The organism is Microbacterium sp. NPDC055988 (assembly GCF_042269505.1).
In the GTDB taxonomy this organism is placed as follows: domain Bacteria; phylum Actinomycetota; class Actinomycetes; order Actinomycetales; family Microbacteriaceae; genus Microbacterium.
The window spans coordinates 2720584-2776889 of sequence record NZ_JBHJXY010000001.1; the positions used below are offsets into that span (position 1 = coordinate 2720584).

A 56306-nucleotide genomic window follows, 5' to 3' on the forward strand; every position below is an offset into this window, starting at 1 on the left:
TCGCGCGGGCGAGGGTGGAGACGATGCTCGGTACGCAGTACGCCATTCGCGATGACCATCGCTCGGCGCGCATCCACCTGCAGCATGCCGAGAGGCTGTTCGAGCTGTGCGGCGCGACGGCATGGGCGCGGACGATCCGCGGACGGCTGGACAGGCTCGACGCAAAGGAAGGGAGCATCGTTCCCGCTGTCGATCCGTTGTCGGCGTGCCGCGCCGCGTGGTCGCTTCAGCTGACCGCGCGCGAGTTGGAAGTGGCGATGTGCGCCGTCGGGGGAGCGGCGAACCGCGACATCGCGGAGCACCTCAACTTCTCGGTCCGCACGGTGGAGGTCCACCTCGGTCGGGTCTTCACCAAGCTCGACGTCCGCAGTCGAGTCGAGCTGACGGTGCTCGCGCATCGCACCGACCACCACCTCTGAGCCCGTCAGCGCGGCAGCGAGAGGGTGGCTCCATCGGCTTCGGCGAGGCCGTCGGCGATGAGCGAGTCGATCGCGCGGTCCCGCTGACGGGCGTCCGGCCAGTCAGGGAGAACCAGGTCGAGCGGCACGGCCCCGGGAGATCGATCGCGCAGCAGCCGCAGCACGGCACCCCGCGCCTGCCGGTCCGAACCCTCGTAGGCGGCCTGGCGACGACGTTCGTCCCCCGTGTCCGGCCTGCCGGCTGCCAGCCACGCACAGCCGCCCGCGAGCGGACACAGCTCGCACCGCGGGGAACGCGCCGTGCACACGGTCGCGCCGAGCTCCATCATCGCGGCGTTGAACACCGCGGCCTGATCGAGGTCGTCCGGGAGCAGTGAGGCCATCAGATCGAGGTCCCGGCGTGATGCGGCGCCGGGCTGGGCGCGGCCCTCGACAGCGCGCGCGAGCACGCGTCGCGTGTTGGTGTCGACGACGGGGTGCCGGTCGCCGTAGGCGAAGACGGCGACGGCGCGGGCCGTGTAGTCGCCGATGCCGGACAGGGCGAGGAGGGAATCGACGTCGCGGGGCACGACCCCGCCGTGACGCTCGGTGATCTCCACGGCTGCCCGGAACAACCAGAGCGCGCGACGCGGGTATCCGAGGTTGGCCCACTGCTGCACGACTTCCGCTGCCGAGGCAGAGGCCATCGCCGTCGGCGTGGGCCATCGGGCAAGCCACGCCTCGAGATGCGGGATGACCCTTGCGACCGGGGTCTGCTGAAGCATGAACTCGCTCACCAGAACACCCCACGCGCCGAACTCGTCATGGAATTCGGTGCGGCGCCACGGCAGGTCGCGAGCGGTTGATCGGTACCACCTGGGCAGGCGCGATACGACATCGGAAGAGGCCTGCGGTCCGGGCATTCCTCCAGCGTACGTGAGCCCCGAGCCCTTGCCGTTCGGCGGATCACGGCTGGACACCGGGGTCGGCCCGGAACAGGTGGCGCGCGCGTCGTCGGTAGGCTGGGGGGATGGTCTCGCCCGGCATCCTCCTAGTCGACAAGCCCGCTGGGATGACCAGCCACGACGTCGTCGCACGCACGCGGCGGGCGTTCGGCACGCGGAAGGTCGGCCACGCGGGCACACTCGATCCGATGGCGACCGGACTCCTCGTCATCGGCATCGAAGGAGCCACCCGACTGCTGACCTACATCGTCGGCGCGGACAAGACCTACGAGGCGACGATCCGTCTCGGGCAGAGCACTGGGACCGACGATGCCGAGGGCGAGATCCTTGCCACCGCCGAACCCGAGGCGTGGAGCGCTGTCACGGATGCCGCGGTCGACGCGGGCATCCTGGCTCTGACCGGCGAGATCTCGCAGGTTCCCAGCTCGGTGTCCGCCATCAAGGTCGACGGCCGGCGTGCATACGATCGGGTGCGGGCGGGCGAAGAGGTCGTGCTCGCGGCGCGGGATGTCGTGGTCTCCCGCTTCGAAGTGTCGGCACGGCGACAGCAGGACGGTTTCCTCGACCTCGATGTGATCGTCGACTGCTCGTCCGGCACGTACATCCGGTCTCTCGCCCGCGACCTCGGGGCGTCCCTCGGCGTCGGCGGGCACCTGACCGCACTGCGGCGCACGCGAGTGGGACCGTTCGAGGTGAGCGACGCCCTGGGCCTGGATTCGCTGGAGGGGGCCCGCACACTGACTCCCGCCGCCGCCGCCGGCCGCATCCTTCCGGTGCTCGACGTGTCGGCCGAGGAGGCACGCGATCTCCGTCACGGAAAGCGACTCCTCGATCAGGCCGGTCGCCTCGACGGCGCAGGAGCGAACACCGCGGCCATCGACCCGGACGGCGTCCTGGTGGGCATCGTCGAGAAGCGCGGCGCCGATCTGAAGAGCGCCATGAACATGCCCGAGGGTGACCGATGATCCTGTGGCTGACGATCGCGCAGATCGCCGTCGCCGTCGCTGCCGGGGTCTTCTGCGTCGTCGCCGGGCTGAGTGGGCGTCGACCCAGCGACATCAGCGTCGGTGCTCTCGCCCTCGTGGAGGTGCTGCTCGTCGTCCAGGTGATCGTCGCGATCGTCGCACCGCTCGCGGGAAACCCGCCCACGGGAGACCTGCTCGAGTACTGGGTCTATCTCGTGTCGGCGGTGCTCCTTCCCATCGGAGCCGTGCTGTGGGCGCTCATGGAGCGCAGCCGGTGGAGCACGGTCATCCTCGGAGTCGCGGCACTCGCCATCGCGATCATGCTATGGCGCATGCAGGTCATCTGGACCGTCCAGATCGCGTGACGCGAGGCGTCGTGGCGGAGTCCGCCTCCCTCCCGCGGCTCTAGGATGGAATGCGCTATGAGCTCCACCGCCCCCTCCACTCGGATGACCGGAATCGGTCGCGTCCTGGTGATCGTCTACGCCGTCATGGCGCTGGCGGCCACCGGCCGCAGCTTCGTGCAGATCGTCCGTCGATTCGACGAGGCGCCGCTGGCGTACTCCCTCTCCGCACTCGCTGCCGTCGTCTACATCCTCGCGACCCTCGCGCTCATCCTGGCCCGTCGTCGCGGGTGGTACACCGTCGCCTGGGTCGCGATCGTCTTCGAGCTCACCGGTGTGCTCGTCGTCGGGCTGCTGAGCATCCTGATGCCGGCGCTGTTCCAGCACGAGACGGTGTGGTCGCTGTTCGGGCGTGGATACCTGTTCATCCCCCTGGTCCTCCCGGTGTTCGGGATCTGGTGGCTGCGCACGCACCGCCCCATCGACGCCGCGGTTCCCACCGAGGTGCACGCGTGATCGTGTTCCGCAGCCCGGAGGAGGTTCCGGCGGGATTCGGGCCGAGCGCGGTCGCCATCGGCAAGTTCGATGGTGTCCACGCCGGTCATCGTGCGGTCATCGAAAGGCTGAAGGAAACGGCGGCGTCCACCGGGAGCCGCGCGGTCGCCGTGACCTTCGACCGCAATCCGCTGGCCGTCATCCGCCCGGATCGGTGTCCCGAGAACGTCGTCACCGTCGATCGCAAACTCGAGTTGCTGGGTGGCCTCGGGCTCGACGCGACCCTCGTGCTCACGTTCGACGAGGAGATGGCCGCCCGCAGCGCCGAGGACTTCGTCGTCGACATCCTCGTCGGTGCCCTGCAGGTATCGACCGTGCTGGTCGGCCAGGACTTCCGCTTCGGGCACCGCGGTGCGGGCACCCCTGACCTGCTGCGCGAGCTCGGCCCCCGCTACGGCTTCTCCGTCGAGGTCGTCGACGACGTGTACCTTCCGGGCTCCACGCGACGCGTCTCGTCCAGCTGGATCCGTGAACTGCTGATGGAGGGAGATGTCGCATCGGCGGCCACCGTGCTCGGGCGCTATCCCGATGTCCGTGGCGAGGTCGTTCACGGCCTCAAGCGCGGGCGGGAGCTGGGGTTTCCGACCGCCAACCTCTCGACCATCGTCGACGCCTTCGTTCCCGCCGACGGCGTCTACGCCGGGTGGCTCGTCGATCACGACACCGGCATCCGTCATCCTTCCGCGATCTCCGTCGGCACGAATCCGACCTTCGACGACGTCCTCGTGCGGCAGGTCGAGGCGCATGTGCTGCGTGAGACCGGGCTAGACCTTTATGGACACGACGTCACGGTCGAGTTCGTGGCGCGGCTGCGGGGCATGGTGGCGTTCGAGGGAATCGAGAAGCTGATGGAGCAGATGGGGGCGGACGTCACGGAAGCTGCCCGGGCTCTCGGCGTCACGTTCGAGTAGTCTCCGCCCGTCGCCGTCCGCGCCCCTCCTCGGACGACTCGGCGTGGGCGATCCGCAGGTGTCGCGTCGGATGACATAGAATGGACTCGGCTCCCGCCGATTCTCACGCTTCTCGCGTGCTTCGACGGGAAGAAGACCCACTGTTCGTACGGTCCTGGCTCACGCCACACGCGGACATCGAGAACGGCCCGCGGCTTCATGGGGAAGCCGGAGCCTTCACGCTCAGGAGGAGCATGCCGACCACGGCAACCGCCACCACACGGCGCAAGAAGACGTCCCGTCGAGATGACGAGGCACCCCTCATCCCGATCCTCGCGCGCAAGGTGCGCGAGATCGAGGCGAAGTCGCAGCGAGGGAAGCTCGGCCCGACCAATCGGGTGAAGTTCCAGGTGATCGCGTTCCTGGTGCGTGAGGAGCGCGCCCGAGTGAAGGCGGACGCCGAGATCGGTGATCCTGCACGCGCTGAGCTGCTGAAGCGGCTCGACGGTGTGGCCACGATCCTCGCCAAGACGGCTGCACGCGATACCTCGCTCATCCAGTTGCTCGAGGCCGACCAGGCGACGTCGCCGGTGGCCAAGCGCATGCGACGCGACTGGCTGCTCGAATCCGGCGCGGAGCTGGCTCCCGAAGAGCTGATCATCGCCGATGCCGCACCTGTCCAGATCTCCACGATCCCCGCGGCCATCGCCGAGCGACAGGTGACCCCGCCCTCGGTCGAGTCCCGGCAGCTGGCGAACCCGTTCCTCGCTCCCGACCTGACGCCGCGACCTGCCGCGACCCCGCGCCGCCGCCTCGACGGCTGGGAGCTCATGGGCCCGCTGTACAAGGCTTTCGAGACCGGCGCCGGCGGATCCGCTGCGTCTATGGATCTGCCACCCGCGCCGGAGTACGACCACATCTCGCCCAAGGGCCTCGAGGTCATGGTGCATCAGTCGCGATTCCTCGAGGCGGTGAAGGCGGGCCACCGCAGCTTCCTCCTCGCCGATGAGCCTGGCCTCGGCAAGACGGCGCAGTCAGTGCTCGCCGCATCCGTCGCCGGCGCCTATCCGCTGCTGGTCGTGGTGCCCAATGTCGTGAAGATGAACTGGGCGCGCGAGGTCGAGCGGTGGACACCGCAGCGGCGTGCCACGGTCATCCAGGGCGATGGCACCGACATCGACGCATTCGCCGACGTGTTCATCGTGAACTACGAGATCCTCGACCGGCACATGTCGTGGTTGGCCTCGATCGGTCTGCGCGGAATGGTTGTCGACGAGGCGCACTTCATCAAGAACCTCTCCTCGCAGCGTTCACAGAACGTGCTGTCGCTCGCCGCGCAGGTTCGTGAGCGCACCCCGGGACACGATCCGCTCATGCTCGCTCTCACGGGTACCCCGCTGATCAACGACGTCGAGGACTTCGACGCGATCTGGCGCTTCCTGGGGTGGACCACGGGGGAGAAGCCGGGTCCCGAGCTGATGGAGAAGCTGGATGCGACCGGGTTCACCCCGGCCGACAAGGCGTTCTACCCCGAAGCCCGCGACGCGGTCATCTCGATGGGCATCGTCCGCCGTAAGAAGAAGGACGTCGCCGCCGACCTGCCGGACAAGCTGATCGCCGATCTGCCGGTGCAGCTCGACGACGAGTTCGGACGCAGCATCCGTCAGGCCGAGCGCGAGCTGGGGGAGCGGCTCGCCGCTCGCTACCGCCGCATCATCGAGGCCCGTGGCGACCGTGGGTTGGCCCCCGGAGAGATCGACGAGGACATCGTGCGTCTCGTCGCCCAGAACGAGCTCGAGGAGTCGAAGGCCGCCGGCACCGGGGGAGACAACGTCTTCACCATGGTCCGTCGCATCGGTCAGGCCAAAGCGCCGCTGGCCGCGGACTACGCCGCCCAGTTGCAGCGCTCGGTCGGCAAGGTCGTCTTCTTCGCGAAGCACATCGACGTGATGGACCAGGCCGAGGCGCACTTCGCCGCCGCGGGCATCCGGTCGGTGTCGATCCGAGGCGACCAGACCTCGACGACACGTCAACAGGCGATCGACGACTTCAACAGCGATCCCGCGGTGGGCATCGCCGTCTGCTCGCTCACCGCTGCCGGCGTGGGGCTCAACCTGCAGGCGGCGTCGAACGTCGTGCTCGCCGAACTGTCGTGGACCGCTGCCGAGCAGACGCAGGCGATCGACCGCGTGCACCGCATCGGTCAGGACGAGCCGGTCACCGCGTGGCGGATCATCGCCGCGCATACGATCGACACCAAGATCGCGGAGCTGATCGATCAGAAGCAAGGCCTCGCAGCTCGCGCGCTCGACGGCGAGGCTGTCGAGGAGTCGGCCGCGGAGCCCGTGCAGCTGGCGGCGCTCATGCACCTGCTTCGTCAGGCCCTGGGCTCGGCTTGAGCGTGAAGAACACCGGTTCTTAAGGCTGGTTTCCCCTCTCCGGCGACCGGAATCGGGAAGTTCATCGATATCGGCGAATCCCGTTGTCAAGATCGACGGTTTTCGTCGGCATCGAATGGCGCGGGGGGAGCCGGGGCGCTAGTGTCGATCGAAGGCAGCGTCGCCTATTTCCCCCATATCTCCCGAACGTCTGTAGGCACCAGCATGAAGATCGGCATCCTGACGAGCGGCGGCGACTGCCCCGGCCTCAACGCGGTCATCCGCGGCATCGTGCTCAAGGGCACCACCACGTACGACCTGGAGTTCGTCGGCATCCGCGACGGATGGCGAGGGCTGGTCGACGGCGACTTCATGCCTCTCACGCGCCACGAGGTGAAGGGCCTGTCCAAGGTCGGCGGCACGATCCTCGGCACCAGCCGCACGAACCCCTACGAGGGCGAGCGCGGGGGAGCCGAGAACATCGCCAAGACCCTCTACGGGCACAAGATCGACGGCATCATCGCGATCGGCGGCGAGGGCACTCTTGCCGCGGCCGACCGTCTCGCGAAGGACGGGATCAAGGTCATCGGCGTCCCCAAGACGATCGACAACGACCTGCAGGCGACGGACTACTCGTTCGGCTTCGACACGGCCGTGAACATCGCCACGGACGCGATGGACAGGCTTCGCACCACCGGCGACTCGCACCAGCGGTGCATGGTCGCCGAGGTCATGGGACGCCACGTGGGCTGGATCGCCCTGCACGCCGGGATGGCTGCCGGGGCACACGTGATCTGCATCCCCGAGGTGCCGATGTCGATCGTCGACATCACCGAGCTCGTGACCAGCGCCCACGACCGTGGCCGCGCGCCGCTGGTCGTCGTCTCCGAGGGCTTCAAGCTCCTCGGCATGGACGAGGCTTACAGCGACAAGGGCCTCGACGCCTTCAACCGGCCGCGGCTGGGTGGTATCGGCGATCTGCTCGCTCCCGAGATCGAGCGCATCACGGGGATCGAGACGCGCGCCACGATCCTCGGCCACATCCAGCGGGGCGGGTCTCCTTCCGCATTCGACCGTGTGCTGGCGACGCGTCTCGGCCTCCACGCCGCGGACGCGCTCGTCGACGGAGCCTGGGGTCAGATGGTCGCGATGCAGGGCACCGACATCGTGCGGGTCCCGTTCGCCGACGCGCTCGGGGAGCTGAACACGGTTCCGCGCTACCGCTACGACGAGGCCGCTGCGCTCTTCGGCTGAGACTTCTCGCGCGGCGCTCTGCTCGCCGGTTCAGGCAATCCCGCGCGAACAGGCAGTTTCGCGGCTCAGATGCCTGATTCCGCCCGTTTGCATGATCTCGCGGGCATTCAGGCGTGCGCGCGACGGCAATGCAGACCCTGCGCCATCGCGGTCAGCACCGTCTGTTCGACGTAGCGGGCGTCGTTCATCACCTGGTGCACGTCGAATCGGAGGATCGTGTAGCCGCGGAGCACCAGCCGCGCATCGGCGCGGATGTCACGGCGGCGATCCTTCGGCGTGCTGTGATGCGCGAACCCGTCGATCTGGATGCCGAGGCGGTCGCCGATCATCCCGTCCATCGGGTGTCCGTCGACCCAGACCTGCTGGCGCACGACGACGCCGATCCCGCGCATCAGGGAGACGAAGGTGGTCTCCGGCCCCGAGTCCGAGCGATCGCCGACGAGCACGGCGATACGGGATGCCGCCGTCGAGCGCCACGTGACGCGCTCGAGGACATCGACGTCGACCCCGCCGCGGCGCACCGCGGACTCCCAGACCATCAGGGCATCCGGTTCGGGCAGACACCGGGCGATCTGGAAGAGGACGTTGATTGCAGGCTCCTCCGTCGAGCGCGGATGCACGGGAACGGGACCCTGGCTGCGGTGGACGAGGATGCCGGATGAATCGAACCGCGATGCGCTGTGCGCGAGTGCGACGTGCACGGCATCCGTCTTCAGCTCCCACCAGCCGTGGAGACTCGCCGCGCTCGCGCAGGTCACGCGTCCGCCGACCTTCGCAGCCGCGACACGCCTCGGGTCGCATTCGGGGGTGAGGAGCCAGGATCGGCGCACACGCCTAAGCCGTCCGTCCTCCACTGCTCGCGACACCGCGTGATCGGTGAAACCGGCACGGCGGAGGGCGGAGGAGTGCGCGGCGCCGTTCTGCGCGCGCACCCATTCCGCAGCTGTCAGATCAGGCATGAGGTCAGCTTGCCCGTGCCGGCGGGCGTGGCGGAGCCGCAGTCCCCGCGCTGGGGGAGAGACGTCCCCGCGCGCCAATCTGTGGAGAGGGCGTCGCGCGCGCCGGCGGCAGAGCCGAGACAGGCGATCGTGCCGAAACAGGCAATTTCGGGCGGGGGTTGCCTGATTCGGCGGGATCGCCTGATGCGGCCGCGTCGAATCAGGCCTCGGTGAGTCCGAGCGTGTCGAGCAGCCACGCGAGCTCGAACGCACGCTCGCGCCACGAGTTGTAACGGCCGCTCACGCCGCCGTGCCCTGCGACCATCTCGCACTTGAGCAGCACGTCGGAGGCACCAGCCTCCCGCAGACGTGCGACCCACTTCGCCGGTTCCACGTAGAGAACGCGGGTGTCATTGAGCGATGTCACCGCGAGGATGCGCGGGTAGCGGATGCCGTCGCGCACGTTCTCGTACGGGGAGTACGACTTCATGTACTCGTAGACGTCGGCGTCGTGGAGAGGGTCGCCCCACTCGTCCCACTCGATGACGGTCAGCGGCAGCGAGGGATCGAGGATCGTCGTGAGTGCGTCCACGAACGGCACGCCGGCGAGGACGCCCGCGAAGAGCTCGGGCGCGAGGTTGGTCACGGCACCCATCAGCAGTCCGCCGGCGCTGCCGCCCTCGGCCACCATCCGGCTCGGCGAGGTCACGCCGGTCGCGACCAGGTGCTCGCCGCACGACACGAAGTCCGTGAAGGTGTTGCGCTTGTTGAGCAGCTTGCCGTCTTCGTACCACTGGCGGCCCATCTCGCCGCCGCCGCGCACGTGAGCGACCGCGAAGATCACGCCACGATCGAGCTCCGAGAGTCGCGCGACCGAGAACCCGGGGTCGATCGAGTGCTCGTAGGAGCCGTAGCCGTAGAGATGCACGGGACGTGCTTGCGCACCCGGCTCTCCGAATGACCGCTTCCACACGAGAGAGATCGGCACCTGCACCCCGTCGGAGGCCGTCGCCCACTCCCGCCGCTGGCCGTACTGTTCGGGGTCGTAGCCGCCGAGGACGGTGACCTGCTTGCGCAGCAGCAGCTCGCGGCTGGCGAGGTCGAGATCGTACACCGTGCCGGGCGTGACGAAGGATGTGTATCCGAGTCGCAGGAAGGGGGAGTGCCACTCCGGGTTCCCGCTCACCCCGGCCGAGTACAGCGGCTCGTCGAAGGGGATCTCGTCGACCTTATCCGTGGCGTAGTCGAGCAGTCCGACACGCTCGAGACCTTCGCTGCGGTACTCGATCGTGGCGAAGTCGCGGAACGCATCCATGCCCAGCAGACGTCGGCCTGCTTCGTGGGCGATCACCCGGTGCCGCTCGCCCTGAGGGTCGGACGCCGCCACCGAGACGAGTTCGAAGTCGAGGGCTCCGTCGTTGTGCAGGATGAAGAGCCGGTCCTCGCCGTCCACCACGGCGTGATCGATCGAGTACTCCACTCCTTCCCGGCGCGGCCAGACCAGGCGGGGTGCCGCGGTCAGGTCGCCGGTCAGGTCGACGAGGTACTCCTCGCTCGTGATGCTCGAACCGACCCCGATCACGAGGTAGCGCCGGCTGCGCGTGATCCCTGCGCCGAGCCAGAACTTCTCGTCGGGTTCGTGGAACAGCTGCACGTCGTCGGTGATCGGAGTGCCGAGACGGTGGAGCCAGAGCGTGTCCGGACGCCACGCCTCATCCCGGGTCGTGTAGAGGACGCCGGTGCCGTCCGGAGTGAAGAACGCGCCGCCGGTGTTCGGGATCTCGTCCTCGAGGGTGTCGCCCGAGACGAGGTCGCGCACGTGCACCGTGTACAGCTCGTCCCCCTCGAAGTCGGTCGACCAGAGCAGTTTCGTCGCGTCGTCCGACGTGTCGAACGCCCCGAGCGAGAAGAACTCGTGCCCCTCGGCCTCGACGTTCCCGTCGAGCAGGATCACCTCACCGGGAACCGGCACGCCGGCCTCGAGCGTGGGGGGAGTCCAGTCGTCGTGTTCCGCGGCAGCCCGGCAGTGGATGCCGTACTGGGCGCCTTCCTCGGTGCGGCTGTAGTACCACCAGTCGCCGCGCCGGGTGGGCACCGACAGGTCGGTCTCCTGCACCCGGCTCTTGATCTCCTCGAAGAGTCGCTCGCGGAGATCGGCCAGGTGCGCCGTCTCGGCGTCGGTGTGGGCGTTCTCCGCCTCGAGATGCGCGATGACCTCTGCGGAGTCCTTCGCGCGCATCCACTCGTACGGGTCGTCGAACGTGTCACCGTGGTGCGTGCGAAGTGCGGAGCGGCGGGCAGCGAGAGGAGCGTCAGTCACCGTCCCACGCTATCCCAGGTCGAGTTGACCGGCACGGGGGAGGGTGGGAGAATTCACCGGGGCCGGTTAACGGAAGTCAAACCCACGGTGAACTCTTCGTTCGTCACGTCGATCACGTCGACATCTCCTTCTTCCTCAAACGACCGAAAGCGAACGGTGGAAACCGCAGCCCTCATCGTCGTGCTTGTCATCGCGCTGGCACTCTTCTTCGACTTCACCAACGGCTTTCACGACACGGCGAACGCCATGGCGACGCCGATCGCCACCGGTGCGCTCAAGCCCAAGACCGCCGTCCTCCTCGCCGCCGTCCTGAACCTGGTGGGTGCATTCCTGTCCACCGAGGTGTCCAAGACGATCTCCGGCGGCATCATCCGCGAGGACGCGATCATCTCTGCGGGAGCGGATCTGTTCCTCTCGCTGATCTTCGCGGGCCTCATCGGCGCCATCACGTGGAACATGCTGACCTGGCTCCTCGGGCTCCCGTCGAGCTCCTCGCACGCACTTTTCGGCGGCCTCATCGGCGCCACCCTGGTGGGCGCAGGTCTCGGCGGCATCGACTTCGGCATGGTGCTCTCGAAGATCGTGCTGCCGGCGCTCATCGCCCCTGTCACCGCGGGTCTCATCGCCTTCGCGGCGACGAAGATCGCCTACTCGGTCACGCGACGCTACGACGGCAAGCCCGACGGTCGCGACGGTTTCCGGTGGGGGCAGATCTTCACGTCCTCCCTGGTCGCCCTCGCGCACGGAACCAACGACGCGCAGAAGACGATGGGTGTGATCACCCTCGCCCTGATCACGATCGGCTGGCAGTCCGGCGTGCACCACGAACCGCAGCTCTGGGTGATCATCGCCTGTGCATTCACGATCGCACTCGGCACGTATCTCGGCGGCTGGCGCATCATCCGTACCCTGGGCAAGGGGCTCACCGACGTCAAGCCCGCGCAGGGCTTCGCAGCGGAGAGCTCGACGGCGGCGACCATCCTGGCCTCCAGCGCGCTCGGCTTCGCCCTCTCGACCACGCAGGTGGCGTCGGGTTCCGTCATCGGCTCCGGCCTCGGTCGCAGAGGCTCCACGGTCCGCTGGCGGACGGCGGGTCGAATCGGCATCGGATGGCTCCTCACCCTCCCCGCAGCGGGCGCCGTCGGCGCTCTGGCTGCTCTTCTGGTCGTCTGGCTCGGCAACTGGGGTGTGGCGATCGATGCGGTCATCGCCCTGGCCATCATCCTCGGGCTCTTCATGCGCTCGCGCCGCAACGCGGTCACGTCGGCGAATGCCATGAGTGACGTGGCCGAATCCGGCATGGCCATCGAACTGCCGGATACCCCGCCGCCGACGCGTCGCCAGCAGCGCATCCAGCAGGCCAAGGCGGAGGCGAAGGCCCGGGCCGAGGCCCGTGAGAAGGTCAAGGCTCAGGCGAAGAAGGACGCGCAGGCCAAGGCGAAGAAGAAGGCACAGGCCAAGGCGAGCGCCAAGGTCGATTCTTCCTCGAAGAACACGGACGCGATTCGGAACGGGGACTCGGAATGAACGTCGTCATCGATTGGATCGCGTTCCTCCAGGTGTTCCTCGCGGCGCTCATCGGCGCCGCCGCCATCGTCACCTTCTACGCCCTCGGTCTTCGTCTGCTGGTGCGCAGCGGTCGCGCACCGGTGGTGAGCCCTGCGGAGTTCACGGATGCCATCACCGTGATCACCGAGAAAGAGCTGAAGCGCGCGGAGAAGCAGGCGGCGAAGGCCGCGCGGAAGAGTCCGCTCACCGAGGGGCAGAAGCGGGTCGCACTCCTCGGCGCGTACGGCTGCTTCGCGCTGTGTGCCGCGGCCGTAATCGCCGGCATCCTGCTCCTCGTCATCGGACACTGATCCGGGCGCGGCGCCGGCACGTCGAGCGTCGGTGCGGAGGCCTAGGCTGTTGGCATGTCCGCAGGAACGGGGAGAACGTACGCCTTCGGCCGCCATGAGCCCGCAAGCCATGTGCTGATCCACGTCAGTGATCCGCACTTCCTCGCGGAGGGAGCCCGGCTCGGCGGCCGCTACGACGTCGAAGCGAACTTCGCCCGGACGCTGGACGCCATCCGATCCGTGCATCCGCACCCGTCGGCGATCGTCGTCACCGGCGACCTCGCCGATCTGGGCGAGCCAGACGCATACCGCCGGCTGAGAGCCGCGGTCGAGCCGGTGGCGGATGAGCTGGATGCTCCGCTCATCTGGGTCGCGGGCAACCACGACGAACGCCCGGCACTGCGGGCGGGACTGCTCGATGCGGAGCCGACCGAAGACCCGGTGACGGGTGTCTGGGACCTCGACGGTCTTCGTCTCATCGCCCTCGACACCAGCGTCCCCGGCTGGCATCACGGCGACGTCGATCAGGACCAGCTGTCCTGGCTCGCCGATGTGCTCTCGGACCCCGCTCCACACGGCACCATGCTCGCGATGCACCATCCACCGCTCCCGAGCCATCTGCCACTCTTCGACATCCTGGAGCTGCGCCATCAGGACGAGCTCGCCGCCGTCATCCGCGGAACAGATGTCCGCGGCATCCTCGCCGGGCATCTGCACTATTCGTCCCAGGGCACCTTCGCCGGCGTCCCGGTGAGCGTCGCATCGGCCACCTGCTACACGATGAACGTGGCGCGCCCGTCCGCCGAGGTGAACGGTATGGACGCGGCGCAGGCGTTCCAGCTCGTGCATGTGTATCCGGAGACGATCACGCACACGGTGGTGCCGGTGACCGAGGCTCCGACGGGAGACTACTTCTCCGAGGCCTGGCTGGAGCGGATGGCCGCCCTCACGCCGGAGGAGCGACTCGAGGCGTTCTCCCGCAAGCCCGGTTGGTGAGCGGCGTAGACTGGCAGCATCCCCCACCCTTCTCACCCGCCACGACCCACGAGGATGTGACATGGCTTCTGCCGCGCCTACCCCGACCCGCACCGAGACCGATTCGCTCGGGAGCATGGAGATTCCCGTCGACGCGTACTGGGGGATCCACACCGCCCGCGCCGACGCGAACTTCCCGATCACGAAACGGCCCATCTCGGTCTACCCCGACCTCGTGGTCGGCCTGGCCATGGTGAAGCAGGCGAGCGCGCGGGCGAATCGCGAGATCGGCGTGTTGGATCACGAGCGTGCCGACCTGATCGACCGTGCGGCGCAGCGCGTGATCGACGGCGAGTTCCACGAGCAGTTCACGGTAGGCGTCATCCAGGGCGGCGCCGGAACCTCGACCAACATGAACGCGAACGAGGTCATCACCAACATCGCGCTCGAGCTGGCCGGCCGCGACAAGGGGGACTACGCGTTCCTCTCGCCGATCGACCACACCAACCGCAGCCAGTCCACCAACGACGTCTACCCGACCGCCGTGAAGATCGGCCTGTCGCTGACGCTGCGCTCGCTGCTCGAGGAGCTCGACCTGCTGCGACTGTCGTTCCTCGGCAAGTCCCGCGAGTTCCACGACGTGCTGAAGGTCGGACGCACCCAGCTGCAGGACGCCGTGCCGATGACGCTCGGCCAGGAGTTCAACGGCTTCGCCACGACCCTCGGCTACGACCACACGCGGCTGACCGAGAACGCCTCGCTCATGTTCGAGATCAACATGGGCGCCACGGCGATCGGCACCGGCATCACCACGCACCCCGGCTACGCGCCCGCCGTGCTCAAGCACCTGCGTGAGATCACCTCGCTCGACCTCCGCACTGCCGGCGACCTGGTGGAGGCCACCAGCGACACCGGCTCGTTCATGTCGTTCTCCTCGACCCTCAAGCGCAACGCGATGAAGCTGTCGAAGATCTGCAACGACCTCCGTCTGCTCTCCTCCGGCCCGCAGGCGGGCTTCGGCGAGATCAACCTGCCGGCGATGCAGGCGGGTTCCAGCATCATGCCCGGCAAGGTGAACCCGGTCATCCCCGAGGTCGTGAATCAGGTGGCCTTCGCGGTCGCGGGTGCCGACATGACGGTGACGATGGCCGCCGAGGCGGGTCAGCTGCAGCTGAACGCGTTCGAGCCGGTCATCGCACACTCGATCTTCCAGTCGATCACGTGGATGCGCCAGGCGATGTGGACGCTGCGCGTCAACTGCGTCGACGGCATCACCGCCAACCGCGATCGTCTCGGCGCGATGGTCGGAGCATCGGTCGGCGTCATCACCGCCCTGACGCCCTTCATCGGATACGCGGCAGCCGCGGCGCTCGCGAAAACTGCGCTCCTGACGAACCGGAGCGTCGCGGACCTGGTCGTCGAGGCCGGTCTGATGTCGCGCGACGAGGTCGTCAAGCAGCTCTCGCCTGCGCGTCTGTCCGGACTCGAGACGATCACCGCGGCGATCCCGGTGATCTCGCCGGAGGACCGCATCGAGGTCTGACCGGCTGCGAACGCGAGAGGGGGATGGATGCCGCGGCATCCATCCCCCTCTTCGTGCGTAGAACTGCTCAGTCGATGATGCGGCAGTGCGTCGTGAGCTCGCCGATGCCGTCGATGCCGACGGTCACGGTGGAGTGATCGCGCAGGAAGATCTGCGGATCCCGCGAATAGCCGGCGCCGCCGGGGCTTCCGGTCGAGATGAGGGTTCCGGGCAGCAGCGTGAGGGACTGCGAGAGGTGCGCGATCAGTTTCGCGACGGAGCGCACCATCTGGTCCGTGCTGGCGTCCTGAACGGTGTGGCCGTCCACGACAGCCCAGATGTGCAGATCCTGCGGGTCGGCGACCTCATCGGCGGTCACGGCGAACGGTCCGGTCGGAGTGAAGCCGTCGAACGACTTGCAGCGCGACCACTGGGCCTCGGAGAACTGGATGTTCCTGGCGGTGATGTCGTTGACCACGGTGTAGCCCCAGACGTACGAGAGCGCATCCGCTTCGCTGACGTCTTTGGCGGGGGTGCCGATGAGCACACCGAGCTCGGCCTCGTAGTCGACCGCCTCGCTGAGGGACCGCGGCCACGACGTGGTCTGCTCGTGTCCCGTGAGCGAGTTCGGCCACAGCGTGAACACGGTCGGCGCGGCATCGGTCTTCAGGCCCAGCTCGCTGGAGTGCGCCGCATAGTTGAGTCCGACGGCGAGCACGGCAGGGGGAGCGATCACGGCGGAGGAGAACGCCCAGTCGCCCAGGGGATGGCGCACCGCGTCTCCTGCGGCCAGCGCAGCACGCAGTCGCTCGAGCAGGGCGTCTCCTCCCTCGATCAGCTGCTGCAGCGTGGCAGGGGGGTCGTTCAGGAGATCAGAGACGAGGATGGCGTCCGAGTCCTGCACCACCGCGAGAACGGCGCGGGGGGAGTCAGGACGGCGCAGGTGAGCGAACCGCATGGTTCTACGCTACCGGCTGGCGCACGGCGAGCGGGTGGAGGACTCAGCCATACCCGGGCCGCCTGGTTTGTTCCCCATAAGCTTTGGCTATGAGTTTCGGAGGACCCCCGCCGCCGCAGCAGCCCTCGCCGTACATGCCGCCGCCCTCGCGGCAGGCGTCGTATGCCTCACCCCTGGCGCAGCCGACGCCGTACACGCCTCCCGCGCCGGTCGCGCCGTCGCCGGCCGAGTCGCTGCCCGCGCTGCCCGTGCCGACACGCAAGGGACGCACGATCTCCCTCTGGCTCTTCGGTTTCCTCGGCTTCCTGCTGCTCGCTCTGGTGGGCTACTTCGGGTGGGCGCTCGGAGTGTTCGCCTCGGTCGTCGGGCTGGTGCTCGCCCTCATCCCCCTCACGGTCGTGTTCCTCGGCGTCCGGATGATCGACCGTTGGGAGCCCGAACCGAAGCGCCTCGTGTTCTTCGCGGTCGCCTGGGGTGCCGTCGCAGCTGCAGGGCTGACGCTTCTCGTCGACGTGGGGCTGACGATCCTCCTCGGCGTCACGTCCGATGCCTTCACGGCGGTCGTGCAGGCGCCGATCGTCGAAGAGTTCTGGAAGGGGCTCGGGATCTTCCTGATCTTCCTGCTCGCCCGGCGTGCGTTCGACGGCCCGGTGGATGGTGTCGTGTACGGAGCGCTCGTGGGTGCGGGGTTCGCCTTCACCGAGAACATCCAGTACTTCGCGCTCAGCCTGATCGAGGGAGGCGGCGAGCAGCTCACCGTCACATTCGCCGTGCGCGCGATCCTCTCGCCGTTCGCGCACGCCATGTTCACCGCGGTGACCGGCTTCGCCATCGGACTGGTCGCGCGTCGCCACGGATCCGCGAGTTCCGCGATCGGCGCCGGCCTGCTCGGAATGCTCGGAGCAGTTCTCCTGCACGCGCTCTGGAACGGTTCCGCGACCTTCGCGGACTTCTTCGGGCTGTACTTCACCCTGCAGGTGCCGCTCTTCATCGGCTTCATCCTCGGGATCGTCGCCCTCCGCCGCGAGGAGGCGCGCCTCACTCGTGCGCGGCTCGCCGAGTATGCGAATGCCGGTTGGTTCACGCCCGAAGAGGTCACGATGCTTGCCACACCGAGTGGACGCAAGGCCGGTCTCAACTGGGCACGAGGTCTTCGCGGCGACCGGCGACCGATCATGCAGGAGTTCATCAAGGACGCGACCGCGCTGGCCGCGGTCCGTCAGCGGGCGATCACGGGTCGCGACCCGCTCGCCGTCGAGGATGAGCGCGCGCTGCTGGTCCGCACTCGCGCCGCCAGGGCGGCCCTGCTGGCCTACTGACCTCCGCTCCGCGATACTCGTCGGGAGGAAGGCGGTCGCATGAGCACATTCGTCCTGATCCACGGTGGGGGAGACGTCGGGTGGTCCTGGCATCTCGTCGCCGCAGAACTCGTCGCGCGCGGACACGAGGTCGTCGCGCCCGATCTCCCCGCCGATGACGAGTGCCTCACTCTCGAGGACTACGCGGACTCCGTGGTGGCGGACGTGGGGCAGCGCGGCGATGTCGTCGTGGTCGGTCACTCGTTCGGGGCGTTCACGGCGCCCTTGGTCGCCGAGCGGCTGTCCGCCGACCTGCTCGTGCTGGTCGCGGGGATGATCCCTGCTCCGGGCGAGCCCCCGGAGCGGTGGTGGTCCGATTCCGGCTACCTCGCTGCCGCCGAAGCACAGGCGGCGGTCGACGGCGGGCTGACCGGCAACGACGACCCGTATGTGAGCTTCTACAACGACGTGCCGCGGGAGTTGGCGGACGAAGCCCTGCGGCGGGAGCGCGCCCATCCGTCCGCCGCGGCCATGGAAGCGCCGTGGCCGCGGAGGGACTGGCCGGCTGTGCCGACGCGATTCGTCGTGTTCACGGACGATCGCTTCTTCCCGCGGAGCTTTCTCCGCGAGCTCGCCCGAGAGCGTCTCGGGGTCGTCGCGGACGAAGTTCCGGGCGGGCACTGCGCGATGCTGAGCAGGCCGATCGAGGTCGCGGAACAGCTCGTCGGCTACCTCGAGTGACGAGGACGGAGCCTGCTGTGACAAGACTCAGCGCCCGGTGCTGCGGCGATGCCTGCGAGTCTCCCGGGCGCTGAGTTGATCTGTAATCAGGGTGCACCCGACCACGGAGGGTGTCAAGAGGCTGTTGTCGGTGCACCCTTTCGAAGTGTTCGCTGTGAGCAGGTGCAATCGTTGACCCCTCCCGCGGGCTCGGGTTTGATGGAGGCATGACTGATCGCACAAAGCCTGAGTTCGATGCCCCCAGCGCCCCCGCTCCCGCGGAGCTCGTCATCCGCGACATCATCGAGGGTGACGGAGCCGAGGCGAAGCCCGGTGACACCGTGACCGTCCACTACGCCGGTGTCGAGTTCGAATCCGGCGAGGAGTTCGACTCGTCCTGGGGCCGTGGTGAGACGATCCAGTTCCCGCTGCGCGGACTGATCCAGGGCTGGCAGGACGGCATCCCCGGGATGAAGGTCGGCGGACGCCGTGAGCTGATCATCCCGCCGCACCTGGCCTACGGCCCGGTCGGCGGCGGCCATTTCCTCTCCGGCAAGACGCTGATCTTCATCATCGATCTCGTCGCCGTCGGCTGAGTCCGGCCCGCACGCACAGACGCCCTTCCTCTTCGGAGGAGGGGCGTCTCTGCTGCATATCGGAAGAACATCCGCATTCAGGGGAATATATGCGAATGAATGTAAGTTGTCACAGAGGTCGCGGCGAACGCGGCCCCTGTCCGAAGCCGCATCAGCGGCAGATGTCTCCGGAGGAGAAACCATGACCAGCATCGACATTCCCGGCTACCGTCCCGGCACCTGGGTGCTCGACCCCTCGCACAGCGAGGTGACGTTCAGCGTCCGCCACATGATGATCTCCAAGGTGCGCGGCACCTTCGGCGTCAAGAACGCGACCCTGATCGCGCCCGAGAACCCGCTCGAGGCCAAGGTCGAGGCTTCTGTCGACGTCACCTCGGTCGACACGAACGACGAGGGCCGCGACGCCCACCTGCGCTCCGCGGACTTCTTCGACAGCGAGAACTTCCCGACGATGGAGTTCGTCTCCACCGGCGCGCGCGTCAAGGGCGACGAGCTCTTCGTCGACGGCGACCTCACCATCCGCGGCATCACCAAGCCGGTCAGCTTCGAGCTCGACTTCGGCGGCTTCGGCACCGACCCGTATGGCAACTACAAGGCGGGCGCTTCCGCGAAGACCGTCATCAACCGCGAGGACTTCGGTCTCACCTGGAACGCCGCACTCGAGACCGGTGGCGTGCTCGTGGGCAAGGACATCACGATCAACCTCGACCTGCAGGGCGCGCTGCAGCAGGACTGATCCCGTCAGGCGGTTCCTCGAACCCCGGGCCCGTCAGGGCTCGGGGTTCTCTGCGTCGTAGTCGTGGAAGCGGCGGTTGCGGCGCGAGAGCATCGCGACGAGGGCGATCACCAGGACCCCGCCGAGCAGCGGGGGGAACCACAGAGTGGTCAACGTGGCGAGCGTGCCGGCGTAGAGGGCTCCGACCCGCGGGCCACCGGCCACGACCACGACGAACAGGCCCTGCAGTCGTCCGCGCATCGCATCGGGCACCGCCGCCTGCATCATCGTGTTGCGGTAGATCGAGCTGACGTTGTCGGACGCGCCCGAGAGTGCGAGCGCCACGCAAGCGCCGACGATCAGGCCGATGTTCGGGGCGTCTTCGCCGGCGGGCGCGGAGAACGCCCCGATCAGCAGCACCACACCGAAGAGCAGGATCGATGCACCGTAGGCCTCGACAGCCCGCGCGATGCCGCGTCCGTGCCACCGGTACTGAACGACGCGGCCGGAGAACATGCTGGACGCGAAGGTTCCGACCGCGACGGCCGCCGTGAGGATTCCAGTCGTCACGGCACCACCGCCCAGGAGGACGGTGCCGAGGGCGGGGAAGAGCACGAGGGGCTGCCCGAACGTCATCGCGATGATGTCGATGATGTACTGCATCCGGATGTTGCCCGCCCTGCGCAGGAATCGCCAGCCGTCGACGAGCGACTCCAGCCCGGGGCGCACGATCTCGCCCTCCGGCCGCAGCACCGGGAGCGTCCACAGGCCGAGGAACATCGACAGCATCAGTACGACGTCGATCGTGTAGGTCCAGCCATAGCCGGTGAGGGCCACGAGCAAGCCGGCCAGCGCGGGTCCTGCCATGACCGTGAGGCCGAAGGCGACTCCGTTGAGTGCGGATGCCGCGGCCAGCTGCTCTCGGGGAATGAGGCGCGGCACGATCGCCGTGCGCGTGGCCATGCCCACAGAGTTCGCGGCGGAGTTGATCATGCTGAGTGCGTACAGCCACCAGATCGTCTCGGTGCCGGTCCAGGTGAGCGCGGCGAGCAGTGCGGTCGATGCGAACGTGATGGTCGCCGCGATCAGGGCCACCCGGCGCCGGTCGAAGGCGTCCGCGAGCATCCCGCCGTACAGCCCGGCGAGGATCATGGGGATGAGTCCGGCGACCGCGATCATCGAGACGGCGAACGTACTCTCGGTGAGCACGAACACATGCAGCATCACGGTGACGATCGTCAACTGGCCGCCGATGCCGGCGAGGGTCGATCCGATCCACATCCGCGCGAAGGCGGGACTGGTCTTGAGCGGAGCGAGGTCGATCAGGTGACCGCGTCGGCCGCTCACTCGTCGATCTTCTTCTGCACCGTTCGAGCCTAGTTGACCACGATCGGGCCTCGGCCTCGGCGTTGTCACGCGGGGGAGCCCTCGGCTGGTAGACTCTTCAGGTTGCCGTTCGATCGGCCGCGGATAAAGAGAGCCCTCGCATCAGGCGTCGGGCGCCGCGCAACAAGCAGAGAGGGGATCGAATCTATGGCACTGGAAGCAGACGTCAAGAAGGCGATCATCGAAGAGTACGCGACGCACCCCGGTGACACCGGATCCCCCGAGGTGCAGGTCGCAATGCTGACGCAGCGCATCAAGGACCTCACCGAGCACCTCAAGGAGCACAAGCACGACCACCACTCGCGTCGTGGTCTGTTCCTGCTCGTCGGTCAGCGCCGTCGCCTGCTGGGTTACCTGCAGGACATCGACATCAACCGCTACCGGTCGCTCATCGAGCGTCTCGGCCTGCGTCGATAAAGCAAGGCGATCCTGCGTTCAATCGCGCAGAACATTCTTGAGAAGGCCGCCCCACGGTGTGGGGCGGCCTTCGTCGTGCTCAGGGGCGGGCGGGCACCACTGACGGCACCTGCAGGTCGACCGGGCGGCAGCGGATCACGAACCCCACGACGAGGGCGAGCGCCGCGGCGCACACGATCATGAACACGAGGCTCGCCGTCCAGCCGGCGGTGAGGTCGTGCAGGACCCCGACGAGAAGACTCCCCGCGCCGGCGAAGGCGTAGCCGATGCCCTGCGCCACAGCTGACAGCACGCCCGCCGAGGCCTCGTTCGCGGCGAGCATCACGATGAGCGCGAGCGAGAGCCCGAACGTCGCGCTCTGCACGGCGCCGAGCACGACGGTGATCGCGATGTACGACTCGTCGCCGGAAGCGAGCCAGACGAACGCCGCCAGCATCACGATGCCGAGGCCCGGACCGAACCAGAGCAGCACGCGGCGGCGTCGAGCGAGGATCGGCGCGACGAGTGTCGGCACGAGGCCCGCGACGCTGGTCAGTGCGAGCAGCCAGCCGGCGGTCTGCGCGTCCACACCGCGATCTCCGAGGATGCGGGGGAGCCACGAGGCCACTGCGAAGAAGAGCATGGCCTGCAGGCCGAACATCGCGGTGATCAGTGCGACGGTCGGACGGGCCGACCGGGGCAACGTCATCCGAGACGAAGAGGGCGGAGGAGCATCCGAGCGCAGTGCCACGCCGACCATGGCGCCCGCGGCGATCAGAGCCGGCACGGCCCAGAGCCCGAGTGCCACGGCGGGCCCGCCGACCGCCTGGCTCAGCGGCACGGCGAGTCCCGCCCCGAGCGCGGCGCCTGCGCTGAACGACATGCTGCTCAGGCCGATCCAGAGTCCGCCCGCCCGAAGGGACTTCAGGTACTGCGGGAGCAGGGTCCCTGCAGCCATGATCGATACCCCGGCGAGGAAGGTCCCCGCGAGCATGCCCCCGGGAACGGCGACCCGCAGCGCGAGCGCCCCGGCGAGCGCCACCATGCTCCAGATCAGCGCCCTGGTCACGCCGAGACGGCGGGCGAGCAGCGGCCCGACCGGCGCACTGATCCCGAAGGCGATCACCGGCAGCGTCGCCAGGAGGTTCAGCTGCACCGGTGCGAGGTCGAACGCCGCCCTCGTCGGCTCGAGCAGAGCGGCGACCGAGGTGATCGCCGGACGCAGGTTGAGCCCGATCAGCAGGGCTGCGCCGAGCCCGACCGCGCGATCGCGGAACTCGCTGCCTCGACGCTCAGAGCGCGAGGACACGAAGGCCATCGGCGACCACACGGCCGTCGTGCATGACGAGTCGGTCGACTCCTCGGTCCATCACCGCGCTGGTGGGCGTCTCGCCGTCGACCAGGACCAGATCGGCCCGGTCGCCGACAGCCAGGCCTGGTCGGTCGTCGACCCCCTTGAGGCGCGGAGACGAGGCGGACATGATGCTCGCGCCACCCATCGTCGCGACGGCGAGAGCCATCTCGATGTGGTCGTCGCGGCGGAAACCGTTGGTGAAGGCCAGCTGCCAGGTGCGGTCGAGCATGTCTGTGTTGCCGTACGGGCTCCAATAGTCGCGCTGGCCATCCTGACCGAGCCCGATCCGCACTCCGGCCTCGACGAGCTGCACCAGCGAGAGCTGGTTGCTGGTCGACGGGGCGACCGTGGCCATCGAGATGTCGAGCTCGGCGAACTCCTCGATCAGACGACGGCTGGTGGCCTCGCTCACCGAACCGAGTTCGTACGCGTGCGACATCGTCACCTTGCCCTGCATGCCGAGCGCACGTGTTCGTTCCATCACGAGCTCGGTGCTGAACACCCCGAGCGCACCGGGTTCGTGCAGGTGGATGTCGACCTCGACCTGATACTTCTCGGCGAGACCGAACACGATGTCCAGGTGCTTGGCGGGGTCACGGTCGAGCTGTGACGGATCGATGCCGCCGATCACGTCCGCGCCCTGCTTGAGGGACTCCTCCAAGTACTCGACCGTCCCTTCTTCGCGAAGGATGCCGGCCTGGGGGAAGGTCATGACCTGGACGTCGGCGTGCGCGGCGAACTTCTCCTTCGCCGCGATCACCGCGTCGAACTTCTCGAGCTTGCAGTCGACGTCGACCTGCGCATAGGAGCGCACGCGGGTCGTGCCCCGCGCGATCATGCGCTCGAGGGTGCCGGCCACCCGCGTGGGAAGGTCGATCTCCGCGTTGCGCCAGTTCTCGCGGTCGTTCATCATCATGCCCCAGACCCCGGGAGCGCCGGTGTGCTCACGGAACGGCAGTCCGATCCGGGTCGAATCCAGGTGCACGTGCACGTCGCTGAAGGAGGGCAGCAGAAGCCGGCCACGTCCGTCGACGTCATTGCCGGACGCGGGCGCCTCTTCATGAGGGAGGATCCGGGTGATGCGCCCGTCCTCGATCAGGACATCGGAGGCGGAGCCGCCCCAGGGGCGCACGTCACGAATCAGCATGGACTTTCCTTTCTTCGGGGGAGCCGAGCCGCGACGCGAGGTCGGCGGCTTCAGCGAGATGATGGCACGCGGCGTCGCCGGTGGGAACCTGATCCACGCACTGCCGGCGCCTGTCTTCGTCGAGAAGGGGCAGCACCGGGCACCTCGTGCGGAACACGCACCCGCTGGGCGGGTTCGACGGATGGGGCAGGTCGCCGACGAGACGGATGCGCCGACTGCGATCGGCTGTGGGATCGGGGCTCGGAACGGAGGACAGCAGCGACTGCGTGTACGGGTGCTGTGGAGTGCCGAACACCGCGTCCCTGGTGCCGTGCTCCATGATGCGCCCGAGGTACATGACGGCGACCTCGTCGGCGAAGTGCTTGACGACCGACAGGTCGTGCGCGATGAACACGTAGGAGATGCCGGTGTCGGCCTGGATGTCCTGCAGCAGGTTGATGACCTGCGCCTGAACCGAGACGTCGAGGGCTGATACCGGCTCGTCGCAGACCACGACGTCGGGCTCCAGAGCGAGCGCCCTCGCGATGCCGACACGCTGCTTCTGTCCACCCGAGAACTCATGCGGGAATCGGTTGTAGTGCTCCGGCCGCAGGCCCACCCTGTCCATCAGAGCCGCGACGCGGTTCTTCATACCCTCCTTGGGGGTGATGCCCTGGGCCTGAAGGGGAGCCGCGATCGCCGCACCGACGCTCTGCCGCGGGTTCAACGACGAGGAGGGGTTCTGAAACACCATCTGCACGCGGCGCCGGAACTGCTGCAGGTCCGCTCCGCGTAACTGCGACACGTCGGCGCCGTCCAGCAGGATCCTCCCCGACGTGGGAGTGAGCAGGCGCATCAGCAGCCGTCCGGTGGTGGACTTGCCGCAGCCGGATTCACCGACCAAGCCCAGTGTCGATCCGCGTTCGAGCGTGAAGGAGACCCCGTCCACCGCTTTCACCTGCGAGGAACCGCGCAGGAACCCCTTGCTGACGCTGAAATGCTTGGCGAGGTTCTCGACGCTCAGCAGCGGTTCGCTCATCGGGCCACCTCCTGCAGATCGAGCGTGGGAGTCGTGACGTCGATGTCCGTCAGGTGGCAGCGGGCACGGTGGTCGGTGCCGACCACCGTGAGGCCGGGGCGCTCGGTGCGGCATCTGTCGTCCGGGACGAGCGCTGCGACGGGGCAGCGATCGGCGAAGAGGCAGCCCTGTGGGAGCTCGAGCAGCGAGGGCGGGAAGCCGGGGATGGGCGTGAGGCGCCCTGCTTCGTCGACCATCGAGGGCATGGATGCGAGCAGGCCCTGGGCGTAGGGGTGCGCGGTCCGGAAGAACAGGTCGTGCACGCCGGCCTCTTCCACGCACTGGCCGCCGTACATGACGACGACGCGCCGGCAGACCTCGGCGACGACGCCTAGATCGTGCGTGACGAAGATCACGGCGGAACCGGTCTCCGCCTGGAGCGATCCGATCAGATCGAGGATCTGCGCCTGCACCGTGACGTCGAGCGCCGTGGTCGGCTCGTCGGCGATCAGGAGCTCCGGTTCGCAGATGAGGGCCATCGCGATCATCGCCCGCTGCCGCATGCCGCCGGAGAACTCGTGAGGGTACGAGTCGTATCGTGCCACCGGGTCGGGGATGCCGACGCGGTTCAGCATCTCGATCGCCTGGGCCTTCGCGGCTTTCGCGCTCACTCGGTTGTGCACGCGATACGCCTCGGAGATCTGCCGACCCACGGTGTAGAACGGGTGCATGGCCGAGAGCGGATCCTGGAAGATCATCCCGATCTTGCGACCACGATACGGGCGCATCTCGCTCTCGCTGAGCGGCACCAGGTCCGTGCCGTCGAAGAGGACCTCTCCGGTGACCCGGGCGCTGGTGCCCTTGAGGAGCCCCATCAGGGTCTGACTGGTCACCGTCTTCCCGGAGCCGGACTCGCCGACGATGCCGACGGTCTCTCCGCGCTGCACGACGAGGTCCATGCCGTTCACGGCATTGACCAGACCGTCGTCGGTGGGGAAGGTCACCCGCAGATCGCGGATGTCGAGGATCGGCGTGGTCATCAGTTGACTCTCACTCTCGGGTCGACGCTCGCATACACGAGGTCGACGATGACGTTCGCGGTGATGATGAAGAAGGCGGCGAGCATCGTGATCGCCATGGTGACCGGCAGGTCTCCCGAGGTGGCTGCCCGCACCGCGGTGAACCCGAGACCCGGGACGGAGAAGATCTGCTCCGTCAGCACAGCACCGCCGAGCAGGGCGCCGATGTCCAGGCCCAGCATGGTGATGATCGGAGTGATGCCGGCGCGGACTCCGTGGGTCGTGATGCGTCCGGGACTCAGACCCTTCGCACGCGCCGTGCGCATGTAGTCCTCGCCGAAGGTCTCGATCATGTTGTTCCGCGTGATGCGGATGTACTGCGCACTGAAGAGGATGGCCAGCGCGACCCAGGGGAGCAGGTAGTTCGTGAACCACGCCCCAGGTCCGGCGGGGCCGAATGGGGAGGAGATCTGATTGCTCGTGAACGGCAGCCAGTGCAGTGCGCTCACGAACACGAGCAGGAGCAGCAGCCCGGTGACGGGGACGGGGAGCGAAACGCCCACGGATGCGGCGCCGACGATGATCTTGTCCGTCGCCCTGCCCTTGCGGAGCGCGGCGAGGAGTCCGAGGCCGACGCCGACCACGGTCCACAGCACGACAGCGCCGACGGCGATGGAGATCGTGTAGGGGAGCGCCCGGACGATGACGTCGGTGACGTTCTCGTTCGTCTGGAACGACTTGCCCAGGCAGGGCCAGGCGCACACCTGCTCGGCGCCGGGGGCTCCGATGAGCCGGTCGCTGAAGAATCCACTGAGGTAGGTGAAGTACTGCACCAGGAACGGCTTGTCCATGCCGAGAGCGACGCGCGCCTGGTCGATGCGGTCAGGGGTGCACTCCTGGCCACAGGCGGCTGCCGCAGGGTCTGCCGGGCCGATCTGGAACAGGGCGAACGTCACGAAGCTCACGACGAGCAGGAGGATGACCAGCGCGGTCACGCGGCGGACGATGAATCCGAACATTGCTGTCCCGTACGGGGCCGACCGACCAAGCGGTCGGCCCCGTCCTTTCCGGAGGTGTCGTGTCGGGCGTTACTGCTCGACGCCGATGGTGGACAGGTCGATGCTTCCGAAGAAGTACCCCACCTGGGCGTTGTGGATCTTCGAGCCCACGACGCTGTTGGTGAAGGTGCGGATGAGCGGCACCAGCGGGTAGGACTCCATCGCCTCGTTGTAGAGCTCTGCCCACTGGGTGTTCAGCTCTTCGGAGGTGCCGTTGGTGTTGCGCAGCTCGTACATGTCGCCGGAGAGCTTGTCGTCGTAGAAGCGGGAGATGTTGCTGAAGCCGTATGTGGTTCCGTCGAGGCTCGGCCCGATGTTGGGGTCGACCGTGGTCCGGGTGGATCCGGAGGCCGCACCACCGCACCAGCCGGCGCGGGCGATGTCGGGCATCTCGTCGCTGGCGAGCACCGTGTAGTAGTTCGCCGCCGGGATCGGCACGAGCTGCAGATCGATGCCGAGCTCGGTGAAGTTCTGCTGGAGCACGGTGCCGAGGTTCTTGTACCGGTCGATCGCGTTCGAGTAGCCGTACGTGAGCGAGGCCGGAACGTCCTTGCCCTCGAGCAGCTTCTTCGCGGCGTCGAGCTGAGGGGCGCCGTCGACGTCGAGGTCGGTGGCCTCGGCGACGTAACCGACCTGAGAGTCGTTCAGGTACGAGTTGGTGAGCTTGCCGAAGCGCGCACCACCGTACTGCACCTGGATCGCTGCGCGGTCCATCGCCAAGGCGAGCGCGTGGCGCACGTCGGGGTCGGTGATGGTCTCGGTGTTGAAGTTCAGCACGTCGGTGCAGCCGAGCAGTCCGGAAGCGGTGCGGTCGGCGACGGACGACTCGGTCAGTCGTGACGTGTCCGAGGCCTGCAGGGCGCCGTTCGAGTCGAGTGTGATCGCGGTCGGGTCGGCGTCGGAGATCAGCTGCTGGCTGATGGTCGCCTGCGCGGTCGAGAGGGAGAACGTGAAGGTGTCCGGGAGGGCGGTGCGGGTCTCATCGGTCGCGGGGTCCCAGGAGGGATTGCGCACGAGCTTCAGCTCCCGGCCGCGGTCGTAGCTGGAGATCATGTACGGGCCCGAAGAGATCGGGTGGTTCGTGTAGTCGAGCATCGTGTCCTTCGCCTGCGGGACCGGCGCCGTGTTGGAACGCGACACGAGTGCGGCGAAGTCGGGGTTCGGCTGCTTCAGATGGAAGATCACCGTCTTGTCGTCGGGGGTCTCGACGGCCGTCAGCTCGCCGCCGCCCGAGTACGGGCCCTTGTAGTCATCGGCGTCGAGAGCAGAGTTCAACTCCTGCGGCGCCTGGGTGAAGACGTCGCGTGCGAACGTGCGGGCGATGCCGTATTTGACGTCGGCGGCGGTGATGGGCGTGCCGTCCTCGTACTTCAACCCGTCCTTGAGGGTGTAGGTCCAGGTGAGGCCGTCCTCCGAGGCGGTGCCCGTGTCGGTCGCAAGATCGCCGACGATCGTGGGCGGCTCTCCGGCCGTCTCCTTCGCCATCGTGAGCGTGCGGTAGTAGAGCTGGCCGACGTTCGCGGTCTGCACGTAGTTGCTGTTGCCGGGGTCGAGGGTCATGAAGTCGCTCGACATCAGGACGTTGACGTTGCCGCCGGCCTCGTCGAAGCCCGGCTGCACGATGTGCGCGGCATACGGGTCCTTCGAGCCGGTGGGGGCGGATTGCCCGTTCTGTGCGGTGACGCTGGTGCAACCGGTGACGACCAGGGCGATGGCCACGGTCGCAGCGGCGAGCAGGGGACTGCGGTGTCTCATGACGCGTTCTCTTTCGGTGGGGGTCGGGATGTCGGGTCGGGGAAGGTCAGCTGCGGGAGGCCTTGGGATCGAGCGCGTCGCGCACGGCGTCGCCGAGCAGGTTGAAGGCGAGCACCGTGATGATGAGCGCGGTGCCGGGCACGATCAGGAACCAGGGGTCGCTGAGGTACCAGTTGCCCGCCTGAGCGGCGTTGAGCATCTGGCCCCAGGAGGGCGTCGGGTCCTTCACGCCGACGCCGAGGAACGACAGTGCGGCTTCGGCGGAGATGTTCGCGGGGATCATCATGGTCGCGTACACGAGCACGACCCCGAGCACGTTCGGGATCACCTGACGGAAGATGATGGTCCGGTGCGAGGCTCCGTAGGACTTAGCCGCCTCGATGTACTCCTGTTCGCGGATGCTCAGCACCTGGCCACGCACGACTCGAGCCAGGTACGCCCAGCCGAAGAAGCCGAGGATCAGCACGAGGGACGCGATGGGGACGAAGCTGCCCTGACCGAGCGGGGTGTCCCGCAGCCGCGACTGCAGGATCGGGGTGAGCGAGAGCACCAGGAGAAGATGCGGGAACGCGAGGAACAGATCGATGATGCGGCTGATGACCATGTCGACCTTGCCACCGAAGTAGCCGGCAGCGGCGCCGAGCACGGTGCCGAGGACGACCGAGACCACGGTAGACAGCAGGGCGATCAGCAGCGAGACCTGCGCTCCGTAGGCGATGCGCGCGAAGATGTCGCGTCCGAGTCCTGGCTCGACCCCGAGCCAGTGCTCCACGGACGGGTACATGTACGCGGGGAGCGGCAGGCCGGGGGTGTTGAAGTTGTCGAGCACTTCGGGCCCGGTGTTCGTGGTGAACGGATCCTGCCCCTCGATCGCGACCAGCACGGGGGCGAGCAGGGCGAAGAGCACGATCGCCACGACGACCCCGAAGGAGGCGAGTGCGACCGGACTCCGACGGATGCGCAGCCACGCCGTCCCGAGGAGCGAGCGTCCGGTCGCGATCTTCGGCGGCGCGGTGGGCAGCGCCTCCGTCTTCGGGGTCAGCGTCTGGGTGTCCGTCACGATCTTCCTTGATGGCTCGGGGAGCGGGTGCTCAGAATTGTATACCAGCATCGGCCAACTTGGGATACCAAATCCTCAAGACGTCAATACAGCGCTGATTTAGTGGGCGGATTCAAGAGCGGCGGTTGAGAGGAGTAGGCGCGTGAGATAGTTTTTGGATACCAAACCGCATCTCAGATCATCGGGGCTCTCATGCGCACACTGCTCACCGCCGACCACGTCCTGGTGTTCGACGGCACCTCACATGCAGAACTTCGGCAGGGGGCCGTGATCGTCGAGGACGATGTGATCGCCTATGCCGGTCCGGCCGAGGAGGCGCCGTCGAACGTCGATGACCGCATTGACCTCGGGGAGAGCCTGCTGATGCCCGGGCTCATCGACCTGGACGCGCTCACGGACATCGACCACCTGATCCTGGACGCATGGGGTACCCGCGAGCAGTCGGCGCGACTGCAGTGGTCAGAAGGCTATTTCGATCGTCGACGGCATGTGTTCGACGAGGAAGAACGCGCGCGAGTGCGGGAGATAGCTCTCGTCCAGCTCGCGCTGCACGGCATCACCTCGTACATGCCCATCGCCTCGGAGGTGCACTCGGCGTGGGCTGAGTCGGCGACCGACCTTCACCGGATGGCGGACTTCTCGCGGAAGCTCGGGCTGCGCGGCTTCCTCGGTCCGTCCTATCGGTCTGGCGTGAACGTCGTGACGGCGTCGGGCGAACGCGTGGTGCGGTTCGCTCCCGAGGAGGGTGAGGTCGGGTTCGCCGACGCCGTCCGATTCCACGACGAACTCGCTGCACTCGACGATCCGCTGCTGACCCCGGTCTTCCTGCCCTGCCGCATCGAGACCTTGACTCCTGCGCTGCTTGCCGCGACCGCAGCGGCGGCTGCCGAGCGCGGCGCGATCGTCCGGCTGCATGCGCTGCAGGGCGAGGTCGAGCGCGAGCTCGTCCTCCATGCCCACGGCTGCACTCCGCTCGAGTTCATCGACAAGATGGGCCTGCTGAACGATCGCCTCATCGTGCCGCACGGCGTCTTCCTCGACGTGAACCCGCGGGTGCACGGCGAAGACCGAGGCGACCTCGCCCGACTGGTCGATGCCGGGGTGTCGATCGTGCACTGCCCGCTGACGAACGCCCGCTACGGATCCGAGCTGGAGACGTTCCAGCGCTATCGGCAGGCCGGAGTGAACTTCGCGCTCGGTACGGATTCGTTCCCGCCCGACCTCGTCCGGGGCATCGACACGGGGGTGTCGGTCGCGAAGGTGCAGAACGGCAGTCTGGCTGCCGGCGACCTCGCGGGTTATGTCGACGCGGTGACGCTCGGAGGGGCTCAGGCGCTTCATCGGCCGGATCTCGGTCGAATCGCCCTCGGCGCCCAGGCCGATCTGACGGCGTTCCGGCTGGACGACGTGCGGATGGGCGCCGTCGATGACCCGCTGCGCACCCTGGTTCTCAACGGCACGGCGCGCGATGCGTGTCTGACGATGGTCGCCGGTCGGGTCGTCATGCGAGACGGGAGGGTCGACGGGATCGACCTCGACGCGATCCGCGCCGACACGCAGATCCTCTTCGCACGGATGCGGAACGCCTACACTGGGCGCGACCATCTGAGCGGAACGACGGACGAGCTCTTCCCTCCGGTCTACCCCCTTCATGCCTGACACCCGAGAGGTTCCGCGATGAGTTCCGACAGCATGATCACCGACGGATCCGCCCTCGCCGAGCGTGTCTATCGCGGCGTGCTGCGCAGGATCATCATCGGCGAGCTCACACCGGGATCCTGGCTGAAGGAGCGGGATCTGTCGGAGCGGTTCGAGGTGTCCCGCGTCCCCGTCCGGCAGGCGCTCCAGCGGCTGGAGGTGGAAGGTTTCGTCGTCACGACCCGCAACAAGGGAGCGAGTGTGACGCCGGTGACCAGGGCAGACGTTGAGGAGCTGTATGACGCGCGGCTGTGCATCGAGCCCTATGCCACGCGCCATGCCGCGCAGCGTGTCCACTCGGGAGCGGCGAGCGCTGACCGGTTGCGCGAGCTCCTCGAGCGTGCGCTCGCTCCGGGGGAGACGGCGGAGTTGGGGGAATCGAATCTCGGGTTCCACCTCGAGATCGTGCGCCTCTCCGGGAATCGCATCCTCGAACGCAGTCTGCTGCCCATGCTCGGCCGGATGCAGTGGATCTTCGGGATCACGCACGCCACGCGCGAGCAGGAGCACGCGGTGGAGCATCAGCAGCTGCTCGACGCCATCGTCGCCGGGCGCGGCGAGGTGGCGGCTGCGCAGGCCTACGCGCACATCGACCAGGGGCGCGAACCCATCATCGAAGCTCTCGCGCGGGCGCTCGACTGGTAGCGACGGTCGTTCGGGTCAGGCAGTGGCACCCACGAGGTCGGCGTGGTGGATCGCGGCGACGTCGGGGTGAGCGCGCAGGCGCGACTTGAGGGCGTTCTCCCCGTAGAGGGCATGGATCGGATTGTTCGGATCCTTCGTCACGCCCTTCGCCTCCGCTGCGAGCTCGGGGGGAAGGTCGATCAGCGGAAGGCGCTGGTCGAGTGCGGGGTTGAAGAAGAACGGGATCGAGATCCGGTCGTTCGGAGCCTTCGGCGACACGACGCGGTGGTTCGTCGCCTTGAGGTATCCGCCGGTGGCGTACTCCAGCAGCTCGCCGATGTTCACGACGAAGGCACCGGGCACCGGCGGCGCATCGACCCAGGTGCCATCGCGTTCGACCTGCAGGCCGCCCTTGCCGGGTTCGACCCAGAGGAGTGTGAGGACGCCCGAGTCCTTGTGCGCCCCGACGCCCTGCTGCGGCTCGGGTTCGTGGGTTCCCGGGTAGCGGACGATCTTGATGAGCGTCGAGGGCTCACCGAAGTGATCGTCGAAGTAGGTCTCATCGGCTCCGAGCGTCTGTGCCCACTCCCGCAGGAGACGCTGGGCGACGTCGGACAGGGTCGCGTGCCATTCGGCGACGACCTCCTGCAGCTCCGGCTGTGCCGCGGGCCACAGGTTGGGCCCGACGAGACGGTTGAACGCCGGACCGCCCTCGACGGGCTCGCGCTCGGGTCCGATGTCGATCTGCTCGCGCCAGTCGACCTGACCCTGGGTCCGCTCGCCGCCGATGCGGGTGTAGCCGCGGAAGTGCGGGCTGTTGACGTTCTCGATGGCGAGCTTGTCGGCCTCGGGGAGCGCGAAGAAGTCGAGGGCGGCGCGGTGCAGGCGCGCCTCGAGCTCGGGGGAGATGCCTGTGCCGGTGAGGTAGAAGAAGCCGACGTCGTGCGTCGCCGCCCTCAGGTCGTCGCGGAATCGTGCGGCGGCCTCCGGGCCTTCATCGAGCTGGGACAGGTCGAGGATGGGGAGCGAGAGTTCAGCCATGGACCGAGGGTATGTCGGCTTTCGGGGCGGGAGGGCGACTGTTGCGCCGCGTTACCGTCCGGGGTCACCGGTGGGCGGCATTCGGTGTTCCGGAATGATGCGAACGCGGTGCTAGAGTCCTTGAGGTAAGGGCTGCCTTACCTCAGTCGTCGCTAAAGAAATCGTCTCCGTGCTCGCCACTTTTCTCATCGGCCTCCGTGAAGGTCTGGAAGCCGCGCTCGTCGTCGGCATCCTCGTCGCCTACCTCCGCCGCCTCGGCCGGAAGGACGCCCTGCCGAAGATGTGGGTCGGTGTCGGCCTCGCCATCGTCCTGGCCCTGGGTATCGGTGCCGTGCTCACCTTCGGCGCCTACGAGCTCACTTTCGAGGCGCAGGAGTTGATCGGCGGCGGGCTCTCGCTGCTCGCCGTCGCGATGGTCACGTGGATGATCTTCTGGATGCAGCGTGCCGGACGCACCATGAAGGCGACGCTGGAGGGTGGCATCGATCGTGCGCTCACGGTCGGCGGACTCTGGGCGTTGATCGCGATCGGCTTCGTGTCGGTCGCGCGTGAGGGTATCGAGACGACGCTCCTCCTCTGGTCGATGGTGCAGGCCTTCGGCGACGCGCCGTCCGCTCTCCTCGGCGCTCTGCTCGGGCTCGCGGCCGCCGTCATCATCGGCTGGCTCATCTCGCGCGGGGCCGTGAAGCTCGACCTGCGCCGCTTCTTCGCCTGGACCGGCGGCTTCCTGGTCATCGTCGCCGCGGGTGTTCTCGCCTATGCTCTGATGGATCTCCAGGAGGCCGGCGCCCTACCCGGCCCGTTCACCAGCGTGGCGCCGCTCGATCCCGCCACCGGGGCGGTCGCGATCGGGTGGGCGGCGTTCCCGTTCGGCTGGGCGTTCGACGTGTCGTCCGCCATCGCACCGAGCGGTGCGCTCGCCGCTGTGCTGCAGGCCACTGTCGGCTTCATGCCGGCGATGACCTGGCTGCAGGTCATCGCCTGGACTCTCTACATCCTCATCGTCGGTTCGCTGTACGTCCGCGGTCTCCGCTCGCGCCGTGCGCCGGAGCCCCGCGCTTCGACCGAGCCCGAATCCGACACGACCCCTCTCTCACCACAAGGAGCAGTATGACCACCTCTCATCGTGTCCTGGGGGCACTGGCCGCCGCAGGCGCTGCCGTCCTCGTCCTGAGCGGCTGCGTCGCGAAGAGCGATGTCGCGGCAGGTGCCGCGTTCGACGTCTCGTCGACCGATGGCGACTGCGCGGTCTCGGCGGCGACGGCGAAGAGCGGAACTCTCACCTTCGACGTGAAGAACGACACGGATCAGGTCTCGGAGTTCTACCTGCTGGCCGAGGACGGTCTGCGCATCGTCGGTGAGGTGGAGAACATCGCGCCGGCCGCCTCGCGCACGCTGACCGTGGTCGCACAGCCCGGCGACTACTTCACGCTGTGCAAGCCCGGCATGCTCGGCGACGGTGTCGGAAAGGCGGCCTTCACCGTCACCGGTGACCGCGTCGCCGTCGACGGTCCCGATGCCGAGCAGAAGCAGCAGGCCGTCGACCTCTACGCTGCGTTCGTCAAGGACCAGGTCGGCCAGCTCGTCCCGGCCGTCGAGGAGTTCGTCGCGGCGTACGAGTCAGGAGATGACGAGGCCGCCCGCGAGCAGTTCCCGCTGACCCGTGCGTTCTACGAGCGCATCGAGCCGGTCGCCGAGGCGCTCGGAGACCTTGATCCGCGAATCGACTACCGCGAGGTCGACGCGGTGGCCGAGGGCCTGGACTGGACGGGGTTCCACCGCATCGAGAAAGATCTGTGGGTGCCGGCGCAGGACGCGCTCAACGCCGATGGTGAGACCCCGGCCTGGCAGGACTGGGCGCCGTCGACGCCGGCAGAGCGCGCCGACTTCGGCGACCTGCTGCTCGCCGACGTGCAGGAGCTCTACGACTATGTGCATTCCGACGACTTCACGACGGCTCTCGACGATCAGGGGATCGGAGGCATCTCGAACGGCTCCATCGCACTGCTCGACGAGGTCGCCACGGGCAAGATCTCGGGCGAGGAGGACTGGTGGTCGGGCACCGACCTCTACGACTTCGCGGCGAATGTCGAAGGCTCGAAGATGGCGTTCTCGCTGGTGAAGGACTTCGCTGCGGCACAAGGCGACGACGGTGAGGCACTCGTCGAGGAGATCGAGGGCGGCTACGCCGCGCTCGAGGAGTCTCTCGCCGCCCACGGCTCACTGACGGACGGCTTCGTCGGCTATTCCGAACTGACCGAAGACGACAAGCGCGAGTTCACCGACCTGATCAACGCACTGGCCGAGCCGCTCTCCCAGCTCACCAGCACCGTCCTCGACTGATCGGCGTCGAGCGGAATCGAACGGATACCATCACGGACGTGAACGAACCAGCAGCGGCGGCCTCGCCCGACACCTCATCGGCGGGTGAGGTCTCCGCTTCCGGCGGGCTGAGCAGACGCGGACTCCTCGGCCTCGCCATCGGCGGTGGCGTGGCCGGGCTTGCGGTCGGGGCGGGCGCGGGCCTGGCCGGGGGAGTGGCGCTGGGCCGGGCGCGCGCAGCGGAGGACGCGCATTCGGCGTACGAGTTCTTCGGGGCGCACCAGGCCGGCATCACCACGCCGGTGCAGGATCATCTGCATTTCGCGAGCTTCGACATGATGCCGCGCAGCGATCGCGACGATCTGATCTCGCTGCTGCAGGATTGGTCGTACGCCGCGGCTCGCATGTCGCAGGGACTCGAGGTCAGCGCGAGCGGAGCCGTCGGCGGACCCGCCGAAGCACCGCCGGACGACACCGGCGAGGCGCAGGGACTCCCGGCCTCCGGCCTCACGATCACGTTCGGGTTCGGGCCCGGCCTCTTCGAGAACGAAGACGGCGACCGCTACGGGATAGCCGCGCGGCGTCCACCGGGCCTCGAACGGCTCCCGCCATTCCTCGGCGACGATCTCGACCCGCAGGCCTCCCACGGAGACCTCTGCATCCAGGCCTGCGCCGACGACCCCCAGGTCGCCGTGCACGCGATCCGCAACCTCAGTCGTATCGCCTTCGGGCGTGCGCGCCTGCGCTGGTCGCAGTTGGGATTCGGCAAGACCTCGCGCACGACCGCCGCGCAGGCCACGCCCCGCAACCTCTTCGGCTTCAAGGACGGCACCGCGAACATCCTCGCCGATGACACCGAGGCCCTCGTCGACCATGTGTGGGTTTCTGAAGAGGACGAACCCGCCTGGCTCGCGGGAGGCTCGTACCTCGTCGCCCGCAAGATCGCAATGCTGATCGAGACCTGGGATCGTGTGCGCCTGTCGGAGCAGGACGCGATCATCGGACGTGACAAGGGGGAGGGTGCGCCGCTCTCGGGCGGAGATGAGTTCACCCCGCCCGATTTCCGCGGTCGTGCCATCGACGCGAACAGCCACGTGAGCCTGGCGCACCCCGAGCAGAATGACGGGGTGCGGATCCTGCGCCGCGGCTACAACTATGTCGACGGCAACAACGAGCTCGGACGCCTCGACGCCGGACTCTTCTTCCTGTCGTACCAGCGCGACCCCGCGCAGTTCATCTCGCTGCAGAGGCGGCTGTCGACCGATCTGATGAACGAGTACATCCGGCACGTCGGTTCTGGGATCTGGGCCGTGCCGCGAGGAGCGACGCCCGGATCGTACGTGGGCGCGCAGCTGTTCGCCTGACTCTGCTCAGACCCCGTGTCGGGCGGTCTCGAGGATGTCGACCACCGTGGCGGCCATCTCGTCCGCGCCGAAGTGGTCGGCAGCGGTGATGGTCACGACCGTGTCGTCGAGGAAGATCAGCAGCTGGCCGTGTGCGCCGTGCAGCCGCCACCCGCGGCCGGGACCACCCCAGCCGGCGAGGGCGTAGCGATCGTAGCCGGGGTTCGGGCCGGCGACGACCCCGTTCTCGTGCATCGCATCGATCCACTGCGGTGAAACCAGTTGCTCCCCCTGCCATCTCCCGCGATCACGGATCAGCAGCCCGATCCGCGCCACCTCGCTCGTTCTCAGAGAAAGCCCGCCGCCCGCTTCGATGCGTCCGTTCGGGCTCCGCGCCCAGGTCGCGCCATCGATTCCGAGCGGACGGAAGAATCGGGCATCCAGGTAGTCGCCCACATCTCCGACTCGAGCGGCGAGTGCCGTCATCGCGGTGTAGGTGCTGGCGTTCGAGTACTGGAACACCCGCCCGCGCGACGGCCGACTCAGGAACTCGCGGGCGAGGTCCGGCCAGTCGGTCATCAGCGTCTCGGACCACGGCAGGTCGATGCCGCTCGACATCGTGAGCAGGTGGCGCAGGGTGACCGCGTCGACGTCGTCACCGAGGTCGAAGTCGGGCAGGTACGTGGCCACGGGCACATCGAACGAGATCGCGCCCTCATCGGCGGCGATCGCGGCCGCGAGCACGCACACGCCCTTGGCGACCGAATGCACGTCCTCGCGCACATCTGGTGTCCAGCGGTATTCCGCGTCGCCGGCTCCGATGCGCACGTGGAGTCCGTGTGCGTCGAAGCCGGAAGTGGACACGGCCTCGACGATGCGGTCGCGGACTGCCTCGGCGACGGTCATCGCGAGTCGGCTCGCGGTCGTCGCGATCCGGTCGGGTCGTTTCGGCGTCCTTCACGCGATGTGAGCGCGGGGTCGGCGAAGAGCCAGCGGGGGCGAGGCTCGACGAGTGGCCGGAACACCCAGCGCACCGGCTTGGTGGCCAGCAGCAGTGCGACGACCACGGAGAGTGCCGTCACCAGCGGCAGCCAGATCCACGTCGGCTCCAGATCGCGCAGCGCGCCCGTCTCGCGGAACGGATAGAGCACGAACGAGTGGAGAAGGTAGACGTACATCGTGTATTGGCCGAACGTGGTCCACCGGTACGAGCCGCGCGGGATCAGGGCGAAGAAGGCGGCGCACAGCAGGACCGCCAGCAGCATCAGGGCGATGCGGATCGCGCCGGCCCACCACTGGTCGCCGACCAGGTCGGAGTACGAGTCCTCGTAGAACAGCCAGTGGCGCAGGTCGACGGCCTGCCACAGTGGCAGCCAGTTCCACGCCGCCCAGCCGACCCCCGCGAAGACCGCGACGGCGGCGACCCGGATCCACCAGGGGCGGAAGTCGAGCAGGCGGAGCCGATCGACGATGTCGTGCTCGCGCAGCCACCAGCCGAGCGCGAAGAACGGCAGGAGGCCGAGAGTGCGGGACAACGAGAACGTGCTGTCGACGTTCGGAAGGTAGCCGGAGCCGATCGAGATCACGACCGTCCACAGCAGCGGCCAGCGCAGCAGTGCGAGATAGGGGAGCACCAGCCGGAAGATGCCGAGCGCGAGCAGGAACCACAGGGTCCAGCTCGGCTTCGTGAAGTTCGGTGTCGCCTCGCCCTCGACGAGCCACTTGGTGAGCGTCCACAGGGTCTCGAAGATCACGTACGGGAGGATGATGTCCGTGATCACCCGGGCCATCTGCGTCTTGGTGGGCGTGCCCGACTTGGAGAAGTAGCCGGAGATGATCGCGAACGCCGGCATGTGGAACGCGTACAGCGCCAGGTAGAAGGCGAAGGCGATGTCCGAATCGTAGATGAGTCGCTGGATCGCATGCCCGAGCACGACGAGGACGATGCAGATGTATCGCGCGTTGTCCCAGAAGGGCACGCGCCGGCGTTTTCGCGGGATCGATCCTGTGGTGGGCCCTGAGATGTCGGCGCCGGTACTGCTCATCGTTCGAGGCTACAGGCCGGGAATAAAGTTGCGATGAGCGCGTTGACACATATACATTCAAATGAATAGAAACGGGTGCGAGTCATCCGGTTCGGAGAACACGGAGCAATCATGAGCGAGCAGTCAGGCGCGCAGGCGATGCAGTTCGGCATCATGTCGGTCAGCGACATCACCCGCGATCCCACCACGGGCATCACCCCCAGCGAGCAGGAGCGCATCAAGGCGACCACGGCCATCGCCGTACACGCCGAAGAGGTCGGCCTCGACGTCTTCGCGATCGGCGAGCACCACAACCCGCCGTTCTGGTCCTCCAGCCCGACGACCTTCCTGGCGGCCCTGGCCGCGCAGACCGAGCGCCTCATCGTGTCGACCTCGACGACGCTCATCACCACGAACGACCCCGTGCGCATCGCCGAGGAGTACGCGATGCTGCAGCATGTGTCCGACGGGCGCATGGACCTCATGCTCGGGCGCGGCAACACCGGACCGGTCTACCCCTGGTTCGGTCAGGACATCCGCCAGGGACTCCCGCTCGCCATCGAGAACTATGCGCTGCTGCACAAGCTGTGGCGCGAAGACGTCGTCGATTGGGAAGGAAAGTTCCGCACCCCGCTGCAGGGCTTCACCTCGACGCCGCGTCCCCTCGACGGCATCGCGCCCTTCGTGTGGCACGGCTCCATCCGCACCCCGGAGATCGCGGAGCAGGCCGCCTACTACGGCGACGGGTTCTTCGCGAACAACATCTTCTGGCCGAAGGAGCACTACCAGCGGCTCATCGAGCTGTACCGTCAGCGCTTCGAGCACTACGGTCACGGCACTCGGGAGCAGGCGATCGTCGGCCTCGGTGGTCAGGTGTTCATGGCAGCCAAGTCGCAGGACGCGGTGAACCAGTTCCGTCCGTACTTCGACAATGCGCCGGTGTACGGTCACGGGCCGAGCATGGAGGACTTCACCGAGATGACGCCGCTGACGGTCGGTTCACCGCAGCAGGTCATCGATCGCTACGCCGGCATGCGCGAGCACTACGGCGACTACCAGCGTCAGCTCTTCCTCATCGACCACGCCGGTCTCCCGCTGAAGACGGTTCTGGAACAGCTCGACATCCTCGGGTCCGAGGTCGTGCCGGTGCTGCGCAAGGAGCTTGCGAAGGACCGCCCGTCCTCCGTGCCGGACGCACCGACCCACGCCGCCCGGGTCAAGGCCGAGTTCGGTGACGGTCCGACGCGCCAGGCTCGCCCCGGCGCCAACCGCGGTGACAACCTCACCGGCGACTCGCCTTACCAGGACAGCCCGGCACCCGCCGGGGCAGCGTTCGGGCTCAGCCGGAAGGAGGCGTGAGATGACCTCGCGTCGTATCGCCGTCGTGGCGGCGGGGCTCTCGAACCCGTCGTCCACCAGGATGCTCGCCGATCGGCTGGCCGCAGAGACGGTGAAGGCCCTCGCGGAGCGCGACATCGAAGCCACCGTCGACGTGATCGAACTGCGCGACTATGCGCACGACATCACGAACAACATGCTCACGGGGTTCGCGCCCCAGGCGCTCGAGACCGCGATCAACACGGTGGTCTCCGCCGACGCGCTCATCGCCGTCACGCCGATCTTCTCGACGAGCTACTCGGGGCTGTTCAAGTCGTTCATCGACGTGCTGGACCCCGATGCGCTCACGGGGAAGCCGGTGCTGATCGGCGCGAACGCGGGAACCGCACGGCATTCGCTGGCGATCGACTATGCCATCCGTCCGCTGTTCGCCTATCTGCACGCCGAGGCCGTCTCGACGGGCGTGTTCGCGGCATCGAGTGACTGGGGCGACTCGGGTGACGATGTCGCTCCGCTCGCCAAGCGCGTGGAGAAGGGGGCGCGAGAACTCGCTGATGTGATCGCCCGAAAGGAAGCGACGACGGTCGTGGACCCCTACGATCCCGCGACGTACCTGGGCGAAGGCCGCTCTTTCGGGCACATGCTGGGCGGTCTCGCCGGGGAGTGATCCGCCTTCCTCCGACCAGAAACGCGCCGAACGCCCGAAGCGGGCGTGCGGCGCGTTTCATCGTTCGGGGAGGTCACATCCCGGCCTGCAGATCGGCCGGGCGTCGCCCTGCGTCGGAGCGGTCCTCGAAGATCAGTCCGTCACCGGCACCACGAGTCCACCGTCGCCCACTCCGTCCGCTTCCTGTCGCCAGGCATACTCCGTCTCGGGGCGGCCTCGTGCGCCACGACGGGCGGTTCGGAGGACGACTCCTTCGGCGGTCAGGTGCTCGAGGTACCGGCGGGTCGCCACACGGGAGAGCCCGAGCCGATCAGCGGCTTCGCGTGCCGACAGCGGCCCGTGCGCGCGCAGCTCCATCGTGACGCTCTCCAACGACGTGGACGACAGTCCTTTGGGGAGTGGGATCGCTGCGGTCGCACGGCCGAGCAGCGCATCGATCTCCGCCTGCGTGGCCTGGCCTCTGGTCGATCGCGCTTGTTCCCGATGAACGCGGTACTGCTCCATCCGCTCCCGGAACACCGCGAACGGGAACGGCTTGACGAGGTACTGGTGCACGCCCAGCGCCGCCATCTGTCGGACGCTCTCCGCATCGCGCACGCCGGTGATCGCGATCACGTCGGTGGCGGCGGCACGGGCGCGCAGCCCGCGCAGGACGTCGATCCCGGAGCCATCGGGCATGGTGATGTCGAGGAGAACGAGGTCGAACGCGTCTGCGCCGGGGTGCTTCAGCACGGCATGCACCGCTGCGCGGGCACTGCTGCATTCCCCCGCGACGATGAACCCGTCGAGCCGGGCCACGTAGTCCCGGTGCAGTTCGAGGGTCAGGGCATCGTCGTCGACGATCAGCGTGCGGATCATGGTTGCGACCTCCGGGACTGCGCGCCGGGGAGGACGACGCGGAACATCGTAGGGTCGTCGCTCACCGTGACCGAACCGCCGACACCCGTGACCACGGAGCGCACGAGTGCCAGCCCCACGCCGCGTCCCTGCGCATCGGCGGGCTTCGTGGAATAACCCTGGTCGAAGATCCGCTCGCGGAGCGACTCCGGTATGCCGGGGCCGCTGTCGGCCACGTCCAGCACGATGCCCCCGTCGCCACTCGGGCGCAGCAGCACCTGCACCCACCTGTCGTCGGACTCGGCTGCCGCGTCCATCGCGTTGTCCACGAGGTTGCCGAGCACCGAGACGGCGTCCACGGGTGACAGCGGGGTGCGCGGTGTGTCCGGCTCGATGCGGACGCGCCAATCGATGCCGCGCTCCTTCGCCTGGGACGCCTTGCCGAGCAGGAGAGCGCCCACGGCGGGGTCCCCGTGGCGGCGGGCGGTCACCTGATCGACGAGCGACTGACTCTGGCGCGACGTCTCCGTGAGGATCTCGATCGCCTCCGCTGTGCGCCCGAGCTCCAGCAGCGCGACCGCGGCGTGCATCCGGTTGCCGTGTTCGTGGGTCTGCGCGCGCAGCGCCTCGCCCAGCGTCCGGATGGATTCGTACGACGACACGGCATCCCGCAGCTGCCCCGGCGGAAGGTCGCCGGCGATGCGCCGGGTCAGCCGCCGAGCGATCACGGCCCCGCCGGCACCGAGCGCGACCAGTCCCACGGTGATGCCGAGTGAGAGGGGCAGTCGTCGGAGCAGGGTATCGCTGATCGATTCGGTCGTGACGCCGGCGGCTACCCACCCGATGAGCTCTCCGCGGGATGTGGTCACCGGCGCGATCGTGCGAACCGATCGTCCGAGCGTGCCGGTGAACTCTTCCGTCAACGTGCGAGCTGTCGTCGGGATGGTGCCGAGGTAGTGTCCACCGATCCGGGTGAGGTCGGGGTGCGTGATCCGGATGCCGTCCGGCGTCATGATCGTGATGAAGTCCAGATCTGCGTCCTCGACGACGACGCTGGCATATGGTTCGAGCGCAGCGGTGACCGCCTCGTCCTCGTCATCGACCTCCGCCTGCAGACCGGCGACGACGGCGGGGGAATGCGCGAGTGCGACAGCTGTCGCTGCGGTCACACGCTCGGCTTCGGCACGGATGGCGCGCTGCGCCTCGACCACGAGGAACACCGCCACCAGTGCGCCGATGACCACTGCCGCGCCGAGCACGACGAGGAACACACGCGAGGCGATGCTGCGTCCGGAGGTGTGCGGCATCGCTTCCTCCGCTCGTCGATGGTCGGTGTCGAGACCAATACGACCACAAATCGCATCGGGGTGGGCGGTGGACCACCGTGAGAACCGATCGGCGGTGCAGAAGCCGCCATTCCGACGAAGCCGTCGACGATCGAGGAGGAAGCCATGGCGCTCACAACAGGATTCGCACTGCCGAAGTTCAACTGGCGACGAGGGAAGCCCGCGTGGGACCGGCACACCTGGCTGTACGTGTCCGTGCTGATCGCCGTCGTGCTCGGCGCAGTGGTGGGGCTCATCTGGCCGGAGGTGGGTCGAGGGTTCGAGGCGCTGGGCACGGGGTTCGTCGCACTGATCAAGATGATGATCGCCCCGATCATCTTCTGCACGATCGTGGTGGGCGTCGGATCCATCGCCAAGGCGGCGACGGTCGGCAAGATCGGCGGCCTCGCTCTCCTCTACTTCATGGTGATGTCGACGTTCGCCTTGGCGATCGGACTCGTCGTCGGAAACCTCATCCATCCGGGTGCGGGGCTCGACATGGCGTCTTCGACCTATGACCCGGTCGAGGCCCAGGCCAAGACGACGCAGGACTTCATCCTCGGCATCATCCCGACCACATTCTTCTCCGCCTTCACGGGAGAGAGCGTGCTGCAGGTGCTGTTCATCGCACTACTCGTCGGTTTCGCGCTGCAGGGACTAGGTGAGCGCGGCGCCCCCATCATGGAGGCGGTCAAGCAGCTGCAGAAGCTCGTCTTCCGCATCCTCGGGATGATCCTCTGGCTCGCACCCATCGGCGCGTTCGGAGCGATCGCCGCCGTGGTGGGTAAGACCGGCGTGGCGGCGATCTGGAGTCTCGGGACGCTGATGGTCGCGTTCTACATCACCTGCATCCTGTTCATCGTCGTGATCCTCGGCGTGATGCTGTGGGCGGTGACGCGGGTGAACATCTTCGCCCTCATGAAGTACCTCGCACGGGAGTACCTGCTGATCGTCGGCACATCGTCATCGGAGTCGGCGCTGCCTCGCCTCATCGCGAAGATGGAGTTCGTCGGTGTGTCCAAGCCCGTCGTCGGCATCACGGTGCCGACCGGATACTCGTTCAACCTCGACGGGACCGCGATCTACCTGACGATGGCCTCCCTCTTCATCGCCACCGGGATGGGGCAGCCGATGTCGATCGGCGAGCAGATCGGACTGCTGGTGTTCATGATCATCGCGAGCAAGGGAGCGGCCGGAGTGACCGGTGCGGGACTGGCGACACTCGCCGGAGGTCTGCAGGCTTATCGCCCCGATCTCGTCGACGGGGTGGGCGTCATCGTCGGCATCGACCGCTTCATGTCGGAGGGGCGCGCGCTGACGAACTTCACCGGCAACGCCGTGGCGACCCTCCTGATCGGCACGTGGACCCAGCAGATCGACCGCGACCGCGTGCGTCGGGTGCTGAGCGGTGAACTTCCCTTCGATGAGTCGCTGCTCGACGGCGTCGACGCGCACGGGCATCCGGACGCGCCTCAGGGTGCGGACGTGCAGGAGCTGCGAGACGCAGCCGTGACGGAGATGGCGGCGAAGCAGGAGCGGGCAAGGGCCCGCGCGGAACGCTGACGAAAGAAGTGAGGGATGCGGGAGCCAGCAGTGAACGGGCTCCCGCATCCGCGCGGTCAACCGCTCTTGCGTCGGAACTCGCGCCGGGTCTGCGGGGCGTTCGCACTGTGCACGGCGGAGTCGCCATCCAGGTGCGCCTCGCCCTGCCGGTGGTGCGCGTTCTTCTTCTCGAGCGCTTCCTTGAACTTGCGCTTCATCTCCTCAGACGAGGAGGCGCCTTCTTCGGTGCTCATGACCCGAGCCTAGAGCACCTGCCGCGGCGGGTCACCCTCTCGTGCCGCGCAGGATGCGATCCAGCAGCACGCCCAGACCCAGCGCGACGACGATCGATATCGGGACGGCGACCAACGGCCCGCCGGGAACGATGGCGGCGACCAGGGCGCCCACCGCTGCCTGGTACAGCGCCCATCCGGTCGCAGCCACGGCGACCAGCGCGAGGTACCGCGGCGGGTGGATGCGCGACGCCCCGGCGACCAGGTTGATCGCCAATCGCGCGAAGGGCACGAATCGCGCGGTGAAGAGCACGGTGGCCGTCCCGTCGTCCAGGCGCCGCCGCGCCCATCCCAGTGCCTGCTGCACACGAGGCGCCCGCATCCATCGCCAGCGATCGGTGCCGACGATCCTGCCGATCAGGTAGCAGCAGGCGTCGCCGACGGTCGCGGCCACCGCGGCGCAGACGACGACCGCCCAGAGCGGCGGGGATCCGGTGGTCACGGCCAGCGCTCCGAGCGCGGTCACCGCGATCTCGCCCGGCACGACGACGAAGAAGGCGTCTCCGACCACGAGCAGGCTCATCAGCGCCAGGCTCCATGGGCCGGTGAGGGTTTCGGCGAGCAGATCCGTCGACACGTCGCTCACTGTGCCCGCGGACGGTGAACGGCAACCAAAGAGCACATAGCCGGTGACCCGCCGCCCAGCATCCGGTGAACATCCGGTGCCTCAGGCCGTTTACGACAGGTGCGCTCTCGGAGCTCGGTCATCCTGAGGCTGTGAGAGTAGCGATCGTCACGGAGTCCTTCCTTCCGCACATGAACGGCGTCACCGGGTCTGTGCTGCAGATCCTGCGACACCTCGAGCAACAGGGGCACGACGCCCACGTGATCGCGCCCGCCGCCGCGGGAATGCCCGGGGAGGTGCACGGTGTGCAGATCGAGGCGATCCCGAGTCTCGCGCTTCCGGGGTATCACAGCGTCAGGGTCGGCACGTCGGGAGTCTCGCGCATCGCCTCCTCCCTGCGCCGGTTCCAGCCCGAGGTCGTGCATCTCGCCTCGCCGTTCGCACTCGGATGGCGCGCGGTGCTCGCCGCCGAGCGGATCGGTGTCGCCTGCGTCGCCGCGTACCAGACCGACGTTGCGGCCTACACGGAGCGCTATCGGGTCGCCGCGGCCACCGGAATCGCTCAGACACACATCGCGCGACTGCACCGACGAGCCACGTTGACGCTCGCGCCCTCTGCGGACTCCGCCCGGCAGTTGGCCGGACTGGGAGTCGATCGTGTGCGCCGCTGGGGGAGGGGCGTCGACGCGGAACGCTTCCAACCGAGTCGTCGGGATGCTGCGCTGCGTGCCGGGTGGGACGCCGAGACCGTGATCGGCTACGTCGGCCGCCTCGCTCCGGAGAAGCAGGTCGAGGACCTCGCCGTGCTCCACGACATCCCGGGTACTCGGCTGGTGATCGTCGGAGACGGCCCCAGCAGGGCCCGGTTGGAGGTGCTGCTCCCGAACGCGCTGTTCCTCGGCCACCTCGCCGGCTCGGCGCTCGCCGCGGCCATGGCGTCGTTCGACGTCTTCGTGCACCCCGGAGAGAGCGAGACGTTCGGGCAGACCCTGCAGGAAGCGCACGCCAGCGGAGTTCCGGTGATCGCGACCGGGCGCGGCGGACCCCTCGATCTCGTCCGCATGGGGGTCGACGGGTGGCTTTACCGTCCCGGTGACCTCGGCGATCTGCGCATGCGTGTGGCCGATCTGGCAGGTGATGCCCGCAAACGGCGTGCATTCGGCGAAGCCGGCCGAGAAGCGGTGCAGAGTCGCAGCTGGGCGAGTGTATGCGAGCAACTGCTCGGCCACTTCGAGGAGGCTCAGCGGCTGCAGCGGGTGGACGCGTCTTCGCGCGCTCGCCGTGGCGCGAGGCCCGAGTCGCCGCCGCCTGTCCCCGCACGCCGCTGGCGCCGCTTCGTCGCCCTGGGCGATTCGCTCACGGAGGGCCTGTGTGATCCGGCCCCGGACGGAGCTCTGCGCGGATGGGCCGATCGGCTCGCGCTGCTGCTCGCCGCACAGGGCGGGCTGCACTATGCGAATCTCGCGATCCGATCCAAGCGCGTGAGCGATGTGTCCGGTCGACAGCTGGAGCGTGCGCTCGAGTTGCATCCTGACCTCGTGTCGATCTTGATCGGTGCGAACGATCTGGTGAAGAGTCATGTCGACGTCGCGGCGCTCGCCGCGGAGCTGGAGCACACCGTCGTGCGGCTCCGGGCGGTCGGTGCGGATGTGCTGCTGGTCACTCCTTTCCTGCCGGGTCGTCGAGCGGCTGCGATCTACGCACGGCGGTTCGCGGCATTCGCGACGGCGATGACGGGGGTCGCGGCGCGCACGGGAGCGATCCTGATCGACACGGATCTGCACCCCTCGCTGGGCGAGCGGCCGAACTGGGGTGAGGATCTGGTTCATCTGAGCAGTCGGGGGCACCGTTTCCTCGCTTATCGCGCGGCAGAGATGCTGGGCGTTCCCGATGCGGATGCATTGGGCGTCCTCGACGCCGCCCTGCACGAGCACGAGCCGATCGGCGCGGGCGTGTGGTGGCGCCGGCATGCGCTGCCGTGGGTCTGGCGTCGCCTGCATGGCCGTGCGGCAGGCGATGGTCGAACCGCGAAGCATGACGACTACGTGTATCTCGGGCGCTCGTCCGCGACGCGATGGGCGAACGTCGGCTGATCCTCTCGGCCGGTGGTCAGCGGCGGCCCATCCCGTGATACTGCCAGCCCGCTGCGCGCCAGGCTGCGGCGTCGAGGCAGTTGCGCCCGTCGATGATGACCCTTCCTCGGACCAGACCGCCGGCGTGCGCGGGGGAGAGGTCGCGACGGTACTCGTCCCACTCGGTGACGACGACGACCGCATCGGCCTCCCGAAGGGCATCGTCGCGATCCCGCGCGTAGCCCAGCTGCGGATGCGCGGCAGCGGCGTTCTCCATCGCGGCGGGATCGGTTACAACGACATCTGCTCCGAGGCCGCGCAGGCGAACAGCGACGTCAAGGGCCGGGGAGTCGCGGATGTCATCGCTGAACGGTTTGAACGCGGCGCCGAGCACAGCGATCCGACGTCCGAACACGAGCCCGCCCAGCGCGTCGACGACGAGTCGGACCGCCCTCTCTCGGCGCCGGACGTTGATCGCGTCCACCTCGTGGAGGAAGCCGACCGCTTCACCGCGACCCAGCTCCTCCGCACGTGCGGCGAACGCGCGGATGTCCTTGGGCAGGCACCCGCCGCCGAAGCCGATGCCGGCGCCGAGGTAGCGTCGACCGATCCGCGAGTCGTGGCCGAGGGCGTCGGCGAGCAGCGCCACGTCGGCGCCGGAGGCCTCGGCGATCTCCGCCATCGCGTTGATGAACGAGATCTTGGTCGCGAGAAACGCGTTCGCGGCCCCCTTGACGAGTTCGGCCGTGGCGAGGTCGGTGACCAGGAACGGCGTCCCCGTCTCCACAGCCGCCGCATAGACCTCGCGGAGCACTTCGACGGCGCGTGCACCGGCCGCGTCCGGTTCGGCGCCGACGACGAGTCGGTCCGGTGTCAGAGTGTCGTGCACGGCCCAGCCCTCGCGGAGGAATTCGGGGTTCCACACGAGGGTCGCGCCGGAGTCGACGATGCGGGTCGCGAGTCGTGCGGCAGTGCCGACCGGAACGGTCGATTTGCCTGCGACAACGTCGCCGGGACGGAGGTGGGGGAGAAGCCCCTCGACCGCCGCGTCGACGTAACGGAGGTCGGCGGCGTGACCGCCCGGGATCTGCGGCGTCCCGACAGCGAGGAAGTGCACCTTCGCGCCCGCGGCGTCCGCCATCCGATCACTGAACCGGAGCCGTCCGGACTCCCGCCCCTTGGTGAGCAGCTCGGTCAGCTGTGGTTCGAAGAACGGCGCGGAGCCTGCATCGAGCGCCGCCACCTTCCGCTCGTCGACGTCGATGCCGACGACGTCGTGTCCGATGGAGGCCATGGCTGCGGCGTGCACGGCACCGAGGTACCCGCAGCCGATCACTGACATGCGCATGGACACAGCACAACCGACTCCCGCCACGGAGTGGCATCCGCCCGGTGAACGTTCCGTGGCCGGCGCATGTCCGCTGCGCGATCGGGGACGACGTGGGTTTTGTGGCACGCGCTGGTAGGGTGGAGGCGGTTGGCGTGTGTCAACCGCACAATCGAATATCGACTCATGGAGCGAGCGGCGGAGAAGCTGGTCCCCTGTGGTGGGTTCCTCGGCAGGACGTGTCGGGTGGCTTTCTACTGGTGGCCAGCGCAGGCGACATTCGCGGGAATGCCCGCGCGCCCGAACCCTTCCGTTCCGCTCCTTTGAACATGCTCGCGCGTCACATGGACTCGCGAGTCTAAACAAAGAAGGAGAGACCTCTTGGAAGGTCCTGAAATCACCGCCACCGAGGCCGTTCTCGACAACGGCCGCTTCGGCACCCGCACCATCCGCTTCGAGACCGGCCGCCTCGCGCAGCAGGCTCAGGGCGCAGTCGCCGCGTACCTCGACGGCGAGACCATGCTCCTCTCGGCCACCAGCGCAGGCAAGCACCCGCGCGAAGGCTTCGACTTCTTCCCGCTGACGGTCGACGTCGAGGAGCGCTCCTACGCCGCCGGCAAGATCCCCGGCTCGTTCTTCCGTCGCGAGGGCCGCCCCTCCACCGAGGCGATCCTCGTCTGCCGTCTGATCGACCGTCCGCTGCGCCCGTCGTTCGTCGACGGCCTGCGCAACGAGGTCCAGGTCGTCATCACCGTCATGTCGATCGCTCCCGGTGAGTTCTACGACGCTCTCGCGATCAACGCCGCGTCGGCGTCCACGCAGATCTCGGGTCTTCCGTTCTCGGGCCCCGTCGCCGGTGTGCGCCTCGCGTTCATCCCGGGCAACGGCCAGAACGACGACCAGTGGGTCGCATTCCCGACCGCCGAGCAGGTCTCGGAGGCCGTGTTCGACCTGATCGTCGCCGGTCGCGTGGTGACCAAGGCCGATGGCACGGAAGACGTCGCCATCATGATGGTCGAGGCCGAGGCGACCGAGGGCAGCTGGAACCTGATCAAGGCCGGCGCCACCAAGCCGAACGAAGAGATCGTGGCCCAGGGCCTCGAGGCCTCGAAGCCCTTCATCGCTCAGCTCGTCAAGGCTCAGGCCGAGCTCGCTGCGACCGCGTCGAAGGAGCCGGGCGTCTACCCGGTGTTCCCGGCGTACAGCCAGGAGGTCTACGACTTCGTCGCCGGCCGCTCCTACGACGAGCTCGTCGGCGTCTACCAGATCGCCGACAAGGTCGAGCGTCAGACCGCTGACGACGCGATCAAGGACCGAGTCAAGGCCGAGCTCATCGACGCCACCGAGGCGGGCTCGCTCCCGGCTGCGGCTCCGCTCGAGTTCTCTGCGGCGTACAAGTCGGTCACCAAGAAGATCGTCCGTGGTCGCATCCTCACCGAGGGCGCTCGCATCGACGGCCGTGGGCTCGCGGACATCCGCCCGCTCGACGCCGAGGTGCAGGTCATCCCGCGCGTGCACGGCTCCGCGGTCTTCCAGCGCGGCGAGACCCAGATCCTGGGTGTCACCACGCTGAACATGCTCAAGATGGAGCAGCAGATCGACTCGCTGTCGCCGGTCACGAGCAAGCGCTACATGCACCACTACAACTTCCCGCCCTACTCGACCGGTGAGACCGGCCGTGTCGGTTCGCCGAAGCGTCGCGAGATCGGGCACGGCTTCCTCGCCGAGCGCGCACTCGTGCCGGTGCTGCCGAGCCGCGAGGAGTTCCCGTACGCGATCCGTCAGGTGTCCGAGGCGCTGAGCTCCAACGGCTCGACGTCCATGGGCTCCGTGTGCGCGTCGACCCTGTCCCTGCTGAACGCGGGTGTGCCGCTGCGCGCCCCCGTCGCCGGTATCGCGATGGGCCTCGTCTCCGACGAGGTGGACGGCGAGACCCGCTACGCGGCGCTGACCGACATCCTCGGTGCGGAAGACGCTCTCGGCGACATGGACTTCAAGGTGGCGGGTACGAGCGACTTCGTCACGGCGATCCAGCTCGACACGAAGCTCGACGGCATCCCGACGTCGGTGCTCACGGGCGCGCTGACGCAGGCTCGCGAGGCTCGCCTCACGATCCTCAACGTCCTGAACGCCGCGATCGACGCACCTGACGAGATGGCGCCCACCGCGCCGCGCGTCATCAGTGTGCAGATCCCGGTCGACAAGATCGGTGAGCTGATCGGCCCGAAGGGCAAGACGATCAACGCGATCCAGGACGAGACCGGCGCGCAGATCTCCATCGAGGAGGACGGCACCGTCTACATCGGCGCGACCGACGGCCCCTCGGCCGAGGCCGCCCGCGCCCAGGTCAACGCGATCGCCAACCCCACCAACCCGGAGGTAGGGGAGCAGTTCCTCGGCACCGTCGTGAAGATCGCCACATTCGGTGCGTTCATCTCGCTGCTCCCGGGCAAGGATGGTCTGCTGCACGTCACCGAGGTGCGCAAGCTCGCCGGTGGCAAGCGTGTGGAGAACGTCGACGACGTGCTGTCGGTCGGTCAGAAGATCCTCGTCAAGATCACGAAGATCGACGACCGCGGCAAGCTCTCGCTCGAGCCGGTTCTCGACGATGCCGCCGCCGCAGAGGCAGCTCCTGCAGAGGACGCGGCCGCCGAGTAAGCGCGAATTGCGAAACCGGGACCCGGGTCTGTCCGTCGAGGACGGGCCCGGGTTCCGTCGTATCCGCGTGACCAAATCGTTATCGGGCGTTTCCGCGCCGTTCCCCGGATTGGTCAGGGCGTTCGATGAATTCGCTTACCCTCGAAGTACGCACCGGGGGGTGCAGATCCAGCAGGTACGCAGGTCGGCACGCACCGATCGACGCGGGGGTGAGAGAGTATGCGGTTGTTCAGCGTAGGCGCAGGTGCGTCGACTGATCGCGCCCAGCAGCAGGGCGAGCACCCGTCCGCCCCGATCCCCATCGTCGGACCGGGGATAGGGGAGACCATCCGAGTCCCGCTCGGCGAGACCGGCTACGAGACCTTCCCTCTGATGCTGGGTGCCGCCGAGTTCGGATGGAACGTCGACCTCGAGACCAGCCACGGCATTCTCGATCGCTATCTGGAGTTCGGCGGTAACGCCATCCACACGGCCGACGGATTCTCCGGCGGACGCAGCGAGCACATCATCGGCCAGTGGCTGCGGTCTCGCGGGCGACGTGATCGTGCCGTGCTGAGCGTGCGCATCGGAGCCCACGCCGACAATCCCGGGCTGGGCTCCGTCAACCTCGTGCGGGCTGTCGAGGGCTCGCTCACACGGCTCGGCGTCGAGCGCATCGACGTCCTGTACCTCGACGCGACGCTCGACGCGACGACCAATCTCGAAGACACCCTGGCGACCGTCGAATGGCTGTCGGACGCGGGGAAGGTGGGTGCGCTCGGAGCCTTCGGCCTGTCACCGGAGCGCCTGGTCGAGGCGCGGATCCTCGCCTCGGCCGGTTACCCGCGCATCCAGGTGATCGATGCGCCGTACAACCTCATCCGTCGTCAGCCGTTCGAGGGAGACCTGCGCCTCGTCGCCGGCGCGCAGAACCTCGCGGTCACTCCGTCGCATGCCCTCGAGCACGGCTTCCTCTCAGGGCGTCACCGCAACAAGGCGCTCACCTCGCGTGGTGTGCGCGGCGAGCAGCTGCGTGGGCACCTGAATCGGCGGGGGACCAAGATCCTGCGCGCGCTCGACCAGGTGGCCGAAGAGCTGGCCGTTCCCGTTGCAGCGGTCTCGGTTGCCTGGTTGCTCGCCCAGCGCACGGTCGCGGCACCGATCGTGAACACGTTCGCGACCGATCACGTCGACGAGCTCATGCAGGGTGCGGGAGTCTCGCTCTCGCGGAGCCACGTCGCCGAGTTGACCCGGGCCGGCAACTGAGCATCGTCCCGCCCGTGACATAGGGTGGGAGGGAGGCCCGGCGGATGCTGGCGATGAAGCGAGCGAGTTGTGACGCACTACATATATCTGGTCAGACATGGTGAACATCAGGATGCGGAGCATGGTCTCGCCGACGGACCCCTCTCTCCTCGAGGGCAGCGTCAAGCCGAGTTGATCGCCGACCGGCTGTCCGGACTTCCGCTCGACGCGGTGTGGCATTCGCCGTTGCTCCGTGCCAACGAGACGGCTCGAGCGATCGCGGCCCGTCTGCCGTCGGTCGACCCGGAGCCCACCGCGCTGCTGTTCGATTGCGTGCCCACGGGGATGACCGAAGAGACTCCCGCGGTGTTCGAACCGTTCTTCGGCTCGGTCACCGAAGCCGAGATCGAAGCGGGGCGCGCACAGATGTCGGATGCGGTCGAGGAGTTCCTCGTGCGCAAGACCGGTGACGTGCACGAGGTTCTCATCACGCACAACTTCGTGATCTCCTGGTTCGTCCGTGAGGTGCTCGCCGCACCCGAATGGCGGTGGATGACACTGAACCAGTCGCATTGCGGCCTGACGGTGATCGCGCAGAAGCAGGGGCGGCCGTGGACCCTGCTCACCCACAACGACACCGGGCACCTTCCGGTGGAGCTCCGCACGGGCATTCCCGACGCGTTGCTCGTCTGAGATCTCTCAGGTCCGGGATGGGGTGTGATCCACCCCGCGCGCCCCCGGCCGGAGGGAGTCGCCGCCGAAATAGACTGGACGCATGACCACGCAGGTAGCCCTCGTCGGCGGAACCGGGAAGCTCGGCACGATCATCGGTGCGGTGATCGATGAGCTCGAGGGCTTCGAGGTGAGCCGTGTGCTGACCTCGTCGAGCGATCTCTCCGAGCTGGATGGCGCCGACCTGGTCGTCGATGCCTCGACACCGCAGGTCAGCATCGAGGTCGTCCGAGCCGCCGTCGAACGAGGCATCAACGTTCTCGTCGCGACGTCCGGGTGGTCCTCGGAACGGATCGCTCTCGTGCGCCCGCTCGTCGAAGCCGCCGGCACCGGCGTGGTCTTCATCCCGAACTTCTCGCTCGGCTCGGTGCTCGGATCGGCACTGGCCGCCGCCGCCGCCCCGTTCTTCGGCTCCGCCGAGATCATCGAAGCGCACCGCGAGACCAAGATCGATTCGCCGAGCGGCACCGCTGTGCGCACGGCCGAGCTCATCGCAGCGGCCCGGGCGGAGCAGGGGCCGGTCAGCGCTCCGCACGCCGATCAGCGTGCGCGGGGGCAGCAGGTGGGCAGCGTGCCGATCCATTCGCTGCGGCGCCCCGGGGTCGTCGCCAAGCAGGAGGTCATCCTCTCGGGACCCGGCGAGTCGCTGACCTTCACGCACGACACCACGGACTCTGCGCTCGCGTACGCGCCGGGGATCCGTCTCGCCGTCCCCTTCGCCGCTCAGGCCAGCGGCGTGATCGTCGGCCTCGAGCACATGATCGATATCGGCATCCGCTCGTGATGTCACGGATCGGCGTCGGGTTGATGGCCGCGGCGCTCCTGGTCTACCTCGCCGTCGCGATCTGGCTTGCCGTGATGTTCATCTCGGTCGGCACTCCGGTCTCGATCGGCATGGGCATCACGCTGCTGGTGCTGGCACCGATCGGGGCCTGGGCGCTGGTTCGGGAGATGATGTTCGGCTTCGGAGCTGATCGCCTCGGACGGCTTCTCGACACCGAAGGCGGGATGCCTCCGGTGGAGACGGAGCTGACGCCGAGCGGTCGCATCGCGCGGGCCGACGCGGATCCGCTCATCGCGCGGTACACCGCAGAGGCCGATGCCTCCGACGATGACTGGCGCGCACGCTACCGACTGGGGGTCGTGCAGGACGCCGCCGGACGTCGGAAGGATGCCAGGGCCAGCATCCGCGAGGCCATCCGCCTCTCGCGTCGCTGACCCCAGCCTCGTCCCTCAGGCGAGGGTGGCCTCGAGCGTGATCTCGATCCCTGCAAGCGCCTGAGACACCGGGCAGCCGGTCTTGGCACCGGCCGCGATCTCCTGGAACGCCTCGGGCGTGAGGTTCGGTACCGTCGCGTTCACGTTCAGGTGACTGCCCGTGATGCCGACGCCCGGCTTGAACGTGACCGAGGCCGTCGTGTTGACGCGCTCCGGCGGGGTGCCGTTCTCGGCGAGCGCGTGTGAGAGCGCCATGCTGAAGCACGCGGAGTGGGCTGCCGCGATGAGTTCCTCGGGCGTGGTCGTGGTGTCGCTGCCCTCGCTGCGGGCCTTCCAGTTGATCGGGAAGGTGCCGAGGTTCGACGACGAGAACGCGACCGTGCCCGATCCCTCCATGAGCGATCCGGTCCAGGTGCTGGCGGCTTCGCTGGTGACGGGCATGATTCCTCCGCTTCTCGGGCCCCGCTCGGTGTGCGGGTCACGTAGCGGCCAGCCTACCGACGGGCCGGTCGGGACGGAACAGGAATCAGGCGGACGCGGCGCGACCGACGATGCCGGCGCGCTGCAACAGGAGGTAGAGCTGGCACCCCAGGCAGAAGGCGAACGCCGCGTTGAGGAAAGCGGCGATGAAAGCCGCAGCGGTGGCGATCGGAAGAGCCCACGGAACGCCGGCGAGGTGCAGCAGGAGGCCGATGCCGACGACGAACAGCCCCACCCCCTGGGAGAACCGGGGCGGGCGCGGGTCTTCGAGCTCTGCCGGCGGGGAGAGTCGCGGGCGGACCAGCGTGCGGAAGACGACGCTCCACGGCGCGGTGCGCGGGGAGACGACACCCCACAGGAACAGGAGGGCGATCACGACCGCGAGCAGGAAGCCCGGGTCGAGCGCGCGCTGAGCGGGTGTCGACGATGAGATCACCAAACCACCGGGGACGAACGTGGAATCCGCGAGCGGCTGATAGGCGAACCAGCCGAATGAGCCTGAACTGGCGGATTCCGTCGATATCCCGATCAGCGCCAGGAACGTCGCCACGAGCAGCAGCAACGCGGTGATCGTCGCGGCGAAGCGCGGACCACGGGGATCGATGCCTGCGGGAGTGCTCATTTGTGTGCTCCGGTCTTCGCACGTCAGACGGCGGCGAGGGCTTCTGCGAGGGCGTGCCGGTGGGGAACGCCATGGAATCGTGCGCGGACCGCGCCGGTGCCGTCGACGAGGAAGGTCGTCGGCGTTTGCAGCACGCGGTAGCGCGTCGAGAGATCGGGATGATGGGTCAGGTCGACCTCGACGTGCGTGAGCCCGTCGTGGTCGGAGACGTAGTCGCGCAGCAGTCGGCGCACCTGCGGGCACCGTGCGCACATCTCGGTACTGAACTGCACGAGGGTGGCACGATCACCGAGTCCGTTCGATGCCGCGTCGGCGGGATCGAATCGGAGGTTCCCGCCTCCGAGACGTCTTCCGTCGCGACGCCGCAGCACGATGCCCACGACGGTCGCGAGCGCGAGGAGCGCAGCGGCGACGGCGAGAGCGAGGGCGGGCGACATGTGTCGAGATTACGTGCTCTGTCGGGAGCGGAGGCCGATGTTTCGGAGCATGACGAACCCTGATCGCCCCGCGCCGGTTCCGCCCGTGACCCGGGGTGGGAAGGTATCGTGGCTGT

At 68.0% G+C, this 56306-nt stretch carries 53 protein-coding genes (1 of these 53 running past the window's edge); 30 read left to right on the top strand and 23 right to left on the bottom strand.

Translation table 11 applies throughout. From position 1 onward, the window contains the following. On the top strand, positions 1 to 419 hold the 3' portion of the coding sequence (locus tag ACFC14_RS12970; protein WP_376105097.1) for a response regulator transcription factor. The gene continues 1714 nt to the left of window position 1, outside the view; only the last 419 of its 2133 coding nucleotides appear in the window; the start codon falls outside the window, past its left edge; its stop codon occupies positions 417 to 419. 5 nt (positions 420 to 424) lie between these two features. Here ACFC14_RS12970 and ACFC14_RS12975 read toward each other — a convergent pair whose 3' ends face one another. Then, positions 425 to 1321, bottom strand: a complete 897-nt coding sequence (locus tag ACFC14_RS12975; RefSeq protein ID WP_376105100.1) for an A/G-specific adenine glycosylase — start codon at positions 1319 to 1321, stop codon at positions 425 to 427. Between the two features lie 107 nt (positions 1322 to 1428). Between ACFC14_RS12975 and truB the strand changes: the two genes are divergently transcribed. From truB to ACFC14_RS13005, 6 genes are all read left to right on the top strand, one after another. Further along, complete coding sequence (gene truB, locus ACFC14_RS12980) at positions 1429 to 2328, top strand: tRNA pseudouridine(55) synthase TruB (protein ID WP_376105103.1); 900 nt, start codon at positions 1429 to 1431, stop codon at positions 2326 to 2328. Continuing rightward, complete coding sequence (locus tag ACFC14_RS12985; protein WP_136043672.1) at positions 2325 to 2693, top strand: hypothetical protein; 369 nt, start codon at positions 2325 to 2327, stop codon at positions 2691 to 2693. Before truB ends, ACFC14_RS12985 begins: the two co-directional genes overlap by 4 nt. Before the next feature lie 57 nt (positions 2694 to 2750). Next, on the top strand, positions 2751 to 3188 hold the full coding sequence (locus ACFC14_RS12990; protein WP_376105106.1) for a hypothetical protein: 438 nt from the start codon (positions 2751 to 2753) through the stop codon (positions 3186 to 3188). Then, positions 3185 to 4138, top strand: coding sequence for a bifunctional riboflavin kinase/FAD synthetase (locus tag ACFC14_RS12995; protein WP_376105109.1), 954 nt, complete (start codon positions 3185 to 3187; stop codon positions 4136 to 4138). Before ACFC14_RS12990 ends, ACFC14_RS12995 begins: the two co-directional genes overlap by 4 nt. 233 nt (positions 4139 to 4371) lie before the next feature. Then, complete coding sequence (locus ACFC14_RS13000) at positions 4372 to 6516, top strand: DEAD/DEAH box helicase (RefSeq protein WP_376105111.1); 2145 nt, start codon at positions 4372 to 4374, stop codon at positions 6514 to 6516. A 204-nt stretch (positions 6517 to 6720) separates the two neighbouring features. Then, on the top strand, positions 6721 to 7749 hold the full coding sequence (locus ACFC14_RS13005; RefSeq protein ID WP_376105114.1) for a 6-phosphofructokinase: 1029 nt from the start codon (positions 6721 to 6723) through the stop codon (positions 7747 to 7749). A gap of 107 nt (positions 7750 to 7856) precedes the next feature. Here the strand turns inward: ACFC14_RS13005 and ACFC14_RS13010 are convergent, their stop codons facing one another. Together ACFC14_RS13010 and ACFC14_RS13015 are read right to left on the bottom strand one after the other, a co-directional pair. Continuing rightward, positions 7857 to 8708 carry a DUF559 domain-containing protein gene (locus ACFC14_RS13010; protein WP_376105117.1) on the bottom strand — a complete coding sequence of 284 codons (852 nt, stop codon included), beginning with the start codon at positions 8706 to 8708 and terminating at the stop codon, positions 7857 to 7859. 199 nt (positions 8709 to 8907) lie between these two features. After that, positions 8908 to 11007, bottom strand: coding sequence for a S9 family peptidase (locus ACFC14_RS13015; RefSeq protein ID WP_376105120.1), 2100 nt, complete (start codon positions 11005 to 11007; stop codon positions 8908 to 8910). Positions 11008 to 11163: 156 nt separating this feature from the next. Between ACFC14_RS13015 and ACFC14_RS13020 the strand changes: the two genes are divergently transcribed. From ACFC14_RS13020 to ACFC14_RS13035, 4 genes are all read left to right on the top strand, one after another. Then, positions 11164 to 12534 (top strand): anion permease, encoded by a 1371-nt coding sequence (locus ACFC14_RS13020; RefSeq protein WP_376105123.1) that lies wholly within the window; start codon positions 11164 to 11166, stop codon positions 12532 to 12534. Continuing rightward, the gene (locus ACFC14_RS13025) at positions 12531 to 12866 is read left to right on the top strand and encodes a peptidase (protein WP_376105126.1); all 336 of its coding nucleotides are present in this window, start codon (positions 12531 to 12533) and stop codon (positions 12864 to 12866) included. The genes ACFC14_RS13020 and ACFC14_RS13025 overlap by 4 nt, the downstream gene beginning before the upstream one ends. A gap of 54 nt (positions 12867 to 12920) precedes the next feature. Then, positions 12921 to 13841: a phosphodiesterase gene (locus ACFC14_RS13030; RefSeq protein WP_376105129.1), complete on the top strand. Its 921-nt coding sequence runs from the start codon at positions 12921 to 12923 to the stop codon at positions 13839 to 13841. Between the two features lie 61 nt (positions 13842 to 13902). Next, complete coding sequence (locus ACFC14_RS13035; protein WP_376105132.1) at positions 13903 to 15363, top strand: aspartate ammonia-lyase; 1461 nt, start codon at positions 13903 to 13905, stop codon at positions 15361 to 15363. Positions 15364 to 15430: 67 nt separating this feature from the next. Here the strand turns inward: ACFC14_RS13035 and ACFC14_RS13040 are convergent, their stop codons facing one another. After that, the gene (locus ACFC14_RS13040; protein ID WP_376105135.1) at positions 15431 to 16300 is read right to left on the bottom strand and encodes a fumarylacetoacetate hydrolase family protein; all 870 of its coding nucleotides are present in this window, start codon (positions 16298 to 16300) and stop codon (positions 15431 to 15433) included. A gap of 89 nt (positions 16301 to 16389) precedes the next feature. On the opposite strand from ACFC14_RS13040, the gene ACFC14_RS13045 reads away from it, so the two are divergent. The 4 genes from ACFC14_RS13045 (at position 16390) to ACFC14_RS13060 (ending at position 19650) form a co-directional block, all read left to right on the top strand. Next, a complete protein-coding gene (locus ACFC14_RS13045; protein WP_376105138.1) occupies positions 16390 to 17619 on the top strand; it encodes a PrsW family intramembrane metalloprotease in 1230 nt (409 codons plus the stop codon). A gap of 39 nt (positions 17620 to 17658) precedes the next feature. Continuing rightward, positions 17659 to 18339, top strand: a complete 681-nt coding sequence (locus ACFC14_RS13050; protein WP_376105142.1) for an alpha/beta fold hydrolase — start codon at positions 17659 to 17661, stop codon at positions 18337 to 18339. Positions 18340 to 18545: 206 nt separating this feature from the next. Next, positions 18546 to 18914 carry an FKBP-type peptidyl-prolyl cis-trans isomerase gene (locus tag ACFC14_RS13055; RefSeq protein WP_136043684.1) on the top strand — a complete coding sequence of 123 codons (369 nt, stop codon included), beginning with the start codon at positions 18546 to 18548 and terminating at the stop codon, positions 18912 to 18914. Between the two features lie 181 nt (positions 18915 to 19095). Further along, complete coding sequence (locus tag ACFC14_RS13060) at positions 19096 to 19650, top strand: YceI family protein (RefSeq protein ID WP_376105145.1); 555 nt, start codon at positions 19096 to 19098, stop codon at positions 19648 to 19650. Positions 19651 to 19683: 33 nt separating this feature from the next. Here the strand turns inward: ACFC14_RS13060 and ACFC14_RS13065 are convergent, their stop codons facing one another. Then, positions 19684 to 20976: an MFS transporter gene (locus ACFC14_RS13065; RefSeq protein ID WP_376105148.1), complete on the bottom strand. Its 1293-nt coding sequence runs from the start codon at positions 20974 to 20976 to the stop codon at positions 19684 to 19686. 186 nt (positions 20977 to 21162) lie between these two features. Here ACFC14_RS13065 and rpsO point away from each other — a divergent pair, with 186 nt between their 5' ends. Then, on the top strand, positions 21163 to 21432 hold the full coding sequence (gene rpsO / locus ACFC14_RS13070) for a 30S ribosomal protein S15 (protein ID WP_005048780.1): 270 nt from the start codon (positions 21163 to 21165) through the stop codon (positions 21430 to 21432). Between the two features lie 79 nt (positions 21433 to 21511). Here rpsO and ACFC14_RS13075 read toward each other — a convergent pair whose 3' ends face one another. The 7 genes from ACFC14_RS13075 to ACFC14_RS13105 form a co-directional block, all read right to left on the bottom strand. Further along, positions 21512 to 22720 (bottom strand): MFS transporter, encoded by a 1209-nt coding sequence (locus tag ACFC14_RS13075; protein WP_376105151.1) that lies wholly within the window; start codon positions 22718 to 22720, stop codon positions 21512 to 21514. Continuing rightward, positions 22704 to 23912 (bottom strand): amidohydrolase, encoded by a 1209-nt coding sequence (locus ACFC14_RS13080; protein ID WP_376105154.1) that lies wholly within the window; start codon positions 23910 to 23912, stop codon positions 22704 to 22706. The genes ACFC14_RS13075 and ACFC14_RS13080 overlap by 17 nt, the downstream gene beginning before the upstream one ends. Next, positions 23899 to 24930, bottom strand: a complete 1032-nt coding sequence (locus ACFC14_RS13085; protein WP_376105157.1) for an ABC transporter ATP-binding protein — start codon at positions 24928 to 24930, stop codon at positions 23899 to 23901. The genes ACFC14_RS13080 and ACFC14_RS13085 overlap by 14 nt, the downstream gene beginning before the upstream one ends. Next, the gene (locus ACFC14_RS13090; protein ID WP_376105160.1) at positions 24927 to 25949 is read right to left on the bottom strand and encodes an ABC transporter ATP-binding protein; all 1023 of its coding nucleotides are present in this window, start codon (positions 25947 to 25949) and stop codon (positions 24927 to 24929) included. Before ACFC14_RS13090 ends, ACFC14_RS13085 begins: the two co-directional genes overlap by 4 nt. Then, complete coding sequence (locus ACFC14_RS13095) at positions 25949 to 26947, bottom strand: ABC transporter permease (RefSeq protein ID WP_376105162.1); 999 nt, start codon at positions 26945 to 26947, stop codon at positions 25949 to 25951. Before ACFC14_RS13095 ends, ACFC14_RS13090 begins: the two co-directional genes overlap by 1 nt. A 69-nt stretch (positions 26948 to 27016) precedes the next feature. After that, the gene (locus tag ACFC14_RS13100; RefSeq protein WP_376105165.1) at positions 27017 to 28741 is read right to left on the bottom strand and encodes an ABC transporter substrate-binding protein; all 1725 of its coding nucleotides are present in this window, start codon (positions 28739 to 28741) and stop codon (positions 27017 to 27019) included. A gap of 46 nt (positions 28742 to 28787) precedes the next feature. Next, positions 28788 to 29801, bottom strand: coding sequence for an ABC transporter permease (locus tag ACFC14_RS13105; RefSeq protein WP_376105168.1), 1014 nt, complete (start codon positions 29799 to 29801; stop codon positions 28788 to 28790). Positions 29802 to 29993: 192 nt separating this feature from the next. Between ACFC14_RS13105 and ACFC14_RS13110 the strand changes: the two genes are divergently transcribed. Beyond that, positions 29994 to 31460, top strand: coding sequence for a chlorohydrolase family protein (locus tag ACFC14_RS13110; RefSeq protein ID WP_376105171.1), 1467 nt, complete (start codon positions 29994 to 29996; stop codon positions 31458 to 31460). Positions 31461 to 31478: 18 nt separating this feature from the next. Then, entirely contained in the window at positions 31479 to 32144 is a 666-nt protein-coding gene (locus ACFC14_RS13115) for a GntR family transcriptional regulator (RefSeq protein ID WP_376105174.1), read from the top strand. A 15-nt stretch (positions 32145 to 32159) separates the two neighbouring features. Here the strand turns inward: ACFC14_RS13115 and ACFC14_RS13120 are convergent, their stop codons facing one another. After that, entirely contained in the window at positions 32160 to 33164 is a 1005-nt protein-coding gene (locus ACFC14_RS13120; protein ID WP_376105177.1) for an isopenicillin N synthase family dioxygenase, read from the bottom strand. A 169-nt stretch (positions 33165 to 33333) separates the two neighbouring features. Here ACFC14_RS13120 and efeU point away from each other — a divergent pair, with 169 nt between their 5' ends. From efeU to efeB, 3 genes are read left to right on the top strand one after another with little or no spacing between them, the layout of a single operon-like run. Continuing rightward, positions 33334 to 34278 carry an iron uptake transporter permease EfeU gene (gene efeU, locus ACFC14_RS13125; RefSeq protein ID WP_376105180.1) on the top strand — a complete coding sequence of 315 codons (945 nt, stop codon included), beginning with the start codon at positions 33334 to 33336 and terminating at the stop codon, positions 34276 to 34278. Beyond that, positions 34275 to 35507: an iron uptake system protein EfeO gene (gene efeO / locus ACFC14_RS13130; RefSeq protein ID WP_376105183.1), complete on the top strand. Its 1233-nt coding sequence runs from the start codon at positions 34275 to 34277 to the stop codon at positions 35505 to 35507. Before efeU ends, efeO begins: the two co-directional genes overlap by 4 nt. Before the next feature lie 38 nt (positions 35508 to 35545). Then, positions 35546 to 36850, top strand: a complete 1305-nt coding sequence (gene efeB / locus ACFC14_RS13135; protein WP_376105186.1) for an iron uptake transporter deferrochelatase/peroxidase subunit — start codon at positions 35546 to 35548, stop codon at positions 36848 to 36850. A 6-nt stretch (positions 36851 to 36856) separates the two neighbouring features. Here the strand turns inward: efeB and ACFC14_RS13140 are convergent, their stop codons facing one another. Continuing rightward, a complete protein-coding gene (locus tag ACFC14_RS13140) occupies positions 36857 to 37735 on the bottom strand; it encodes a serine hydrolase domain-containing protein (RefSeq protein ID WP_376105189.1) in 879 nt (292 codons plus the stop codon). After that, positions 37732 to 38874: an acyltransferase family protein gene (locus ACFC14_RS13145; protein WP_376105192.1), complete on the bottom strand. Its 1143-nt coding sequence runs from the start codon at positions 38872 to 38874 to the stop codon at positions 37732 to 37734. The genes ACFC14_RS13140 and ACFC14_RS13145 overlap by 4 nt, the downstream gene beginning before the upstream one ends. 111 nt (positions 38875 to 38985) lie before the next feature. On the opposite strand from ACFC14_RS13145, the gene ACFC14_RS13150 reads away from it, so the two are divergent. Both ACFC14_RS13150 and ACFC14_RS13155 read left to right on the top strand, forming a co-directional pair. Then, a complete protein-coding gene (locus tag ACFC14_RS13150; RefSeq protein ID WP_376105194.1) occupies positions 38986 to 40212 on the top strand; it encodes an LLM class flavin-dependent oxidoreductase in 1227 nt (408 codons plus the stop codon). Between the two features lies 1 nt (position 40213). Further along, positions 40214 to 40858, top strand: coding sequence for an FMN reductase (locus ACFC14_RS13155; protein WP_376105197.1), 645 nt, complete (start codon positions 40214 to 40216; stop codon positions 40856 to 40858). 132 nt (positions 40859 to 40990) lie between these two features. On the opposite strand, the gene ACFC14_RS13160 is transcribed toward ACFC14_RS13155, so the two are convergent. Both ACFC14_RS13160 and ACFC14_RS13165 read right to left on the bottom strand, forming a co-directional pair. After that, positions 40991 to 41716 (bottom strand): response regulator, encoded by a 726-nt coding sequence (locus ACFC14_RS13160; protein WP_376105200.1) that lies wholly within the window; start codon positions 41714 to 41716, stop codon positions 40991 to 40993. Beyond that, positions 41713 to 43002, bottom strand: a complete 1290-nt coding sequence (locus ACFC14_RS13165; protein WP_376105203.1) for an ATP-binding protein — start codon at positions 43000 to 43002, stop codon at positions 41713 to 41715. Before ACFC14_RS13165 ends, ACFC14_RS13160 begins: the two co-directional genes overlap by 4 nt. Before the next feature lie 144 nt (positions 43003 to 43146). On the opposite strand from ACFC14_RS13165, the gene ACFC14_RS13170 reads away from it, so the two are divergent. After that, positions 43147 to 44583, top strand: coding sequence for a cation:dicarboxylate symporter family transporter (locus tag ACFC14_RS13170; protein WP_376105206.1), 1437 nt, complete (start codon positions 43147 to 43149; stop codon positions 44581 to 44583). A 56-nt stretch (positions 44584 to 44639) separates the two neighbouring features. Here ACFC14_RS13170 and ACFC14_RS13175 read toward each other — a convergent pair whose 3' ends face one another. Both ACFC14_RS13175 and ACFC14_RS13180 read right to left on the bottom strand, forming a co-directional pair. Further along, positions 44640 to 44816, bottom strand: coding sequence for a DUF5302 domain-containing protein (locus ACFC14_RS13175; protein ID WP_017830923.1), 177 nt, complete (start codon positions 44814 to 44816; stop codon positions 44640 to 44642). Positions 44817 to 44847: 31 nt separating this feature from the next. Continuing rightward, the gene (locus ACFC14_RS13180) at positions 44848 to 45432 is read right to left on the bottom strand and encodes a DedA family protein (protein ID WP_376105211.1); all 585 of its coding nucleotides are present in this window, start codon (positions 45430 to 45432) and stop codon (positions 44848 to 44850) included. A 140-nt stretch (positions 45433 to 45572) separates the two neighbouring features. On the opposite strand from ACFC14_RS13180, the gene ACFC14_RS13185 reads away from it, so the two are divergent. Beyond that, complete coding sequence (locus ACFC14_RS13185) at positions 45573 to 47513, top strand: GDSL-type esterase/lipase family protein (protein ID WP_376105214.1); 1941 nt, start codon at positions 45573 to 45575, stop codon at positions 47511 to 47513. A 16-nt stretch (positions 47514 to 47529) separates the two neighbouring features. Here ACFC14_RS13185 and ACFC14_RS13190 read toward each other — a convergent pair whose 3' ends face one another. Beyond that, positions 47530 to 48840, bottom strand: coding sequence for a UDP-glucose dehydrogenase family protein (locus tag ACFC14_RS13190; RefSeq protein ID WP_376105217.1), 1311 nt, complete (start codon positions 48838 to 48840; stop codon positions 47530 to 47532). 360 nt (positions 48841 to 49200) lie between these two features. On the opposite strand from ACFC14_RS13190, the gene ACFC14_RS13195 reads away from it, so the two are divergent. The 5 genes from ACFC14_RS13195 to ACFC14_RS13215 all read left to right on the top strand — a co-directional run bounded on the left by ACFC14_RS13195 (position 49201) and on the right by ACFC14_RS13215 (position 54651). Next, on the top strand, positions 49201 to 51477 hold the full coding sequence (locus tag ACFC14_RS13195) for a polyribonucleotide nucleotidyltransferase (RefSeq protein ID WP_376105220.1): 2277 nt from the start codon (positions 49201 to 49203) through the stop codon (positions 51475 to 51477). A gap of 219 nt (positions 51478 to 51696) precedes the next feature. Continuing rightward, on the top strand, positions 51697 to 52722 hold the full coding sequence (locus ACFC14_RS13200; RefSeq protein ID WP_376105223.1) for an aldo/keto reductase: 1026 nt from the start codon (positions 51697 to 51699) through the stop codon (positions 52720 to 52722). Between the two features lie 69 nt (positions 52723 to 52791). Continuing rightward, a complete protein-coding gene (locus ACFC14_RS13205) occupies positions 52792 to 53394 on the top strand; it encodes a histidine phosphatase family protein (RefSeq protein WP_136043710.1) in 603 nt (200 codons plus the stop codon). 82 nt (positions 53395 to 53476) lie between these two features. Then, positions 53477 to 54217, top strand: coding sequence for a 4-hydroxy-tetrahydrodipicolinate reductase (gene dapB / locus ACFC14_RS13210; protein WP_136043711.1), 741 nt, complete (start codon positions 53477 to 53479; stop codon positions 54215 to 54217). Beyond that, positions 54217 to 54651, top strand: a complete 435-nt coding sequence (locus ACFC14_RS13215; protein ID WP_376105227.1) for a hypothetical protein — start codon at positions 54217 to 54219, stop codon at positions 54649 to 54651. Before dapB ends, ACFC14_RS13215 begins: the two co-directional genes overlap by 1 nt. A gap of 15 nt (positions 54652 to 54666) precedes the next feature. On the opposite strand, the gene ACFC14_RS13220 is transcribed toward ACFC14_RS13215, so the two are convergent. The 3 genes from ACFC14_RS13220 to ACFC14_RS13230 all read right to left on the bottom strand — a co-directional run bounded on the left by ACFC14_RS13220 (position 54667) and on the right by ACFC14_RS13230 (position 56190). Further along, a complete protein-coding gene (locus tag ACFC14_RS13220) occupies positions 54667 to 55092 on the bottom strand; it encodes an OsmC family peroxiredoxin (RefSeq protein ID WP_136043712.1) in 426 nt (141 codons plus the stop codon). 85 nt (positions 55093 to 55177) lie between these two features. Further along, complete coding sequence (locus ACFC14_RS13225) at positions 55178 to 55753, bottom strand: DUF4395 domain-containing protein (protein WP_376105230.1); 576 nt, start codon at positions 55751 to 55753, stop codon at positions 55178 to 55180. 23 nt (positions 55754 to 55776) lie between these two features. Beyond that, a complete protein-coding gene (locus ACFC14_RS13230) occupies positions 55777 to 56190 on the bottom strand; it encodes a thioredoxin family protein (RefSeq protein ID WP_376105233.1) in 414 nt (137 codons plus the stop codon). Between the last annotated feature and the right edge of the window lie 116 nt (positions 56191 to 56306).

Coding starts and splice junctions, on each gene's coding strand:
- ACFC14_RS12975 (WP_376105100.1), bottom strand. CDS start 1,321: ATGCCCGGACCGCAGGCCTCTTCCGATGTCGTATCGCGCCTGCCCAGG.
- ACFC14_RS13025 (WP_376105126.1), top strand. CDS start 12,531: ATGAACGTCGTCATCGATTGGATCGCGTTCCTCCAGGTGTTCCTCGCG.
- ACFC14_RS13005 (WP_376105114.1), top strand. CDS start 6,721: ATGAAGATCGGCATCCTGACGAGCGGCGGCGACTGCCCCGGCCTCAAC.
- ACFC14_RS13220 (WP_136043712.1), bottom strand. CDS start 55,092: ATGCCCGTCACCAGCGAAGCCGCCAGCACCTGGACCGGATCGCTCATG.
- ACFC14_RS12985 (WP_136043672.1), top strand. CDS start 2,325: ATGATCCTGTGGCTGACGATCGCGCAGATCGCCGTCGCCGTCGCTGCC.
- ACFC14_RS13035 (WP_376105132.1), top strand. CDS start 13,903: ATGGCTTCTGCCGCGCCTACCCCGACCCGCACCGAGACCGATTCGCTC.
- ACFC14_RS13120 (WP_376105177.1), bottom strand. CDS start 33,164: ATGGCTGAACTCTCGCTCCCCATCCTCGACCTGTCCCAGCTCGATGAA.
- ACFC14_RS13030 (WP_376105129.1), top strand. CDS start 12,921: ATGTCCGCAGGAACGGGGAGAACGTACGCCTTCGGCCGCCATGAGCCC.
- ACFC14_RS13040 (WP_376105135.1), bottom strand. CDS start 16,300: ATGCGGTTCGCTCACCTGCGCCGTCCTGACTCCCCCCGCGCCGTTCTC.
- ACFC14_RS13165 (WP_376105203.1), bottom strand. CDS start 43,002: ATGCCGCACACCTCCGGACGCAGCATCGCCTCGCGTGTGTTCCTCGTC.
- ACFC14_RS13095 (WP_376105162.1), bottom strand. CDS start 26,947: ATGTTCGGATTCATCGTCCGCCGCGTGACCGCGCTGGTCATCCTCCTG.
- ACFC14_RS13230 (WP_376105233.1), bottom strand. CDS start 56,190: ATGTCGCCCGCCCTCGCTCTCGCCGTCGCCGCTGCGCTCCTCGCGCTC.
- ACFC14_RS13000 (WP_376105111.1), top strand. CDS start 4,372: ATGCCGACCACGGCAACCGCCACCACACGGCGCAAGAAGACGTCCCGT.
- ACFC14_RS13175 (WP_017830923.1), bottom strand. CDS start 44,816: ATGAGCACCGAAGAAGGCGCCTCCTCGTCTGAGGAGATGAAGCGCAAG.
- ACFC14_RS13200 (WP_376105223.1), top strand. CDS start 51,697: ATGCGGTTGTTCAGCGTAGGCGCAGGTGCGTCGACTGATCGCGCCCAG.
- ACFC14_RS13100 (WP_376105165.1), bottom strand. CDS start 28,741: ATGAGACACCGCAGTCCCCTGCTCGCCGCTGCGACCGTGGCCATCGCC.
- ACFC14_RS13045 (WP_376105138.1), top strand. CDS start 16,390: ATGAGTTTCGGAGGACCCCCGCCGCCGCAGCAGCCCTCGCCGTACATG.
- rpsO (WP_005048780.1), top strand. CDS start 21,163: ATGGCACTGGAAGCAGACGTCAAGAAGGCGATCATCGAAGAGTACGCG.
- ACFC14_RS13010 (WP_376105117.1), bottom strand. CDS start 8,708: ATGCCTGATCTGACAGCTGCGGAATGGGTGCGCGCGCAGAACGGCGCC.
- ACFC14_RS13055 (WP_136043684.1), top strand. CDS start 18,546: ATGACTGATCGCACAAAGCCTGAGTTCGATGCCCCCAGCGCCCCCGCT.
- truB (WP_376105103.1), top strand. CDS start 1,429: ATGGTCTCGCCCGGCATCCTCCTAGTCGACAAGCCCGCTGGGATGACC.
- ACFC14_RS12990 (WP_376105106.1), top strand. CDS start 2,751: ATGAGCTCCACCGCCCCCTCCACTCGGATGACCGGAATCGGTCGCGTC.
- ACFC14_RS13060 (WP_376105145.1), top strand. CDS start 19,096: ATGACCAGCATCGACATTCCCGGCTACCGTCCCGGCACCTGGGTGCTC.
- efeO (WP_376105183.1), top strand. CDS start 34,275: ATGACCACCTCTCATCGTGTCCTGGGGGCACTGGCCGCCGCAGGCGCT.
- dapB (WP_136043711.1), top strand. CDS start 53,477: ATGACCACGCAGGTAGCCCTCGTCGGCGGAACCGGGAAGCTCGGCACG.
- ACFC14_RS13140 (WP_376105189.1), bottom strand. CDS start 37,735: ATGACCGTCGCCGAGGCAGTCCGCGACCGCATCGTCGAGGCCGTGTCC.
- ACFC14_RS13090 (WP_376105160.1), bottom strand. CDS start 25,949: ATGACCACGCCGATCCTCGACATCCGCGATCTGCGGGTGACCTTCCCC.
- ACFC14_RS13155 (WP_376105197.1), top strand. CDS start 40,214: ATGACCTCGCGTCGTATCGCCGTCGTGGCGGCGGGGCTCTCGAACCCG.
- ACFC14_RS13215 (WP_376105227.1), top strand. CDS start 54,217: ATGTCACGGATCGGCGTCGGGTTGATGGCCGCGGCGCTCCTGGTCTAC.
- ACFC14_RS13170 (WP_376105206.1), top strand. CDS start 43,147: ATGGCGCTCACAACAGGATTCGCACTGCCGAAGTTCAACTGGCGACGA.
- ACFC14_RS13050 (WP_376105142.1), top strand. CDS start 17,659: ATGAGCACATTCGTCCTGATCCACGGTGGGGGAGACGTCGGGTGGTCC.
- ACFC14_RS13110 (WP_376105171.1), top strand. CDS start 29,994: ATGCGCACACTGCTCACCGCCGACCACGTCCTGGTGTTCGACGGCACC.
- ACFC14_RS13080 (WP_376105154.1), bottom strand. CDS start 23,912: ATGCTGATTCGTGACGTGCGCCCCTGGGGCGGCTCCGCCTCCGATGTC.
- ACFC14_RS13115 (WP_376105174.1), top strand. CDS start 31,479: ATGAGTTCCGACAGCATGATCACCGACGGATCCGCCCTCGCCGAGCGT.
- ACFC14_RS13160 (WP_376105200.1), bottom strand. CDS start 41,716: ATGATCCGCACGCTGATCGTCGACGACGATGCCCTGACCCTCGAACTG.
- ACFC14_RS13150 (WP_376105194.1), top strand. CDS start 38,986: ATGAGCGAGCAGTCAGGCGCGCAGGCGATGCAGTTCGGCATCATGTCG.
- ACFC14_RS13145 (WP_376105192.1), bottom strand. CDS start 38,874: ATGAGCAGTACCGGCGCCGACATCTCAGGGCCCACCACAGGATCGATC.
- ACFC14_RS13190 (WP_376105217.1), bottom strand. CDS start 48,840: ATGCGCATGTCAGTGATCGGCTGCGGGTACCTCGGTGCCGTGCACGCC.
- ACFC14_RS13225 (WP_376105230.1), bottom strand. CDS start 55,753: ATGAGCACTCCCGCAGGCATCGATCCCCGTGGTCCGCGCTTCGCCGCG.
- ACFC14_RS13085 (WP_376105157.1), bottom strand. CDS start 24,930: ATGAGCGAACCGCTGCTGAGCGTCGAGAACCTCGCCAAGCATTTCAGC.